Source organism: Ralstonia sp. 110700041-2 (genome assembly GCF_056280165.1).
In genome coordinates this window covers 171,194-228,584 of the sequence record NZ_JBSFAI010000003.1, presented here as the reverse complement: position 1 = coordinate 228,584, position 57,391 = coordinate 171,194, and the positions used below count along the sequence as shown (strand labels likewise).

Genomic DNA, 57,391 nt, shown 5'->3' with positions numbered 1-57,391 from the left:
GTCTGGTCGAGATCCTGCATGGCTTCCCGCTGGACGGCGTCGTGCTGACGACCGGCTGCGATAAAACCACGCCCGCCTGCCTGATGGCCGCGGCCACGGTCGACCTGCCGGCCATCGTCCTGTCTGGCGGGCCGATGCTGGACGGCTGGCACGAGGGCAAACGGGTGGGCTCGGGCACCGTCATCTGGCATGCGCGCAACCGGCTGGCTGCCGGCGACATCGACTACGAAGGCTTCATGGAGTTGACCACCGCGTCGTCGCCGTCGATTGGCCACTGCAATACGATGGGCACCGCGCTGTCGATGAACAGCCTGGCCGAAGCGCTGGGCATGTCGCTGCCTGGGTGCGCCAGCATTCCGGCGGCGTATCGCGAGCGTGGGCAGATGGCCTATGCCACGGGCAAGCGCATCGTCGACCTCGTGCGTGAAGACATCCGCCCCTCAACGATCATGACGCGCGCGGCGTTCGAAAACGCCATCATGGTGGCCTCCGCGCTTGGTGCGTCGACCAACTGCCCGCCACACCTCATCGCAATCGCGCGCCACATGGGCGTGGAACTGAGCCTTGAAGACTGGCAGCGCCACGGAGAGTCGGTTCCGCTGCTCGTGAACTGCATGCCGGCAGGCGAATACCTGGGCGAGAGCTTCCACCGCTCGGGCGGCGTGCCCGCCGTATTGCGCCAGCTTGACGCGGGCGGGTTGCTGCGCCGCGATTGCCCCACCGTATCGGGCCGGACGATCGGCGCAATTGCCGATGCCGCCCCCGCCGCCGACCGCGAGGTGATCTTTCCTGTGGACGCACCGCTCAAGCATCGCGCCGGCTTCATCGTGCTGTCGGGCAATTTCTTCGACAGCGCCATCATGAAGATGTCGGTAGTAGGCGAGGCATTCCGGCAGACCTACCTGAGCGAGCCCGGCGCGGAAAATGTTTTCGAGACGCGCGCGATTGTCTTCGATGGCCCCGAGGATTATCACGCCCGCATCAACGATCCGGCCCTCGCCATTGATGAACGCTGCATCCTCGTTATCCGTGGCTGCGGAACGGTCGGTTATCCGGGCAGCGCGGAGGTCGTCAACATGGCGCCGCCCGCAGCACTGGTCAAGCAAGGGATCGAATCGCTGCCCTGCATGGGCGATGGCCGGCAAAGCGGTACCTCGGCCAGCCCATCGATCTTGAACATGTCTCCGGAGGCGGCAGCCGGTGGCGGGCTTGCGCTGCTGCGCACGGGCGATCGCATCCGCGTGGACCTCAATGCACGCAGGGTCGATGTGTTGGTCGATGCGGAAGAGCTGGAACGCCGCCGTGAAAGCGCGACCTTCAGCGTGCCGCAGTCGCAAACGCCCTGGCAGGAAATCTATCGGAAGTGCGTCGGGCAGCTTTCAACGGGCGGATGCCTGGAGCCGGCAACCCTGTACCTGAACGTCATCGAGACGCGCGGCAATCCACGGCACTCGCATTGACGCTGCGCATGAAGCAGCCGGCTATGCGCTCTCGCGCTCGACAACGCTGAAGTCGATGCGCGAGAGCTTGCGGGTGCTCTTGGCCTCGCCAACGCCGAGCGCATCGAGCAAGACCTCGCCCGTGCGCAGGCCGATGCCATAGGCGTCGACGGAAATCGTCGTGATGGTCGGGTGGCAGCACCACGCGACTTCAAAATTGCCGAAGCCCGCAACAGCAATGTCACCGGGCACGGACAGACCGCGCCGGTGGCATTCCATGATGGCGCCGAATGCGGACATGTCGCTCACGCACATCACGGCATCGGTGTCGGGCCAGGCATCGAGCAACGCGGCCATCGCCGGGCCGCCGTGGCTCATGGTGATGGGCGACTCGCCCAGGCGGATCACACGCGGCTCGCCAAGGCCAAGCGACTTGATTCCGCTCATGTACCCGCGCATGCGGTCGGTGCCGCGCCGGTCCAGTTCGCTTGCCCCGCACAGGAAACCAATGCGCCGGTAGCCCCGCTGATGCAGGTGATGCAGCATCGCGAGCGACGCCTTGGCGTTCGAGAACCCGACCGCGCGATCGATCGGGCGCTCAGGCAGATCCCACATCTCGACGATGGGGATGCCGGCGCGCTCCAGCAACGCACGCGTGCCTGGACTGTGATGGCGCCCGGTCAAGGCAATGCCACGCGGCTGATGGCGCAGCAGCGACCGCACCAGCGCCTCCTCCTGATCGAGGTGGTAGTCGGTATCCCCCAGCAGCAGTTGCAGACCATGCGGCGCCAGCGCATCGCTCAGTCCGCGCACGGTATCGGCAAAGTTGGAACTCGCCAGCGAAGGCACCAGGGCGGCGACGAATTCAGATCGGCCGCTGGACAGCATCCCAGCCGCGGCCGTAGCAACGTAGCCGAGTGCATCGATGGCCTCTTGCACGCGCGCGCGGGTCTCGGGCGACACGCTGCCGCCTGCCAGCACCCGTGACACGGTCATCTTCGACACGCCGGCAACGCGCGCAACATCGGCCATGCGAGGAGGAGTGGTGCCGGTGGTCATGAGAAACGTCTACGCGCCGAGGGGAGAAAAGAGGAAAGAAAAAAGAGGTGTGGCGATCATAGCGGAACCGGCCACGAAGCAGCCCGCCGCTATGCCTGCGCGAGCGCGCGGCCGATGCGGTCCGCCATCCCCGCAACACCGACGACGAGGCGTTTCTCCCTGCGGGCGTCCAGTCGGCTGACGGGCACGCTCGAACTCACCGCAACGCGTTTCCCTAGCGGCGTGATGCCCACAAACGCCGCGAAGCAGGCGAGCCCCGCCACCACCTCCTCACGCTCTGTCGCCAGCCCCCGCACGCGAATGCGCTCAAGCTCGTCGAGCAAATCGGCGCGGCGCGTGGTGGTGCGCTCCGTCATGGCGGCAAGACGAGCCGGCAGGAGCGCGCGCACCGCTTCATCGTCAAGGCTTGCGAGCAGCGCCTTGCCCAGCGCACAACAATGGGCCGGCAGGCGCAGGCCGACATCCGATACCAGGCGGACCGGCCTCGGCGCGTCTTCCCGCGCGATGTAGACGACCTCCGTACCGTCGAGCACAGCCAGTTGCACGACTTCATTGTGTGCGGCCACGAAGGCGGCGGATTCGCGCCGGAACGCTGCCAACAAGCTGTCGTGGCGGAAGTAAGCGTTGCCCAACTCAAACAGGGTCAAGCCGATCAGATAGCCGTCTGCCCGCTTCTCGATCCAGCGACGCTTTTCGAGCGACTCCAGCAGCAGGTACAACGTGCTTCTGGACATGCCCGTCGCCTGCGCCAATGCGGCCGGCCGGACGGGAGACGTCGCCGCGCAGAGTATTTCCAGCACGTCATGAATGCGCTTGAGTGCTGGCACCTCGTAGTCTGTCTTCACTGGAAACCTGCTCCGCTCGCAATTGGCTCGATTTTCCAACAGGTTGGAAATTGCGTCACGTGGTTGGACACCCCGCATCGCCATCTCTACGATCACGCGGGTTCCCTGGCAACAGGACAGTTCAATGAACGGAGCGCACATGACCGCCATCGCCAACCACTTGCCGCACGATCTCGAGCATGCAACGCTCGTCGGTCGGGTCTGGCGCACAACAGAAAAAAGCAAGGGGCCATCCGTCGTGGTGGTGCGCAACGGGGTCGTGTTCGACATCACGGAAGCCGTGCCAACGGTGGCAGATCTGTTCGAGCATCCTGACGCACTGGCCGTCGCGCGGCAGGCCCAAGGGGAAAACCTCGGTCGCGTCGAAACGCTTGTCGAACGCTCACTGGCTGCCGATCCCACGGGAAGCGCGCCAACCCTGCTTGCGCCGAACGACCTCCAGGCGATCAAGGCCTGCGGCGTGACGTTTGCCGTCAGCCTGATCGAACGGGTGATCGAAGAGCAGGCGGGCGGCGACCCAGCCAAGGCGCGCGACGTGCGCGCGTCCATTGTCGGCGTGGTGGGCTCGGACCTCTCCAAGATCAAGCCCGGCTCCGATGCGGCCATGCGGCTCAAGGACGAACTGCAGCGCCGGGGCGCATGGTCGCAATACATGGAAGTCGGCATCGGCCCCGATGCGGAAGTGTTTTCCAAATCGCAACCGATGTCGGCAGTCGGATTCGGCGCCGACGTGGGTCTGCATCCGGCCTCGCGGTGGAACAATCCGGAGCCGGAGATCGTGCTGGCGGTCAGCAGCACGAGGCATGTCGTGGGAGCAGCGCTGGGCAACGACGTGAATCTGCGCGACATCGAGGGGCGCTCCGCGCTGCTGCTGGGCAAATGCAAGGACAACAACGGCTCCTGCGCCATCGGCCCGTTCGTGCGCCTGTTTGACGAGCGCTTCACGCTCGACACGATCCGCGCGACGCAGGTATCGCTGCGTGTTGAGGGCGCCGACGACGGCTTCGTGCTCGACGGCGTGAGCCACATGAGCGAGATCAGCCGCGACCCGCTTGACCTCGTCGCCCAGACCTGCGGACTGCACCATCAGTATCCGGACGGCTTCATGCTGTTTCTCGGCACGATGTTCTCGCCGATCAAGGACCGTGACGCACCTGGCGCCGGCTTTACGCACCACCTGGGCGACCTCGTGACGATCAGCGCCCCGCCCCTCGGCGCGCTGGTCAACACGGTACGCCTGTCGACGGAGATCGCACCGTGGACGTTCGGTGTCCGGGCTCTGTATCGCAACCTGGCCGCACGTGGGCTCGTCCGTCAGGGCTGACCTGTCGCCGCTGCGGAAAAGTCCACGGCACAATCCGTGGACGGGAGCCCTTTGACCGGCGCGCGAAACGCAAACAAGCCGCCGGCAAGCGGCTCCTTCTGCAACGCCTTGTCCGTCAGGCCCTTTCGGGCGGTGGTTGCATAGACCGTCTGCAAGTCATCGCCGCCGAACGCAAGCTTGGTCATGTTGGAACAGGGGAAGTCGACACGCCCGATGCATCGGCCGTCGGGTGAGAACCGCTCGATCCGCCCGCCGCCGAACAGCGCGACCCACACGCATCCTTCCTCGTCGACGGCCATGCCGTCTGGGTAGCCGGAGCCCTCAATCGAGGTGAAGATGCGTTTGCGTTCCAGGCTGCCGTCGTCGCCGAGGTCGAAGGCATAGATCACACGCTGCAAGGTATCGGTGTGATAGAGCGTGCGGCCGTCCGGGCTCGCGGTCGGGCCATTCGTGATCACGTAGCCCGAATCGCGCACGCTCAGGCCACCATCCCCGCCTACCCGGTAGAGCTGCCCGCTCGGCTCGCGCTCCGCATCGTCCATCGAACCAAACCACAGCGCGCCGGTGCGGTCGACATAACCATCATTGAGCCGATTTCCCGGCCTGTCGGTCTCGACCGGCAACACGCGGCTGAAGGTGCCGGTTTCGAAGCTGAACCGATAGAGACCGCCTGGTACGCCGCAGATCCAGCTGCCGTCAACGCTGGGCAGCGCAAAGCCGATCTGGCCTGGCGCGACCCAGCTGCGGCGCACATCGGTATCGGGGTCATAGCGGTAGAGCCGCCTGCCCTGGATATCGACAAAGACCACGCAGCGCGATGCCGCGTGCCACACCGCGCCCTCCCCAAGCGTTGCGCCGACGCGCCAGACGCAATCCGGAATGATCGGCGCCATCATCCGCCGTACCACCCGGCATCGACAAAGTACTCGCGCGCTGTGCAACGCGCGGCATCGTCGGACGCAAGAAACAGCGCCATACGTGCCACATGTTCAGGGTCGACACGCTCATGCAGGCATTGCTCGCCCAGCAGCTTGGCTTCGCTCTCGGGCGATTGCCAGAGCGCCATCTGCCGCGGCGTGCGCACCGCGCCGGGCACGATGCAATTGACGCGAATGCCGAATCCGCCCAGATCACGCGCCAGACCGCGCGTCAGGCCCTCGATGCCGGCCTTGGCCGTCATGTAGATGGCGAGGTCCGCCTGGGCAAGGTGCCACGAGATGGACCCAAGGTTCAGGATCACGCCGCGCCCCAGCTTCTTCATGCTGGGCAGCACGGCCTGCGCGCAGAAGAACTGATGGCGCAGGTTCACCTCGATGCGGTTGTCCCAATAGGCCTGGGTCACGGTTCCGATCTGATGGCGGTCATCATTCGCGGCGTTGTTGATCAGGACTTCGATGGGGCCAGCGTCGGCCTCAATGCCCGAGAACGTGGCGTTCAGCGCATCGACATCCCGCAAGTCGCAGTGGCGGAAGACCGGCGGATGTACGCACTCGCCAAGCGACGCCGCCAGCGCTTCTGACTCCGCACGCGCAATATCCAGGAACGTGACACGCGCGCCCTGTTTGGCAAAGCCTTCGACGATGGCAGCGCCAATGCCGCTACCGCCACCGGTAATCACAACGTTCTTGTTAACAAGGCTCGGATAAATCGCATAAGACATAAGAGATTCCAGTGACAGCAAAAGAGATCAAGCCTGTAGCGCAGCCTCAGCGGCGGCCGGAGCGCGAGATGACGTCCACCCAGACGGCCAGCACGAGGATGCTGCCCTTGACGATCATCTGCCAGTACGCGTCCACGTCGAGCATGGACATGCCGTTGTCGAGGCTCGCCATGACCAGCGCACCGACCAGCGCGCCGTAGACCGTACCCGCGCCGCCGCGCATGGACGTGCCGCCGATGAAGCAGGCCGCAATGGCATCCAGTTCGCCCATGGTTCCGGCGGACGGTGAGCCCGCGGCAAGACGCGCCGTATTGACGATGCCCGCAAACGCGCACATCAGGCCCATGAGGCCGAAAATGGCGAGCTTCACGCGCTCGGTGTTGATGCCCGACAGGCGCGTGGCCTCCAGGTTCGAACCCACGGAATAGATGCGGCGGCCGAAAACCGTCTGGCTGGCGATCCAAGAAAAAATACCGAGCAACGCCAGCACGAGCAGAACAGGCACCGGAATGCCGCCATAGCTGTTGAGCGTGGCGACAAAGGCGACGATGACCGCGCCCGCCACAACAAGCTTGGCGACGTCCTGCCAGAGCGGCGCGACGTCGAGTTCATAGCGGCGATGTTCACGCCGCTGCCTCGCCACCACGAAGATCAACAGGCAGAAGATCAGCACCGCCATGAGGTCGCCCACATGGCGCGGCAAGTAACCTTGGCCGATCAGCACGAAGCTGTCCGACACCGGCGCAATCGTCGAGCCATGCGTCAGGCCGAGCAGGATGCCGCGATACGCCAGCATGCCGCCCAGGCCGACGATGAAGGACGGCACGCCCCGGTAGGTCGACCACCATCCGTTGAACAGGCCCATGGCCACGCCGAGCAGCAGCACCACGGGCACCGTCGCCGTGATCGGCCAGCCCAGTCCTTGATCCAGGATGGCCGCCACGCCACCGAGCAAGCCAAGCAACGAGCCGACCGAAAGATCGATCTCGCCCGCGATGATGACGAAGACCATCCCGCAGGCCAGCATCCCCGTAATCGACATCTGCCGCAGCAGATTGGAGAGATTGCGCGGCGACGTAAACGCACCGTCGGTCAGCATCGAAAAGAACAGCCAGATTGCCGCCACGGCGATCAGCAAGGCCAGGATCTTGTAGCGGGCAAAGAGTTGCCGCAAGCGCTGCGTTGCTTTGATTGTGCTGCGCGAATGGTCCACCCCGCCTGCGGCTTGAGGGCTTGTTTGAGAGGTCATGCCTGGCCACCCCGATGAAAAGTGGATGTGTGCCGCACCGGTTGAATGGCTGCGGTCAGAATGTGTTCCTGCGTCAAGCCGTCGTTCACGAAGTCGCCGCGCAGTTCGCCCTCGCCGATCACGAGCACGCGGTCCGAAATGCCAAGCACTTCGGGCAGCTCCGACGAGATCACGATGATGGCCATGCCGCGCTTGGCGAGATCACCGATCAGCTTGTAGATCTCGTATTTGGCGCCGACGTCCACGCCGCGCGTCGGCTCGTCCAGAATCAGGACGCGCGGCTCGGTCAGCAGCATTCGCGTCAGAACGGCCTTTTGCTGATTGCCGCCCGACAGGCTGGCAATGGGTAGCATCGGATGCGCCGCACGCACGGCAAGCCGGCGCATCTCTTTGCGGATCGTGTCGAGTTCGGCCGCGCCGTCAATGCGCCCAAGACGCGCGAAACGCTGCAGGACGGCCAGCGTGATGTTGTGCCCCACGCTCATCAGCGAGACGATGCCGTGACGCTTGCGGTCTTCCGGCACCATCGCAATGCCCGCACGAATGGCGTCTAGCGGCGCGCGGACCTTCAACGGTTTTCCGTCCAGTACCAGCTCCACCTCGCTGGCACCTTCGTACGCGCCAAACACCGCCTGCATCAGCTCGGTGCGCCCTGCCCCAACCAATCCCGCCACGCCGAGAATTTCGCCACGCCGCACCGCGAAGGACACATCGTCGACCCGCTTGCGAGTCGGGTTGTTGGCGTCGTAGCACGTCACGTTGCGTGCCTCGAATACAACTTCCCCGATGGGATGGGGCTCGCGCGGAAACAGTTGCGTGATCTCGCGCCCGACCATCTGCGCGATGATGCGATCGGTAGTCAGATCACGCATTGGCGCGGTCGACACATGGCGGCCATCGCGGATGACGGTGACCGTGTCGCACACCGCCTCCACCTCGTCGAGCTTGTGCGAGATGTAGACGCACGCAATGCCGCGCGCTTTCAGGTCGCGCACGATGTCGAGCAGGATGCGCGTCTCCGCCGCCGTGAGCGATGACGACGGCTCATCCAGGATCAGCAGCTTGGCGCGCTTGTTGAGCGCCTTGGCAATTTCAATCAGCTGCTGATGGCCGCCGCCGTAGTGCATCACGGGCAACGCCACGTTGATGCCCTGGATGTTCAGGTCGCGCAGCAGCTTGTCGGCGCCCTGGTACATGGCCGCGTAATTCATGCGGCCGCCTGGCAGCGTGATTTCGTTGCCAAGATAGATGTTCTCCGCCACCGACAATTCCGGCACCAGCATCAGTTCCTGATGAATGATGACGATACCCGCGCGCTCGGTGTCGCAAATACCGCCGGCGCGCAGTGGCTGCCCCTCCCAGAGGATTTCGCCATCCCAGGTGCCGCTCGGGTACACACCGGAGAGCACCTTCATGAGCGTGGATTTTCCGGCGCCGTTCTCGCCGCACAGGCCAACACACTCGCCTGGCCTCACGACCAGGTTGATACCGTCAAGCGCCTTCACACCGTCGAACGTCTTGACGATGCCGCGCATCTGCAACAGAGGTTCAGACATGCCCCGTCCTTGAGGTACGAACGCGGCCGGCGATGCAGCGTTGGCTCATCGCCGGCACAAAGCGGCCCTGACTGCGGGACCTTACTGGCCGCCGATCTGCGCCTGCGTGTAGAAGCCGTCTTTCACCACCAGATTGACGTTGTCCTTCGTGAGTTGGGTGGGTTGCAGCAGCACCGTGTCGACCTTTTTCTTGCCGTTGTCGTACTGCGCGTTGTATTTGGGCTTGTCGCCCTTGGCGAGGGCTACCGAAAGCTGCGCAGCCTCGGTGGCAATCAGCTTGAGCGGCTTGTAGACCGTCATCGTCTGCGTGCCGGCAATCACGCGCTTGACGGCAGCAAGGTCGGCATCCTGGCCCGACACCGGCACCTTGCCGGCCAGCTTCTGCGCAGCCAGCGCCTGGATCGCGCCACCGGCCGTGCCGTCGTTGGATGCAACCACGGCATCGATCTTGTTGTTGTTCGCGGTCAGCGCGTTTTCAACGATACCCAGCGCCGCAGAGGCGCTCCACTCGGGCACCCATTGCGAGCCAACAACTTTGATGTCGCCGCGGTCGATGGCCGGCTGCAGCACCTTCAACTGGCCCTGCCGCAGCATCTTCGCGTTGTTGTCCGTCGGCGCGCCGCCCAGCAGGAAGTAGTTGCCCTTCGGGCGCACGTTGAAGACGCCCTGCGCTTGCAGTTCACCCACCTTCTCGTTATCGAACGAAATGTAGGCGTCAACGTCGGCATCGAGAATCAGGCGGTCATACGACACCACCTTGATGCCCGCCTTCTTGGCTTCGGCCACCACGTTGGTCAGCGCCTTGGAGTTGAACGGCACGATGACGATCACGTCGACGCCGCGCGAGATCAGGTTCTCGATCTGCGAGATCTGGCGTTGCTCGCTGGCGTCCGCCGATTGCACCGACACCTTGGCATCCAGTTTTTCTGCAGCGGCGACAAAGTAATCGCGGTCGCGCGACCAGCGCTCCACGCGCAGATCGTCGATACAGAAGCCGATTTCCGGATGCGCCTTGCTCGCGTGTGCCAGCGGCGCGCCCATCGACAGGCTGGCGAGCACTGCACCGCAAAAGGCGGCCCTCAGAACACAACGGCGTTGGTTCGATTTCATGTCTCACTCCATCTTCTTTTGTTGGTGGGTACCGACGTGGCGTCTGCTGCGCCGCAATAGATTTCGGCCGGCTCGACGGCAGTCGCATGGTGCATGCGCCGCCTTGGCACCGGCAATTACGAAATTGCCCAACCGCCCTAACATTTATTTCCAACCGGCGGGCATCGTCTGACAGCGCCGCACGCAGCCCATAGAATGTGCGGGCGAGCGGCACGCCCCGGCGCCACCGCCGTATGGCAAACCCCTGCCACCGCGAGCGCCCTCAAGCCATGCATCGTCAACTGCCCGATCCTTCGCAGCACGCGCGCATTCATCGCATTGCGCTGCTGTTCAATGCCAACAAGGTGTATGACCGCGAAATCATTGCGGGCATTGGCGACTACATGCGCTCCACCCGCGTGACGTGGGACCTGTTTCTGGAAGAGGACTTCCGCTGCCGCCTGCCCGGTATCGAGCGCTTTGACGGCGACGGCATCATCGCGGATTTCGACGACCCCGCCGTGGCTGAAGCGCTGCGCGACTGTCCGCTTCCGGTGGTGGCCGTCGGCTCATCGTATGAAGACGCCGCGCACTACCCGGCAAACGTGCCCTATGTCGCAACGGACAACAGCAAGCTGGTCGCGCTGGCATACCGGCACCTGATCGAAGCCGGCCTGCAGCACTTTGCGCTGTACAGCCTGCCCCAGGCGCCGGAAAACCGCTGGGCACAGCAGCGCGAACTGGCCTTTACGCGTTTGCGCCGGCAGGACAATCCCGCCGCCCCCGTTGAGCAGGAGATCTATCGGGGGCTTTCGACCAGCGCGCCGACCTGGCATCAGGCGATCAGCCAGTTGATCGAATGGCTGCGCGGCTTGCCCAGGCCCATCGGCATCATTGCCGTGACGGATGCGCGGGCGCGGCATCTGCTGCAGGCCTGCATGACGGCAGGGTTCGCCGTGCCGGAAGAAATCGCCATCATCGGCATCGACAACGATCCACTCACGCGCACGCTGAGCCGCATCCCGTTGTCGTCGGTCATTCAGGGCACCGTGGAGATGGGTCGCACCGCCGCACATCTGCTGCATCAGATGCTGGGCGGAGCGCGCCTGGCAGGCCGGCAGATTCTCGTGCCGCCGGTCGGCATCAATGTGCTGGCGTCGTCCCGGCACCAGCCGCTTGCCAGCCCGTACGTCATGCGGGCGCGGCACTTCATTCGGCAATACGCCTGCCAAGGGATCAAGACCGAGCAGGTCGCGGACTACGTCGGTATCTCGCGGTCATCGCTCGAAGAACACTTTCGTCGTGAATTGCATTGCACCGTGCACCAGGAAATCCTTCGCCATAAGCTCGACGCGGCCAAGCACATGCTGGCCAGCCGTGATGTTGCAACCGCCGAGGTGGCGGTGCGCTGCGGCTTTACGTCCCCGCAATATATGCACGCCGTATTCCGCCGTGAGCTGGATTGCACGCCGCGCGAATACCAGGAACGCGCCATCGCAGAGGGCCAATCATGAGCATCGCGCCAGCGCTGTCCGCACACGCGCCGCTCGACGGCGCCATCTCGTCAGCAACATGGGGGCACTTGCCCGACGGTGAGCCGGTTCGGCTGTTCACGCTGCGCAATGCCTCGGACATGCGCGTTTCGATCAGCGACCTCGGGGCGACGCTCGTCTCCTGGCAAGCGCCGGATCGCGGCGGGCGCCTGGGCGAGATTCTGCTCAACCACGCGACGCCTGCCGCCTACCTTCAATCGGGGGGCTACCTTGGGGGCTTGATCGGGCGCTGGGCCAACCGGATTGCCGGCGCACGCTTTACGCTCGACGGCATCCACTACGCGCTCGACCGCAATGAGGGCAGCAATCTGCTGCATGGAGGGGCAAGCGGATTTCATCGTGCGCTATGGGACGCCGAAGAGCAGGACGGCGCCGTGGTCATGGGGCTCACGTCTCCAGAAGGCGATGCCGGATTCCCCGGCAATGTCGCCGTCCAGGTTCGCTATGCGCTTGACGACGACGGCACGCTGTCAATCGACTACGAGGCCCGCACCGATGCGCCCACGCCAATCAACCTGACCAGCCACGGGTATTTCAACCTCAGCGGAAAGCCCGGCACTGACATCAGGGGCCACATCTTGTCGATCGATGCCGATGCCTACCTGGAAGTCGATGCCAAGTTGATCCCGACGCGGGCAGTGAGTGTCGCCGGCACAGCATTCGATTTTCGGCAGGCGGCGCCCATCGGGGCGCGGCTGGACTGGCCTAACGCGCAGTTGGCGCAGGCCGGCGGGTTCGACCACTGCTTCGTGCTGCGCAATACGGCGTCGGACGGTCGTCCGCATGTGCGTCCGGTCGCGCGTCTGTATGAACCCGGCAGCGGCCGCGAATTGACAGTGCTCACAGACCAGCGCGGGCTTCAGTTCTACTCGGGCCACATGCTGTCGGGCACGCACGCGCAACGCAGCGGCTTATGTCTGGAAGCGAGTGCGTTTCCGAACCAGGTCAACATGCCCGATGCGGAGGCGGTCATGCTGCGCCCGGGCCAGGTCTATCGGCAGCGCACTGCATACCGCGTCTCGGTTGCCAGAGAAACCTGAGCCGCGTTGAAGCGCGGGCGTTAGATGCTCAATGTGCGGCTGCGGCCGCGCCTTGTATCACTTCGTGCGAGCCGCGGATGCCGTTGAACCAGGCGTTCAGCACAACGGCCACCAGCGTGCCCATTACGATGCCGCTGTGGGTGATCGGGCGCGTCCAGTCCGGGAAGTGATGGAAGAAGGCCGGCGCCAGCGTCGGCATCATGCCAAAGCCGACCGACACCGCGATGATCAGCAGGTTGTGGCGCTGCTGTTGGAAATCGACCATGCCCAGCATGCGGATACCGGCTGCGGCCACCATGCCGAACATCACGATGCCCGCGCCGCCCAGCACGTATTGCGGCACCGATGCCACCACGTAAGACAGCTTCGGAAACAGCCCCAGCACGATCAGCAGCACACCGCCGGCGGCCGCCACGTAGCGCGACCGCACGCCCGTGATCGACACCAGCCCGATGTTCTGCGAGAACGATGTATGCGGGAACGTATTGAACACACCGGCCACGACCGTCGCCAGACCGTCGGCACGCAGGCCATTGGTCAGTTCGTTGCGCGAGATCGGCTTGCCCACCACGTGCGCCAGCGCGAGGAACATGCCAGTCGATTCCACCAGCGTGATCACGATCACGATGCACATCGAGATGATGGCCGACAGCTCGAACTTCGGCATCCCGAAGTAGAACGGCGTCACCAGCGTCATCAGCGGCGCGGCGCTCGCGTCGGCCAGCGACACCTTGCCGAACGCCGCAGCCACCAGCGTGCCCGTGACGATGCCAAGCAGCACCGCGATATTGCACAGCAGCGCGTTACCGAACTTGGTCAGCAGCAGGATCGTCACCAGCACGAGCGCCGCAATGGCGAGGCCGAACGGATCGCCAAACGCCGGGTTCGGCACCATGTGGCGCGCGCCATCCACCACCTGCGGAATCATCTGCTGGCCGCCCGCAGCCCAGTTGATCCCCACGCTCAGCAGCGAAAAACCGATCAGCATGATGACCGTGCCCGTCACCACGCGCGGGAACAGGCCCAGCAGCCGCCCCATCAGCGGTGCAACGGCAATGCCGAACACGCCGGAAACGATCGACGCCCCGAAGATGCCGGGCAGCCCCATGCCGGGCTCCACACCGATGGCGATCATCGGGGCAACCGCGGCAAACGTGACGCCCATCATGACCGGCAGGCGGATCCCGAAAATCAGAAAACCGAGCGATTGGATCAGCGTGCCGATCCCAGCCGCAAACAGGTCGCAATTGACGAGATAGGAGAGATCGCTCTTCGACAGGCCGAGCGCATTGCCGACAATCAGCGGCACGGCAATCGCCCCGGCGTACATCACCAGCAGGTGTTGCAGGCCAAGCGCGAACAGGCGCGGCAGCGGCAGGAACTCGTTGACGGGATCGGCAACGGCGTGAGCGATTGTTGACGAAGAAGGCGTGGGTTGGCCGGGGGATTGGCGCATTGTCTGTCTCCTGGGGCCGCCCCCGTGTCAATGCCGGGAGCGTGCTTTAGGCGGATGGGGCGGGTTCCATCCGCCGGCATTCATGCGGCGTGATGCCGCGTATTTGCCGGAATCTTGGATGGGCGCCATTTTTCTGTCAACAATTACATACGTTTTTTGTGTACATATTTTGCGTTCTGAAACGCATGTGCGCCGTGATCTACCTGTTTCACGCCTCCAAGCGTGCCTCGTGACCGAGGCCCCAAAGAAAAAGCGCGGCCGCGACATGAGTCGCTGACCGCGCAGTAGAAATACCTGGCAGGTAAAGCTGAGACCAAGAGCCGCCATCCAACCCAGTGAAGCAGAGGGTTTTGTTAGCAGCTCTCAGCCGACCTCATATCAGGTCGGCGTCGGCAGCCATGCGCGATCGCGCAGGCGCGAACGGATGCGGGCAATCGCCTGGCTGTGGATCTGGCACACGCGCGACTCCGACACGCCCATCACGGCGCCGATTTCACGCAGGTTCAGATCCTGCTCGTAGTAGAGGCTCATCATCAGCTTCTCGCGCTCGGGCAGTCCCTCGATGGCAGCGACAACCGATTCGCGCAGGTCGTGGTCCAGCAGCTGGTCCAGCGGCGTGGCGTCGTTCTCGGGTGCTCGGTTCTCGATGAAGGCGTCAGCGTCTTCACGGTCGAAATCTTCGTAATACAGCAACTGGCTGCCTTGCAGGTCGACCAGTTGCTTCTGGTATTCGGCCAGCGACATGCCCAGCGCTACGGCAATCTCGGTTTCGGTGGGCGCGCGGCCCTTCTGCTGCTGCAGCTTCTGGATTGCCTGCTCGATCGTGCGCGCGTTGCGGCGCAGGCCGCGCGGCAGCCAATCCGAGCCGCGCAGTTCGTCCAGGATCGCGCCGCGAATACGCTGGGCCGCGTAGAACTCGAACTGCACGCCCTGCGTTTCCTCATAGCGCGACAGCGCATCGAGCAAGCCCATCATGCCGGCCTGGATCAGGTCGTCCAGCTCAACGCTGGCCGGCAGCTTGACCATCATCTGGTTGGCAATGCGGCGCACCAGGGGTGCGTACGTGGCCATCTCGTCGGACTTGGTCTTGCGACCGGTTGCGGTGTACATATCCATGCCTGCCTTTGACGCTTCGTTCATGCTGCGCCTCAATAAACCAATTCGGCCGCGCGTGCGGTGGCGCCGGGTGTCGCTGTCGCTGTCGATGCCGACATTGACGTTGCCTGCGCCGATTCATCTGCCAGCTGTGCCGGTGCCCGCGCCGACATGACCACCCGCGACGGCACACTGCCATCACCGGCTTGGGCCTCGGCGCTGGCCCAGCTCAACATTTCTTCGGCAAGCTGGCGGAAGGCCATGGCCGAAGGCGATGCGGGAAACGCACTCGCCACGGGCTTGCCGAGCGAGAGCGCGAGTTCTACGTGCCGGTCCTCAGGGAGGTAGCCGGCGAAATCGATACGGGTGTTCAGGTACTGGCCCACGGTGTTGGCCAGGTTGCCGAACACGCGCACGGCGGAATCCACCGAGTGCGCGCCGCACACCACGGTGCGGATGCCAGCGCTGCCTTGCAGCACAGCGGTTTTCTTGAGTAGCGTGTACGCGCTCTTGAGGCCTTCCGGACCATCCGAGAAGGTCAGCAGCACGTCGTCGCACGCCTCAGCCACGGTGCTCAGCGCCCGGGTGCCAAAATGCGCGGCCACGAGCGTCACATCCGCCGTCTCGTCGTACTGCTCGAGCACGCCGGGCATGGCGAGCATGGTCTGGGCGTTCACTACCGCCGTGTCGCGGCCCATGGCGGACAGCGCGATGCGCAGGTTGTCGACAAAGTCATCGACCTGCTCTTCCGCACCGATCACCAGCACCCGGCGGGCAGCGGCATGACCGAGCATGCGCCGCAGCCCTGCGGCTTGATCCTTGGCGAATGGCGTCGTCATGGTCGCGCCCCCTTGTCAGGCGAAATCGAAAGCGGCCAGGCCGGGTTCGCGGTTGCCTGCGTTGCGTAACACCGCGCCTTGCGCCACGAGCAACGATTCATCCGAATCCAGCGAGAACGACGACTGCTCTGCACCGGCCCGGAACGAGCGGTGGATCAGCAGCTTCTTGTTCGGCACTGCAATGTCTTCCGGCACACGCTGGCCGTACGACACGTAGTGCAGCGGCAAGCGGCGACGGATCATCACGTCCATCGCATGGCCCACCGAGGCAGCCTCGTCGATCTTGGTCAGGATGCAGCCGGCCAGGTTGGCGTCGCGGTAGGCACCTACGACTTCATCGAGCGTCTTGCCGTTGCTGGCAGCGTTGAGCAGCAGCAGGCGCTTGATCGACGGGCCCACGGCATGCAGCATCGCCATCTGCTCGGACACGGCGCGGTCACGCTGGCTCATGCCGATGGTGTCGATCAGCACCACGTGCTTCTCGCGCAGGTCGTTCAGCGCCAGGCTCAGGTCTTGCGCGTCTTTCACGGCATGCACCGAGACGCCCAGGATCTTGCCGTAGATGCGCAGCTGTTCGTGGCCGCCGATCCGGTAGCTGTCGGTCGAGAGCAGTGCCACGCGCGATGCGCCATGGCGCAGCACGAAGCGCGCGGCCAGCTTGGCGGTCGTGGTGGTCTTGCCCACGCCGGTCGGGCCCATCAGGGCAAACACGCCGCCCTGGTCGAGCAGGCTGTTCTCGTCCGACACGGTGCTCAGGTTCTTTTCAATCGCGCGTTGCACGAAGTCCAGCGCACCTTCATACGCGTCGTGCTGCGGCATGTTCTCCAGCACGTAGCGCGTGAGCTGCGCCGAGAACCCTGCGTTGAGCATGGTCTGGAACAGGCGCGTACGCACCGGGTCGCCCAACTTCACGCCCAGCGAGGCCAGGCTCGACATGGCGTCGTTCAGCGTGCTCTTGAGCGTTTCGATCTCGCCGACCATGCGGCGGGTCATCACGTCGGTCTCGGCACGGATGCTTTCCTTCACGTCGGCCTGGAAGGCCGAACGCTGCAGGCTCACGTCATCACGCGGGGCTTCGGGCTTGGCCATCGTGTCCTCCACGCGGACGAAAATGTCGGACGACGTGCCTGCCTCGGCTTGCGCCTCGATGCGCGCCTTCATGGGCGCCTCAGTCTTCTGCTGTTCTGCACGGAGGGTGCGCGCCTGCGCTTCCACGCGCTCGGTAAAGCTGCGCAGCGTGACCGGGCGGTCATCCTGTTCGCGTGCCTGCTCACGTGCCTGCTCGCGACGTGCGGCAAAGCGGGCGGTCGATTCCATTTCCGGCTGGTCGTCTTCCACCGTGCTGCGGCGGGCGATGAACTGGGCGGTGCTGGCCAGGGCCTGCGCCGCAGATTGGGCAACCTCGGCATTGGCACGGTCGAGCGACAGGCCCGCCAGCATGCGGGTGGACGCGGCCAGCGCATCTTCTTCGCCAAACGCCACGTCGTCGTCCACGCGCGTTTGCAGCGTGCGGCCGGCCGGCTTGGCCACAGGAGCAGCCGGCGCTGCCGGTGCGTCTTCCTGTGCGGGAGTGCGGCGCGAAGCAATGAAGCGGTTACGCAGACGGGCCAGTGCGTTGGGTGCCGGGGCCTCGGCCCGCGCGGCCTCTTCAGCGGGAGCGTGAGCGGCGGCGACGGCTGCGGTTGCAGCGGCAATCGGTGCGGGCTCGGGAATCGGAGCCGGAGCCATCGGGCGGCGCTGTGCCGTCTTGGGTGCCGACGACTGCGTATCGACCAGCGCATCCACGTGCGAATCGGATGCCGCGATGATCTCGATGCCGCCCGGAATGGCACGGTTCGACAGGATCAGAGCGCCATCGCCCAGTTGGTCGCGGACCTTGCGCAACACGTCACGCGACGTCAGTCCGGTAAATCGATGCATTTTCATGCGCGGCCTCCAAGCATGGCGACAACCTTAATCGTTCGGTGATCCGGAATTTCTGCGTGCGACAGCACGCGCAGGCTCGGTGCGGCACGCTTGAACAGGCGGGCAAGCATCGGGCGCAGTGCGGGCGGCACGAGCAGGACGCCCGTCTGACCCATCTGTTCGTGCTGCCGCGACGAGTCCGCTGCCGCCTGCATGAGCGAGTCGGCCAGTTGCGGTTCGATCGGGCCGGCGTTAGAGCCAACGACGCTTTGCAGCAAGATGTTCTCCAGATTCGGGTCAAGCGTGACGACCTGCATTTCGGTCTTGTTCGGGAAGAGCTGCTGGGCAATCGCCCGGCCCAGCGCCACACGCACGGCGGCGGTGAGTTCGGCGGGGTCTTGCGTCCTGCCTCCGTGTTCCGCCAGCGTCTCGACGATGGTGCGGATATCGCGGATATGCAGGCCTTCGTCCAGCAGGTTCTGCAGCACCTTCTGCACGGTCGCGACGGGCAACAGCTTGGGTACAACGTCTTCGACCAGCTTCGGTGCTTCCTTGCCCAAATGATCGAGCAACTGCTGGACTTCCAAACGGCCGAGAAGCTCGGTGCTATGGGTGTAAATCAACTGATTGACGTGGGTGGCGATGACGGTGCTGCAATCGACCACGGTGTAGCCCTCGGCCTGCGCGCGATCGCGCACATCGGCGGTGATCCACATGGCCGGCAGGCCAAAGGTCGGGTCCACGGTGGGCGTGCCGGGCAGTTGCGTGCCCAGTCGACCACCGAGGCCACCCATGCCGCCATGACCGCCCATGCCATCCTGGCCGCCCGGATTGATGGCCAGGAACTTGCCCTGCTGCACCTCGCCGTGGCCGATCTCCACGCCCTTGAGCGTGATGCGGTACGACGATGGGCCCAGCTCCAGGTTGTCGCGGATATGCACCACCGGCGCCAGGAAGCCCATGTCCTGCGTGAATTTCTTGCGGATGCCCTTGATGCGGCGCAGCAGCTCGCCGTCCTGGCTCTTGTCGACCAGCGGGATCAGGCGGTAACCGATTTCCAGGCCCAGCACGTCGACCCACGACACGTCGTCCCAGCTCGCTTCGGGCGTATCCACCGGGGCAATGGCCTGCAGCACGGGCTCGATCTCGGGCACTTCGCGCTTCTTCTTCAGGTACCAGCCCAGATAGCCAAGGCCGCCCCCAAACAGGATGAACGGGAAGTGCGGCATGCCCGGCACCAGGCCCAGCAGGCCCAGCACGCCGGCGGTGGTCATCAGCACCGTCGGCATGGCAAACAGCTCGCTCGACAGTTGCTGGCCGACGTCCTTGTCGGTGGAGACGCGGCTGACCATGATGCCCGCCGCGGTGGAGATCACCAGCGCGGGAATCTGCGCGACCAGGCCGTCGCCGATGGTCAGCAGCGTGTAGTTGGTGGCCGCGTGGCCCACGTCCATGCCGTGCTGGAGCACGCCCACCGCCAGGCCGCCGACGATGTTGATCAACAGGATGGCGATACCCGCCACCGAGTCGCCGCGCACGAACTTGCTGGCACCGTCCATGGAGCCGAAGAATTCGGCTTCCTGGGCGATCTCCGTGCGGCGCCTGCGGGCTTCGTCTTCACGGATGAGGCCGGCGTTCAGGTCGGCGTCGATTGCCATCTGCTTACCGGGCATCGCATCGAGCGTGAAGCGCGCGCTGACCTCGGCGATCCGGCCCGCGCCCTTGCTGATCACCATGAAGTTGATGATCACCAGGATGACGAACAGCACGATGCCGACGGTGTAGTTGCCGCCCACCAGGAAGTGGCCGAAGGCTTCGATCACCTTGCCGGCGGCGTCGGGGCCGGTGTGGCCTTCCATCAGCACTACACGCGTGGACGCCACGTTCAGCGACAGCCGCATCAGCGTGGTGATCAGCAGGATGCTCGGGAACGACGAGAAATCCAGCGGCTTGAGCGTGTGCATGCTGATCAGCAGCACGATGATCGACAGCGCGATGTTGAAGGTGAACAGCAGGTCCAGGATGAACGGCGGCAATGGCAGCACCATCATCGCCAGGATCAGGATGATGAGCACCGGGCCCGCGGCGGAGCGGTAGTCGCCCTTGCGCAGGATGTCGGTGACTCGGAGCAGTGCGGCGTTCATTGGCGGGGCGTGCAGCGGGGGGCTTTTCGATGGATGCCATCTTGCCGGGCGCGCCGCCAAATCGAAGACGTGAGAAAGCCGCCCAAAAGGCGGCTTTTCTTTGGAATACCCTCCCACCGGGGGGTGTGGAAGCGGCCAGTGGCGCCGTTTGGGCGAAATTGCACGCCAAGCGAGACATGCGCGAGCCTCAAACAGCCGTTCGCCATGCAAAAAGTGTCGAGGGCGATGCTTTTTGCTTGACGATCCGAGCTCGGAGCTCGGCGCGTGAGGCTTTTTTCTCGGCGATCCGAGCTCGGAGCTCGGCGCGTGGAGCTCTTTACTCGGCGGGCGGCACTTTATGCGTCTTCGGGCTCGTCGTCCGGGCCGGGCTGTGGCCCCGGGTCCAACTCGGCAGGCACCGGCAGGTCGGTCGGGCGCACCGGCACTCGGCCGCCCACCTGATGCAGGCGGCGCAACTGGTAGACATAGGCGAGCACTTCGGCCACGGCGGCGTAAAGCGCCTCGGGAATCTGGTGGCCGATCTCGGTGTGGCGGTACAGCGCCCGGGCCAGCGGGGGCGCTTCCAGAATGGGAATCTTGTGCTCCGTGCCCAGCTCGCGGATCTTGGCCGCCACCATGTCGGCGCCCTTGGCCAGCACGCGCGGCGCGCCGCCTTCCTTTTCGGAATAGCGCAGCGCCACGGCGTAGTGCGTCGGGTTGGTGACGATCACATCGGCCTTGGGCACGTCGGCCATCATCCGGCGCTGGGCGGCCTGGCGCTGCAGGTTGCGGATGCGGCCCTTGACGTGCGGATCGCCCTCGGACTCGCGGTGCTCCTTGCGCACTTCCTCCTTGGTCATGCGGTGCTTGCGCGCGTATTGCCACAACGACAGCGGCACGTCCACGGCCGCCACCAGCATCATCACCGCTGCCATGCAGAGGAAGGCCACGCCGGCCACGTGCAGGGTGTCGCGCATGGCAACGCCCAGGTCCTGCTGCGGCAGTTCGATCAGGTCACCCCGGTAATACCGGACCAGCAGCCAGCCCACGCCGGCAATCAGGAACAGCTTGATCAGCAGGCGGGGCAGCTCCATCAGCCCCTCCAGCGAGAACATGCGCGTCAGCCCCTGCAGCTTGAACAGGCGCGAAATGTCTGGGGACAGCGGCTTGAACGAGATGGCCCCGCGCGTGAGCGCCAACGGCGACAGCGCGGCAATCACCAGCATCAGCATCAGCCCGCCCAGGGCCATGGCCAGCGGCATGAACTGGCCGGTCACGTAGTTCCACTGGTCCTGCCCGCTGGTGTAGTTGTAGCGGTGGAACTCCAGGCAGCGCGCCAGAAACGCCGATGCGGCGCGCACGATCGAGTCGCCCATCACCCACAAACCGCCCGCGGACACCGCCGTGAGGGCGAACGAAGCCAGTTCCCGTGATCTGGGAACGTCGCCTTCCTCGCGCGCCTGCTCGAGGCGCCTCGGAGAGGCTGGTTCGGTTTTTTCGAGATCGCTTTCTTCGGACATGCCGGCGTGCGAGGGGGTGGGCGGGACATGCCGGCAGGTTGGCCGGCCGTCGCATTATCCAAGGCCGCACCGCCTGTCGAAGCGCCGAAAAACCAGCTTCCGGGCCGGCTTATCGACAGATGGCCGCCAAGCACCACGCCAGCATGGCCCGCACGGTGCAATCTGCGTCGCCCCACAACCAGACGGGAACGCGCTAGGTGTGCCGACCTGCCGGATGGGGCTGCGAGGGTTCCAACGCCCGGAGGCGTTCTGCGGTAATGCCGGCGGAGCCCGTGACTGATCCGCCGTGGCGCGTAATGAAATCGCGCGCATCCGTGTGATTCCGGAAGGCAGGGAGATTGCCCCTGCGCATTGGCCCCGGCACGTCGGACCCCCATACGTAGACGGCCTGCAGCGCGGCAATCCAGCGCCCGTCGCCAACTGCACGCACGTAGGCGGCGGCAATGTCGGCCGATTTCCGGCCAGCGGCGTAGCGCGGCAGGTTGCGCAAGTAGATGAACAGGCTCAATGGCGAGTCGAAGAAGTACGCGTCGCCATCGGCAAAGATGACCTGGGCTGCCCAATCCGGCGCGCGCGACGGAAACGCGCCGCAGACCGGGCAGCGTGCGTTGGGCGGGATGGCGCGCGGCGCATCGGGCGCCGTGCCCGAGCGCGGGTCATAGGGCGTTGGCGCCGCAACGAAGCAGATTTCGGTGGGAATCTCGGGCTCCACCCGGCGGCTCGCATACACGCCATACCACCAGAGCGAGGCCGCCAGCAAAGCGACTGTCATCAAGCCCGATCGACGCAGCCGCATGGCTACATCCGCCCGTCGTGCAGCGCGCCACCGCTGAGGTCCACCATGTCTGGCGTCACTTCGGCGTAGCGCAGCAGCTTGCCACCGTCGCGGGCAATGAACGCGCGGGCATCGGCTTCCAGCCGGAAGCTCGCGACCGTCGGCCCCATCGAGCCGCGGCGCCGGCTGCCGAACACGTAATAGCCGGTCTTGGCGTCAAACCAGTGGCCACGAGGATGCTCCCAGTCGGCCTGGCCCATGTCCTGCACGAGCGCCGCCCGGATTGGCCGCGCCTGCTCCGGCTTGAGCAGTGTGTTGAACATTTCCACCGTATCGCAGCACCAGTGCGGCGTCGCGTCGCCCTGGTAATAGAGCTGTGCCTTGGGCCCTGGATAATCCGCCACCAGCATGCCGTCCAGATCGCAGGTGGTCGCCGCGTCGGCTTCAGCGGGGACAAGGGTGGCTTCGGCCTGCCGGCCACAGGCAGCCAGACCAATCAGGGCGGCCGATCCGGCCAGGGCAGCCGCCAGCAGGCGGCGACGATCCGGGTTCATGCGCGGAATCTCCAGGCGGCCAGTGCCAGCGGCGCGGCAATCCAAGCCAGCATCGCCGCGCCCATCGCCCACGGGTTGCCCAGGGCAGGCGGCACGATGCTGACGAGGCCATGCAAGCCCCGCAGCTGGTCCAGCGAAAACACGTTGAGGATGCGAAAAATATCGGTGGGATTGAGCAGCAGCAGATACGCCAGCGCCTGGCCGCCAAAGCTGCCGCCGGTGGCGACGAGTAGGCCGAGCAGCAACAGGTCGAATATCAGCACGAAGCCAAACCACAGCGCGATGGCGGCGCCCGAAGCACGCGTGCGCTCACGGCTGACGACAGAGACGAACAGCGCCAGGCTCAGAAAGACCAGCCCCAGCAGCACCGAACTCAGCACGAAGCCAGCCGCCTGATACAGCCCCGCCGAGCCGAACTGGTGCCACAGGAGCACAGCCATCAGTGCGAAGCCACCCAACGTCGACAGGGTGAGCGCTGCGGCGAGCCCGAGGTATTTGCCCAGCAGCAGTTCCACACGCGTCAGCGGGAGGGCCAGCAGCAGATCGAGCGAGCCGCGCTCGCGCTCGCCGACAACGGCGTCGAACCCGAGCAACAGCGCAATCAGCGGGATCAGGTAGATGACGAGGCTGACCAAGCTGGTAATGACGAACTCGATGGAACGCGGCCCGAGCGTGCCCTGCTCGGCGCCGCCAAAATAGCTGATCACGAGCGAGAACACGGCGAAGACGACGGCCACCGCGAGCACCCATCGGTTGCGCAGGCGATCGCGCAGTTCCTTGGCCGCCACGGCGGCCACTTGCCGATATTCGATGCCGATCATGCGGCCTCCGTTTGCCTGAGGCCAAAGAACACGTCTTCGAGCGACGGTTCGTGGATCTGCAGATCGAGCAGGCGCCCGCCCAGCGGCTGCAGTGCCTGAAGTACGTCCATCTTGAGCGAGCGGCTGCAGCGCAGCATCACCTCATGCTCGGCCTGCCCGTCGACGATCTCTGCGCCGTGTGCGCGCAAGGGCGCGAGTTGCGCCCACAGTGCGCCGCGCGCGCCGGCCTCGACCCGCAAGGCCAGCGTCAGGGGCAGATCGGCCTGTGCGCGCAGTGCAGCGACACTGCCAAGCGCAAGGACACGGCCGTCGGCCAGGATGGCAAGGCGGTCGATGCGCTGCTGCAGCTCGGCCAGGATGTGCGACGTGATCAGGATCGTGACGCCCTGCTCGCGCAGTGCCTGCAGCGTGGCGTAGAAGTCGTGGATTGCCGCCGGATCGAGGCCGTTGGTCGGCTCATCCAGAAAAAGCACGCGTGGCGCACCCAACAGCGCCTGCGCAAACCCGAGGCGCTGCCGCATCCCCTTTGAATACGCCCGCACGGGTTGGTCGACCGCACCCGCCAGCCCGACGCGGGCAAGCAGCGACGCGCAATCGGCTGCCGGTGCGCCCTTGAGCTTGGCGAAAAACCGCAAGGTCTCCAACCCGCTCAGGTTGTCGTACAGAACGAGGTTCTCGGGCAGGTAGCCGATCTGCCTGCGCGCGGCGCGGAATGCAGCCCCACGCACCGATGCCCCGGCCACGCGGATGCTGCCGGCGGTTGCCGGAATCAGCCCAAGCATCATCTTGAACAGCGTGCTCTTGCCGGCACCGTTGTGCCCGATCAGGCCGAACAGTTCGCCGTAGCCGACGTCCAGGTCAACGCCGTCGACGGCTCGCACGGCACCATAGTGTTTGCAGACGCCGCGCAGCGAAATGGCGGCAGTCTCGTCAACGTGAAGGGGATCTGTCACGCCAGGTGCTCCAATGTGGGTTCGCGGGCTGCATGCGCGGATACGCGTCCACCACGCTCGGCACACGCAGGATCGGAAACTGCCGGCTGACGAATCTAAGTGCCTGCACCGCCGGGCTCGCCAACAGCAGTTGCACGCCGGGGTGACGCCAGATCAGCCGGTCGACAACGTCGTTGGCCTCGTAGGGCACATCGCCGATGCCATCGCCATCGCGGTCCCAGCCCAGGTAGTCGCTCCAAAAGTTGCCCTGCGGGCGCTCGGCAGCCGTGCGTGCCCCCCATGCCTCGTCACGCGCGCCCACGTAGCGGACTTGCTCTCGGTTGCCGATGAAGTCGTTGCCTTGCACGACGTTGCGTGTCGAGCCTGCCGACAGGTGCACGCCCACCTGGTTGCCGACGATGAGGTTGCCGCGCAGTTGCGTGTATTCCACGTCGTAGATGAAGAAGCCGCGGTCGTTGTCGGCCACCACGTTGTTCTCCACCACCGAGTCCTGCAACGTGCGCAGCATGATCCCGTGGTCGGCATTGCCCCAGGTGCGGTTGTTGCGCACGATCTGGTCGCGCACCTCCATCAAGGCCAGGCCGCCCCGGTTGGCATAGCTGTCGTTGTCCTCCCACAGGTTGTAGTAGGAGTTCATGTAGTGCGTGCCATAGCGGCTGTGGTGGAGCCGATTGCCTTTGAAAACGGCGTGGTGCGACACGTCCACGTAAAGCGCATCCCGTACGAAGCTGATGTTGTTGCCGATGATGCGCGCGCCTTGTGTGTTGTACAGCTCCACGCCATTGCCGCGCTGCGCCGAGTTGTAGTCACGCTTGCCGGTGATGGTGTTGGCCTCGATGCGCACGTCGTTGGCTTTCTCGATCCACAGGCCGAACAGGTTGTAGGTCAGCTCACACTGGCGCACCACGGCGCGATGCGCGCCGGGCAGGATGTTGATGCCTGCGTTCTGCTCTTTCAGGCTGTCGCCCGAATCGCGAACGATCAGGCCCTCGATCACGACGTCCGGCGCGCCGATGCGGATCGTGTCGCCGCGCTGGCCGCCGCTGAGCGTGGGACGATCGAGTCCGCGCAGCGTCAGAGGCTTGTTGACGATGAGGTTGCCGATATACATGCCGCGCTCGATCTCAAGCACATCGCCCGGATGTGCTGCGTCGATGGCTGCTTGCAGCGACTGCCCCGCCGCAACGCGCACCGTGGTGGCCGCCGATGCGTGAGCGCCCTGCACAGCCGCAAGCCAGATGCAGACGACGAGCAACACCGGCAGCCACCTCATACCTGCAGCAACCCCAGCGCTTTCAGGGTCAGGAACAGCATGGCGCCAATCAGCAGGTTCTTGAAGCCGACGTAGCTCAGCATGTCCATGACGGTTGCGCGCCGATAATTGGCTTGCCACCACGGGCCATCCTTGACGTAGCGACGGCCGGCAAGGCGGATCAGCACTTCATACAGGCTCCAGCCGAACCACCATGCGATGACCGCGCCCGACGACAGGTGGCCCGTCGCCGCCAGGATCCATGCCACGCTCGCTGCCAGCGCAAGCGAAGCCCCCGCGATCTGCAGGCCGCGCGCCGACCTCCACCCGTTGCTGCTCCACGGCCAGAGGTGATCGCGCAATTCCAACATCAGCCAGCGCAGGCCACGCGCACCTTCGCGTCCGGTCGGCACCACGCGGTCGGTCGGCATGCGCGGGTCGGGGCCTTGCGCCACCCGCGGGTTCATGGGCACCGGCACCGGCTGGATGGGAATGAAGTAGCCGTCCTTGCCGATGGGCGTGATCTCCAGCCCATCGCGCTCGCGCCGCTTGCGCTCCTTGGCCAGCGGCGGGCAGCCCTTGACGTCGGTGTACAGCACCATGCAATCGAGGCAGTGCAGGCATTCGCGATGGTCGATACGGCCGTCCGCGTCGATCGCCAAAGACCCGCAACCGACGGCGCAGGCCTTGCAACTGTTGCAGTCTTGCTTGCGGCGCAGGCCAAACCAGCGGAACGTGCTCGGCATGGCAAGCGCGGCACCCAGCGGGCAGATGTACTTGCAGTACGGGCGCTCGACAAACAGCGAGATCCCGAGCAGCGTGCAGACGAACAGCCCGTAGGGCCACGCGCGGTGGCTGATGCCGACCAGGAATGTCGTCTTGAACGGTTCCACCTCGGCAAGCTTTTCTGCCAGCCCCATCGAGAACACCGACACCGTCAACAACCCGAAGAAGATGGCGTACTTGAGCCACTTCAGCTTGTCGTGCCAGGCACGCGGCAGATGACGCTGCCAGCGTTTGAGGCCGAGCCGTCCGCCAATCTTGTAGAGCGCTTCCGACAGCGAGCCGAACGGGCACAGCCATCCGCAGAACAGCCCTCGCCCAAAGAGGAACACCGTCAGGATGATGAAGATCCAGAAGCAGAAGATGAACGGATCCGTCAGGAACAGCGACCACGTCCACTGGAACAGCAGCGAGTGGAACCATGTCAGCACTTGCGTGATCGACGGCTGCGCCATCGCACCGAAACCGACGAAGCCGATGCTCAGGGCCCACGCGGTGTACTTGAAGGCGTTCACCGGCCACTTGTTCTTGTGCGTCGAACGGCGCGTCAGGCGCTCACGCAGCGCATACACCACGCTCACCGAAACGAGCAGCACGATGAAGAGTGCAATCTGCGGCGCGCGCGTACGCCAGACCCGCCGCCAGGGGGCCTCCGGCTCGTCGATATGCGGGTGCCCGCCCTGCAGCAGCGTTTCGGGCAACCAGTACGGGGCATCGAACGTAACGAAGCTGCGCGTGCCGGTCGCCCGATCGACGCGGTTGCCCAGGAAGGACAGCTTCCACGGATACGCCGCCGAAAACGCTGGCGAGCGCACCACGAAGATGGCCGATTCCGTGTAGGCCGGCGCGCCAGGGGCTGCCAGGCCATAGAGGTTCAGGTAGTCCGAATCGCGGAAGGTAAAGGACTCCGCGCCTTGCTTGATCTGGATGCGGTCATAGATGCCGCCGCGTACGAAGCCCGACCCCTTGAACGACGCCGCGCCCGCGGTGCGGATGACGAAGATCGCATGCTCGTTCTGCTTGAGTTGAGCGTGCAGGTCGTTCCAGACGGATTGGCCGAGCAGGCTCGCACCCAGGTCGGGATGATTGAGATCACCGAACCACAGTTCAATGAACGGTTCCGGCGCGCGTTCGAGCCCAAGCTGTTCGGGCCGGATCAGCAAGCGCTGCACGCTGCCCTGCTTGACGAGTTCTGCCCAGCTTGCACGCTGCCCGGTCTGCGCATAGCGCGCGGGCTCATGGCGCGTTGGCGCCAGAATGCCAACCTGACGCGCCACGGAAGATGTGGCTGTGGCCAGCACCTGGTTCTGCGCAATCACGGTCACGGTGGCGCCCGAGATCGCATCGACGCCAAGCACACCCTCGTCTGGCCGTGACTGACCGACTTCGATCTTGTCCTTGACCGACTTGCCGATGTACTGCTTGTTGAAGTTCAGCAGCGCAGATTCGGGAATCCCCAGCAGCAGGATCGGCTCGGAATGCTTCAGGACCTTGATGCCGACATAGCGGCCTTGCCGGTCCATGCCGATCAGCGTGACCACGGGCTTGCCCGAATAGGCCGGGATGTCCGTGATGTCGGTGGACAGCATCACGTAGCCCAGCAGCGCCGCCTTACCGCCTTGCGCTGCGCCATAGGCTTCCACATAAGGCGGTTGCCCCATGCGTTCGGAAAAACGCACCGCGCCGGGAAACACGTCGGCGCAAGGTACGAGCGCGCACAGGTCCTTGGCCTCGGCCAGATTGGCGGGCAACTCGGCTTCGTAGGCGCCGCGACCGGCCTGCGCCGGTTGCACGCCCACCAACAGCATCAGGAGGAACGCGGCGACCCACGCCGCGAACCCTTGTTTTCGGGATGGCATCTTGGAGTTCATCGGCACGCGCGGGCCCGCACGGGGCACGCGCGCTTCTCCTCGGAATCAGGCCTCAACGATCATGCGACTGCGCATTTCAAGGTGCAGTGCATGACAGAAATGCGTGCAGTAGCACCAGAACACGCCGGGCTTATCGGCAATGAACGTGACCGACGCGGTTTCCTGCGGATTGACGATGAAGTTGATGTTGTATTTCGGAATCGCGAAGCCGTGGGTCAGATCCTCGACCTTGTCCAGATTGGTGAGGATCAGCGTGACCTCGTCGCCCTTCTTCAGCTTGAACTCGCGCAGGCTGTACGCCGGAGCCTGCGAGGTGAGCCGCACCGTCACCTTCTTGCCATTGCGCACCACGCCGGACTGCTTCGGGTCCTTGGTGGCAAGTGGGAAATCGTCCAGCGAATAGACCTGCTTCGGGTGCAGCAGCTCGCGCTTGAAGATGATGAAGTCGTGCGGCTCGCTGCGGATCGGGTGGTCCTGCAGCAGCACCATCTTGTCGCCGGAGATGTCGATGAACTGTTCGTTTTCGGGGTGCAGCGGGCCAACGGGCAGGAAGCGGTCCTTGGAGAACTTGCAGCCAACGGCGAGGAACTTGCCGTCGGCGGCCATGGTTTCGGATTGCGATGCGCTCAGGTGGCCCGGCTGGTAATGCACGTCAAGGCGGTCGACCACGTACTTCGCGTTCTTGTCACCGTTGTGGAACTTGATGGCGGCGTCAATGTTCCACTTCACGATCTGGCTGTCGAGGAACAGCGTCGTGTATGCGTTGCCGCGCCCGTCGAACGCAGTGTGCAGCGGCCCCAGGCCAAGTTCGACCTCCGCCACGATGGCGTCGTCGATCTTGGCGAGCTTGCCGTCGAACCAGTCGAGCACGCGAGACAGCTCGATGACCGTACCGGTGGGCGAGAGCTTGCCGGCACAGATGAAGTACTTCTGGTCGGGGCTGGCATTGACGCCGTGCGGATTCTTCGGCACCGACACATAGGCCGTCAGTGCTGTCTTCGGATCCTGGTTGGCCGCGTGCGTGCCGTCCACCACCGGCACCTTGGAGTCGCCGATGGTCTTGAACTTGCCGGCCTTGACCGCCGCCTCGATGCGCGCAACGTTGAAGAACAGACAGGCATCGCGCTCCGCAGACATCATGTCTTCGTAGTGCACACCCATCTCGGTGTTGTACTGGTTGGTGGCAGCCAGCTTGCCGTCGTACGACGTTGCGACGAGGTCGCAATTGCCGTCGATCAGCACCTGCCAGCGCACTTCCATGGTTTCAGCGTCCACGCACGTGAACAGTGAACGGTACTTGGACGGATCATCAATGCCCGCCGTGTTCGGTAGCGGGATCGCAAACTCGCCGCCGCAGAACACGCGCGTCGTGTAGTTGATCTTCGGGTCGAGCGGATCGCGCTTGTCCGGGAAGATGCCGTGGAAGCCCTGCACGTTCGGCAGTTCGGTGATCTTGTCGCAGATGAAGTAGTCGAGCCGCACGCGCCCCAGGCGCGAGTTGATCTTGTCGTTGATCCACGCATAGCGGCCGTCGTAATTCCCATCCTTGTACGACGCGTGCACGTGGTGGGTATCACCCACCGTGTACCTGAGACTGCCGTCGGGCTTCGTACCCATCACCTTCTTCGATTCGTTCGTGATGCCCCAGCCGACCAGCGCATCGGGCACGAACATCGGAATGCGATGGATCTCGCGCCCCGAGGGCATGCCCATGACACGCATGTCGCCGGTATGTCCGCCGCTCCACAGGCCGTAGTAGGTGTCGAGTTCACCCGGCTTGGGATGCATGCCCGCAATGACGTGTTCCCCTGCGGCCGTGGCCGTGGGCGCGCTGGCAGATGCAGCGGGTGCGGCAGCGGGTGTGCCCTTGTCAGTGCATGCCACGACCGTTGCCAATCCGGCAAGCGCTGCGCTGTTCATGAAGCGACGCCGCCCCGGTACGCTCAGCGCTTCTTCCTGCTGTGTGGATGGCGATTGTTGGTGCTTGGTCATCATCGATCCCTGTATCGATTCCTCTATCGGTTTTCACAAAGCCGGGCGGAAAGATGCCGGCTCACATCTGCGCTCTGACCTTCTCGGCAAGTCGCATCTTCGGCTCGCAGGCAGCCGAAGCAATTGACTTTCGTCACACATTCTTGAAAAACATATTTTTTATGCATCTTTATGGCAAGGGAGCGTACAGAATGCGATTCGTGTTCATTTGCGGACCCCGCGCCGACTCAAGGAGATTTCCATGCGCACGAAAACCACCCTAGGGCTGATGTTGATTTGCGGTGCCGTTCTTGCGGCCTGTGGCCAGAAGGAACCCGCCGCGCCCGCGGCCTCCACCGCTGCGGCACCCGCGCCGGTACAAACCAGCACACCCCCCGCCGCAACGACGGTGGCCGCAGCAGCGGAACCGGAGAATGCGCTGGGTAAGCGCACGTTCGCCAACGTCTGCTCGATGTGCCACGCCGCAGGGGTTGCCGGGGCACCAAAGCCGGGCGACAAGGCCGACTGGGGGCCACGCATCGCACAAGGTAAGGACACCCTTTACAAGCACGCACTGGAGGGCTTCAACGGCAACAAGGGGGCCATGCCCGCACGCGGTGGATCGACCTTGCCGGACGACGCCATCAAGGCTGCGGTTGACTACATGGTGGCGAAGTCGCAGTAGCGCCATGCATCCGCTGCCCCCTTCCAACCTGGGCCGCCGGCGCTGCCTGGCGGGGGTGCCCCTGCTGGCAGTCGGCATGTTCGTACGGCCGGCCCTGGCAGACCCCACTGTGGAGCGCGCATCCACTCAATTGCTGGGCACTCAAATCGACATCATTGCGCAAGACGCGAGACCGGGCGCCGCCGGTGCGGCCATGCGCGCTGCCTTTGTGGAGATGGCGCGGCTCGAATGCTTGATGAGCCGCTACCGGCCCGACAGCCAGGTCAGTGCACTGGCACGCGCGGCGGGGCGGAACCCCGTGCCGGTGGCACCTGAAGTCATGTCGGTGTTCAAGCTTGCCCGACAGGTCTCGGAGCAAAGCCGCGGCGCCTTCGATATCACCGTCGGCGCGTACTCCGGCTGGAATTTTGATCCGGAGCACAGCCGCATTCCGAGCAGCAGCGAACTGGCGCGTGAGCGCCGCTTCGTCAACTATCGAGACGTCGTTCTGGACGAGCGCCACGGCAGCGTCTACTTGCGACGCCCGGGGATGAGGCTGGATCTTGGCGGCATTGCCAAGCTGCCGATCCTGGAGGCAGGCATGCGCGTGCTACGGCAACACGGCATACGCGATGCCATGATCAACGGTGGAGGCGATGTGGTGGCCAGCGGGAAGCTGCAAGGTCACGAATGGCGCGTCGGACTGCGCGATCCGCTTGCGCCGGAGCGACTGCTGGGCGTGGTCACGCTCAGTGACGGGGTTGTGGCGTCATCCGGAGACTACGAGCGCTACTTCATGCTCAACGGTCAGCGTTTTCATCACGTTCTCGATCCGGAAACGGGTCTGCCTGCGCATGGGCCCCATGGCGTAACCCTGATCGGTCGCGACGTTGACGACGTCAACGGCCTTGGCGCGGCAATCATGGCAGCGGGCACCGCCACCGGGCAGCGGATGCTTGCACCGATGCTCGCACGCGTGGACGCCCTGATCGTAGGTTCTGGAGCTCGGCCGTGGATGTCGGCCGGAATGGCAACGCGCTTGCGGCAGTTCTCTGCAAGCAGTTGACGTTGATGCCGCCCGCTCAGGGTTCGGCAGAAGAAGTACCGGCCCTCGCGACTGCGAGGGCCAGGCAACGCAGGTTCAGAAGCCGAGGCTTTCCAGCAGGTCGTCCACCTGTTCCTGGTTGGCAACCACATCCGGATGGTCCGGATTGATCTGCGGGCCGTTGAGCAGCGACGTCGCCACTTGTGCGGCTTCCACGCGAAGGTGTTCCGGCGCGTTGTCGAGCAGGATGCCGACGAGCTGGCTTTCGATGAGCTGGACAACGTCCAGCACCTTCTTGATCACCTGGCCAGTCAAGTCCTGGAAGTCCTGCGCCATCAGGATTTCCATGAGTTGCTGGTTCGTGTCGCGCGTTTTTTCAGGAACGCTGCGCAGGAAGCCATTGGTCTGGCCGACCAGCTCGCGGATCTCGTCGTCGCCCAGTTGGCGGTCCATCCACGACTGCCAGCGGTTGACCAGTGCCTGGGAGTCGGACTCCAGTGCGTCTTGCACGGGCCGCGCCGCGTCGATGGCGTTGAGCACGCGGGTGGCCGCCTGCTCGGTCATGTTGGCGATGTAGTTCAGGCGGTCGCGCGCGTCGGGGATGGCTGATGCGGCCTTCTCGACACCCTTGTCCAGGCCCAGTTCGCGCATGCTTTCGCGCAGCATGCGGGTGAGGTGGCCGATGCGCTGGAGCATTTCGGGCATGTCGCCGTGGTCCACGCCCTCTGCGGCCAGCGCCTGGGCGCCATCATGCATCTCGCTCATCACGCCCCCTTTTCGAGCTTCTCGAAAATCTTGCCCAGCTTTTCGTCCAGCGTGGCAGCCGTAAAGGGCTTGACCACGTAGCCGTTGGCTCCTGCCTGGGCGGCGGCGATGATGTTTTCCTTCTTGGCCTCGGCCGTCACCATCAGCACCGGCAGCTTGCTGATGGCGGTGTTGGCGTCAGCCCGGATGCTCTGCAGCATCTGCAGGCCATCCATGTTGGGCATGTTCCAGTCCGAGATCACGAAATCGAACCGGCCTTCCTTGACCTTGGCCAGGCCGGCGGCGCCGTCTTCGGCCTCGTCGACGTTGGCAAAACCGAGTTCCTTGAGCAGGTTACGCACGATCCGGCGCATCGTCGGGAAATCGTCGACGACGAGGAATCGGTACTGGCTCTTGTCCATGGACACAATCTCCGCAAACTAACTGAATTGGGGGGTTTTGGGGCTTCCTTGGCAATCTTATCGGCGCCTGGGGCCGATTCTTGAGCGCCGGAATGGTTTGGGGCGCCTGACTGCTGCGCCCCGCAACCAATGTACCCATAAAGTGCAGCGTTAAACCCGCGTCACGCGGCCATGTGCAGACAGCTTGGCCAGCACGTGCGGGCCGATCTGCGACAGCGGCAGAACTTCGTGCACGCCGCCGTGGGCCACGGCTTCCTTGGGCATGCCGTAGACCACACAGGACGCCTCGTCCTGCGCGACGTTGTAGGCGCCGGCGTTGCGCATTTCCAGCATGCCCACCGCGCCGTCCTTGCCCATGCCGGTGAGGATGACGCCCAGGGCGTTGGCACCGGCGTTGCGCGCGGCGGACCGGAAGAGCACATCCACGGCCGGACGATGGCGGTTGACCGGCGGGCCCTGGTCCAGCTCCGTGACGTAGTTGGCGCCGCTGCGGCCCAGCGACAGGTGCATGTCACCCGGGGCAATGTAGGCATGGCCGGGCAGCACACGCTCGCCGTGCGCGGCTTCCTTCACGCGGATGCGGCACAGGCCGTCCAGCCGCTTGGCAAACGACGTGGTGAAACCCGCCGGCATGTGCTGCACGATCAGGATGCCGGGGCAGTCGGGCGGCATTTCCAGCAGGAAATCCTTGATGGCCTCGGTGCCGCCTGTGGAAGCGCCCACGATGATGAGCTTTTCCGTCGACGAGAAATGGGTACGCGCAAGTGCCGGCGTGGCCGGTGCGTGCTCCGCGCGAACGGGTGCGCCGGGCGCTGATGCCGTTGCCGAGGCGGCCGCAGCAACCGGGGCGGCCGTGCGCGGACGCAGCTTTGCCCGTGCTGCCGCGCGGATCTTGTCGGCAATCTGGTCGGCGTATTCGTTCATGCCGTCGCGCATGCCCAGCTTGGGCTTGGCGACAAAATCCACCGCGCCCAGCTCCAGCGCGCGCAGTGTGGCTTCAGAGCCGCGCTCCGTCAGCGAAGAGATCATGACCACCGGCGTCGGGCGCAGGCGCATGAGCTTTTCCAGGAAGTCGAGGCCGTCCATCTTCGGCATTTCGACGTCCAGCGTGAGCACGTCCGGATTGGTCTGCTTGATGAGGTCGCGCGCGATGATCGGATCGGGCGCCACACCCACCACTTCCATGTCCGGCTGGCTGTTGATGATCTCCTTCAGGATGCTGCGGATCAGTGCGGAATCGTCGATGCACAGCACCTGAATCTTGCGTTTGTCGTTCATGTTCGGGGGGGCAAGTTTCAGGGATTAAGTAAAGAGTTGCAGGCGCGAGGCTGGCTTCGTCGTGATGGACTTCGACAGCTTGCTGGCGTATTGCGCCTCGCTGTCCAGCTCGGCCGCCGTGTTCTGCGAGCGCAGCTTGCGCACCATGATCTGGCCGGTGGACGGTACGAAATACACCTTGCGCGGATGCACGTCGAACAGGTCTTTGGCGGCCACGGTCAGGCCTTCGTTGCGCAGGAATTCGAGCACGAACTTGCCGTTGCGCTCGCCCACGTCGAGTGTGCTCATGCCGGCCAGCACGGCGGCGCCGCCAAACACCTTGATCTCCAGGCGCTCGCGCTTGGCGCCCGCCTTGTAGAGCTGGTTGAGCAGCACTTCCATGGCGTGTGTGCCATAGCGCATGGAGGGCGACAGGATCGATTCCCCTTCGTTGCGCGAGGGCAGCATGAAGTGGTTCATGCCGCCAATGCCGAGGGTCTTGTCGCGCACGCAGGCGGACACGCACGAGCCGAGCACCGTGACCAGCATCAGGTCTTCGGTGGTGACGGAATACTCGCCAGGCAGCACTTTCATGGCGCGCCGGCTGAAGGTGGTGTCGTAGTAGGCGTGGGTGCTGGCCGCCGATTGCGCGAGCGTGGCCATGGCGCCAGCGCTCATGCCGCTGGCCATGCCGCTGTCGCCGCGCACGGCATCGGCGGCCGATTGCGGCGTCGCGCGTTTGCCGAATTCGATCATCGTGCCCCCATCCTGGCGCGCAGTTCGGGCGCGACTTCGTACACGGTCTTGCCGCGCAGCGACCACGCCTTGGTGACCTGCAGGAAGCTCTCCGAATGGCCGGCAAACAGCAGGCCATCGGGTTTCATCACGTCGATGAAATGCTCAAGAATCTTGGCCTGCGTGGGCTTGTCGAAATAGATCATCACGTTGCGGCAGAAGATCACGTCGAACTTCTGCTGCAACGGCCAATCGCGGTCGAGCAGGTTGATCTGGCGAAAGTCGATCATGGCCTGCAGTTCGGGCCGCACCCGGGCATAGCCCTCCTGCTTGCCGGTACCGCGCAGGAAGTACTTCTTCAGGCGCTCGGGCGACAGGGCCGCGACGCGCTCCATCGGATAGATGCCGGCGCGGGCGCGGGCCAGCGCGTTGGTATCCACATCCGAGGCGATCACGCTCACCTGGCTGGGCGACATCGAGCCAAAGGCTTCGGCCAGCGTGATGGCGATCGAGTACGGCTCTTCGCCCGTCGACGACGCCGAACACCACACGGTGAACGGCGTGCGCTTGGCCTTGGCGTGCTCGTGCAGGATCGGGAAGTGATGCTGCTCGCGGAAGAACGCGGTGAGGTTGGTGGTCAGCGCGTTGGTAAAGGCCTCCCACTCGTCGGGCAGGTGGCCTTTTTCCAGTGCATCGAGGTAATCGCGGAACGAGCCGAGGTTGACCACACGCAGGCGGCGGGCCAGCCGGCTATAGACCATTTCACTCTTGCGGTCGGACAGCGAGATGCCGACGCGCCGGTAGATCAGGTCGCGGATGCGGCCGAAATCTTCGGCGGTGAATGAAAACTCGCGCGACGCGAGCGTCGGCGAAACTGGCGCCAAGTTTTGTGCTGCCATGGATAACTAACCCCGTGTTTGGCGAGTCTTGATGCCCGCTCTCAGTCGTTGGCGGGCACCATTACCGCAGGCCGCGCCAAGTTTTCTATTGGCGAGGCTGGCGTCAGAAGGTGCTCCAATCATCTTCATCGGCAGAACCGGTGGTCAGCTTGAGGGCCGGGGCGACGACGGCCTCCGAAGCGGCTGCCGAAACGACGGCGGCAGCCACCGGCACAATCGGTGCATGTGCATCGTGAGGCGCTTTTTCTCCTTGCGCGGCAGCCGGGCCGGCAACCTGCTCGGGGGCAGCCTCCGGTAACACAGCCGGCTTGGCGGCTTTGCGCGAAGCCAAGGCGCGCGCAATCGAGGGCACCACTTCGGTCTTGTGGGGGCGGGCTTCGCCGGGCACGGCTGGCGCCGCAACGGCAATCGGCGCCGCCACGGCCAACTCGGCCGAGGCATCGGTGCGGAACGTCGCCACGGCATTGCGCAGCAGTTGCGCCTGCTCTTCCAGCGACAGGGCGGCGGCGGCGGCTTGCTCCACCAGCGCGGCGTTCTGCTGCGTGACCTCGTCCATCTGGTTCACGGCCTGGTTGACCTGTTCGATGCCGGAGCTTTGCTCGTCCGACGCGGCGGAAATCTCGCCCATGATGTCGGTCACCCGGCGCACGGCCACTACCACCTCCTCGATCACCGTGCCGGCTTCGGCCACCAGGGCCGACCCGTTGCGCACACGGCCCACCGAATCGCCGATCAGCTCCTTGATTTCCTTGGCCGCCGTGGCCGAGCGCTGCGCGAGGCTGCGCACCTCGCCGGCCACCACTGCAAAACCGCGTCCCTGTTCGCCCGCGCGCGCGGCTTCCACCGCTGCATTCAGGGCGAGGATGTTGGTCTGGAAGGCAATGCCTTCGATCACGCCGATGATGTCGGCGATCTTCTTGCTGCTGGCGTTGATGCCGGCCATGGTTTCGACCACGCGGCCCACCACTTCGCCGCCCTTGACGGCGATGTCCGACGCGCTGCCGGCCAGCTGGCTGGCCTGGCGGGCGTTGTCGGCGTTCTGCTTCACGATGCTGGTCAGCTCTTCCATGCTGGAAGCGGTTTCCTCCAGCGACGAGGCCTGCTCTTCCGTGCGCTGCGACAAGTCTGCGTTGCCGGCCGCGATCTGCTTGGTGGCGCTGGCAATGGAATCGGCGGAACTCTTGATGTTGGTGATCGTGCCGGTCAGTTGCTGCTGCATCTGCGCCATGGCGAAGAGCATGCTGTCATGGTCGCCGGGGCGGGTCTGCACGTGCACGGCCAGATCGCCGGCGGCAATGCGGCGCGCGATCTCGGCCGCGTACGAAGGCTCACCGCCCAACTGGCGCGACAGCCGGCGCGCAATGACCAGGCCCAGCACGATGCCGAGCAGCGCACCTGCGCAGGCCATCACCATCATCACCAGGCGCGAGCGGTGTGCATCGTCACGGGCCTTGACGGTGGACGCGGCAGAGACCTCTTCCACACGCTTGACCATCTTGTCGAGCGTCTTTTCAAACGCCGCGGTGTCGTCCAGCAGGCCGACGTTCTCGGCCGTGACGCGGCTGTCGAACTGGGTCGGGTCCAGGCCCTGCTTGTCCATCAGCGCAACGAAATCGGTCATGCGCTTGCCCCAGACGGGGTAGATCGCATCGACCTCGCGGATCATCTTCTTGCCTTCGTCCGACGTGAACAGCGGGCGCACGTTCTCCACCCCGTCTTTCAGGTGCTGCATGCTGTCGGCAATCTGCGTGCTGAGCGTCTTGCGCTCGGTGAGCGTGGTGGCAATCAGCAGGGCCGTCTGGGCGCGGCTGGCGTGTGCCAGGCTGTTGGCCGCGCTGCCCATCTGCGTGATGGCGCGCATCTGCTTTTGCGCCAGCTCTTCGCTGGCCTTTGTCAACTGCGTGATCGTATAGATGCCCAACCCGCCAATGGCTGCGCCCATGGCCGCCACGATCAGAAAACCACCGGTGAGTACCGTGGACACCGGCAAACGCTTGATCCAACCCATGTTGTCTACCCTCTTCCTGTTTTTATATGCCCCCTACCGCTATCGGCCTGCGGGGGACGGCTCTTTAGAACCGCCATGGGGTCATGCCACTTCAGTGGGGGGTCACCCCGGCTTCAGCGGGCACTAGCCCAGGCAAAAAAAAACCTGCCCCGGAGGGCAGGCTGCACACCACAAACACACACGAGAGAGCTTTCGCGAGCAGCGAAGATCCCGTGCATACATGGTCAAAAGGTCTCCCAGTCGCTATCGTCGCCGCCTGCGGCAACGAGCTTGGGTACGGGCAACTTGGGCGCTGACGCAGCCGCTTTGGTCTCGGCAGCGGCGGCGGTGCGCTCGCGTTGTTGTTCCTTGGCGGAGGCCGGCGCTGCAGTTGCAGCCCCGGTCTGCGCGATGGGTTCAGCGGTGTTGCTGCCTGCTGCGGCCTTCGGCTTGGCGGCACGGCTGGGCATGGCCTTGGCTTTCAATGCCGGCTTGGCTGCCACGCGCGCGGCCACCGACACTGCGGGTACCAAGTTGGCCTGCGCGCCGGCTTGCGTGCGGAACGCCTCCACAGCCTGGCGCAGCGCGCTGGCCTGCTCCTGCAGCGACATCGCGGCGGCAGCAGCCTGCTCCACCAGCGCGGCGTTCTGCTGCGTGCCTTCGTCCATCTGCGTGACGGCCCGGTTGACTTGCTCGATACCCGCGCTCTGTTCGTCCGATGCGGAGCTGATCTCGCCCATGATGTCCGTCACGCGCTTGACGGCGACCACCACTTCGTCGATCACGCTGCCCGCTTCCGCCACCAGCGTCGTGCCGTTTTCAACGCGGCCAACCGAATCGCTGATGAGTTCCTTGATTTCCTTCGCAGCCGTGGCCGAGCGCTGGGCCAGGCTGCGCACTTCGCCTGCCACCACCGCAAAGCCGCGGCCCTGCTCGCCTGCGCGGGCGGCTTCGACCGCCGCATTCAGCGCCAGGATGTTCGTCTGAAAGGCAATGCCTTCAATCACGCCGATGATGTCTGCGATCTTCTTGCTGCTGTCGTTGATGCCGGCCATGGTGTCCACCACCCGGCCAACCACTTCACCGCCCTTGACGGCGATGTCCGATGCGTTGCCGGCCAGCGTGCTGGCCTGACGTGCGTTGTCGGCGTTCTGACGCACGATGCTCGTCAGTTCTTCCATGCTCGATGCGGTTTCTTCCAGCGCCGAAGCCTGCTGCTCGGTGCGCTGCGAGAGGTCCGCATTGCCGGCAGCAATCTGCTGCGTGGTACTGGCAATCGAGTCGGAACCCGAGCGCACCTGCCCCACCATCTTCTGCAGGCTGTCCTGCATGCGCTGCAGTGCGCGCAGCAGGCGGCCGGTTTCATCGGCGCGATCCACCTGGATGGTGTGCGTAAGGTCGCCCTGCGTGATGTGCTCGGCCGTTTCGATGGCGCGCATCAACGGCAGCGTGATCGAACGGCGTAGCGCCCACGTCAGCAGCCCGCCCACCAGAATGCCGCCTAGCAGCAGGCCGGTGGTGAGGGCGCTGAGATTGCGCTGTTCTGCCTGGCTGGCTTCGTAGCTGGTTTTGGCCACGTCCATCTGCAATCGGTTGAGCGCCGCGACCTTGTCGCCAAGGGGGCGGTACAGCGCCGGCATGACGTCCATGACCGTCTTGTTGATGCGCGCTTCGTCGTGCGCTTGCACGGCTTGCATCAACACCTGTGCGCCATCACGCAGGAAGACGTCGCGCAGGCCCTGAGCCTCGTCGGCCAGCTTGCGTTCGTCTGCCGGGGTGGGCAGCGCGCGGTAGCGCTTCCAGGCGGCGTCGGACTTGTCGAGGAACATCTGGGCGCGCTCAATCGTCTTTTCCATGCCGGGCGCATTGGGCGCCATGGCTGCACGATCCAGCACGATGCGGAAGCTCAGGAGATTGGAATCGGATTCGGCCAATGCCACGGTGCCCGCCAGCTGCACGGCATAGCCGTCCTGCACGCGGGTGTTGGCGTGCCGCATGCCAATCAGGCCCGTCAAGCCCACGATGACGGCGAGCACACCAATGCCCGCCATCATCAGCCCCAAACGGAGCCGGATGGTCATTTTGCTGAACATGCTTCCCTCCCCTAACGGCGCCGCACCTGTTGTTACGGTGTCTTGTCGCCGCTGGGCCCCGTGGGCCCAACCTTCATTTGCCGTGGGCACATACGCCGTGCCCCGGCCGAATTCATGTCGCGATCAGGCGGCTTCAGCTTCGTCGCACAGAGCCATGTCGGCCGACAGCAGCAGGCGCTCGATGTCCACCAGAATCAGCATGCGCTCGTCGATCGAGCCCAGGCCACGGATGTACTCCGTGTCCAGCGCGCCCGAGAACTCCGGCGCTGGCTTGATCTGCTGGCTTTGCAGCGTCAGCACGTCCGACACGCCATCCACCACGATGCCGACCACGCGGTCCATCAGGTTCAGGATGATCACGACGGTGTACTGGTTGTATTCGACACGATCGAGCTGGAACTTGATGCGCAGATCAACGATCGGCACGATGATGCCGCGCAGGTTGATCACACCCTTGATGAAGTCGGGTGCATTGGCAATGCGCGTGACGGTCTCGTAGCCGCGGATCTCCTGCACCTTCAGGATATCGATGCCGTATTCCTCGCGACCCAGCGTGAAGGCCAGGTACTCCTCCCCGCCGGTGTCGTCGCCGATCGCGTGTTTCTTGACTTCCATTGCGGCTCCCCTCGGCCCCGTCGGGCCACTAGATTGAATTCATTTTGGGTGGCGGATCCCACCCCGGCTGGCGTGAACGCTTATGCCGCGGCCATCGCCTCGGTCGAGAATCGACCGCCTTGTGGTTCGCCCAACTCGTGCTTCTCGGCAGTAACGGCACGCATCGCGTTTTCTGAATGGCCCGAGCGGGTCTCGCGCATCAGTGCCGACACATCGACGATCAGGGCCACGCTGCCGTCGCCCAGGATGGTCGCGCCCGAAATGCCCGGCACGCGGCGGTAGTTGGTCTCGAGGTTCTTGACCACCACCTGCTGCTGGCCGACCAGTTCGTCGACCTGCAGCGCAATCTTCTTGCCTTCCGAATCCAGGATCACGACGATGCCTTCCGACGGATCGGGCAGCGACGGCGTGATGCGGAAGCGTTCGTACATCGGCACCAGCGTCAGGTATTCGTTGCGCACCTTCAGCAGGCGACCGCCGCCCGGCACGGCCTTGATGTCTTCGGGGCGCGGCTGCAGCGATTCGGCCACGCACGACAGCGGGAGGATGAACACTTCCTCGCCGGTCTTGACCGACATGCCGTCGAGAATCGCCAGCGTGAGCGGCAGCACGATGCGGATCGTCGTGCCCTTGCCCTTCTGCGACTGGATCTCGACGTAGCCGCCCATCGACTGGATGTTCTGCTTGACCACGTCCATGCCGACGCCCCGGCCGGAGACGTCCGTCACCTGGTCGGCCGTGGAGAAGCCCGGCGCGAAGATGAGCTGGTTGATCTCGTCGTCGGTCATGTTGTCCGACACGGGCAGGCCGCGCTCGCGGGCCTTCTTGAGGATCTTGTCGCGGTTCAGGCCCTGGCCGTCGTCGCTCACTTCGATGACGATGTTGCCGCCCTGGTGGGCCGCAGACAGCAGCAACTGGCCGGTGGCGTCTTTGCCGGCGGCCACGCGGGCTTCGGGCAGTTCGATACCGTGGTCCAGGCTGTTACGCACCAGATGGGTGAGCGGATCGATGATCCGTTCGATCAGGCCCTTGTCCAGTTCGGTCGATTTGCCGAACGTCGACAGCTCGACCTGCTTGCCCAGCTTGTGCGCCAGGTCGCGCACCAGGCGCGGGAAGCGGTTGAACACGTAGTCCATCGGCATCATGCGAATGGACATGGCGGCCTCTTGCAGGTCGCGTGCATTGCGCGTGAGTTGCGACAGGCCGGCAAACAGGCGCTCGTTGAGCACCGGGTCGAAGGCCTGCGCGGTTTGCGCCAGCATGGCCTGCGTGATGACGAGTTCGCCCACCAGGTTGATGAGTTGATCGACCTTTTCCACGCCCACGCGGATCGACGTTTCGGCAGCCACGGTCGGCTTTTGGTCGGCCGCGGCCGGGCGGACCGGCACCGGGACGGCGGCAGCGGCCTGGGCCGGCGCAGCTTCGTTGGCAGCCGGGGCGTGCACTTCCGTCTGTGCGGCAGCGGGCGCCGGTGCAGCCACCACCGGCGCAGCGGCTTCAGCGGCCGGCGCCGCGCCACCTACGTGCGGTGTGATAACGATCTGGTCGGCATCGATAATGAAGCAGCTCACCGCGATGATGTCGTCGGCGGTGCAGGTGCTCTGCAGCACGATGTCGCTGTTGCGGCCGGTGCGCGCGTGGCGCAGCACGGTGCCCAGGTGCTTGAGTTCGGTGACGATCAGCTCGCAGTCTTCGTTCGAGACGTTGATGAGCTTGATGTCCAGGCCGCCTTCGATGTCGCCCACGACTTCGGCTGCAGGCGCCTCGACAACCACCGGGGCGGGCTGGGGCGCGGCCACCGGTTCGGGTGCCGCCGCCACGGGGGCCGCAACTGCCGGTGCGGCAGCAACAGGGGCACCGTCCTCGGCGGTCAGGCTGTTGAGCTTGGCCACCATGTATTCGAGCGTGGCCGTATCGATGGGGTGCTCTTGCCGGTAGGCATCAAGTTGGCTTTTCAACACGTCTTTCGTTTCCAGGAAGGCATCCACCATGTTTTCGCGCAGCTGCAGGGTACCGGTGCGGGCGCGATCCAGAATCGATTCGGCCACATGCGTGAGTTCCGTCATGTGCGTGAAACCGAAGGTCGCAGCGCCACCCTTGATGGAGTGCGCGCAACGGAAGATGGCGTTCAGATCGTCGGAGGAAGGGTTGGCGACATCGAGGTTGAGCAGCAGCCGCTCCATGTCGACGAGCAGCTCTTCCGCCTCTTCGAAGAAGGCGCCGAAAAACTGGCTAAGGTCGAGGTTCATATCTGTCGTCTCGGTCGTTTAATGCGTCGATGCAGACCCGTGGGTCTGCGCATGCCATTCGAGCAACTGCATCACCGAATCCGTCAGCCCATCCGGGTCGAACGGCTTGGGCAGGAAGCCCGTCGCGCCGGCAGCACGTGCCTGGTCGCGGATGGAGTTGTCTGCCTCGGTGGTCAGCATGAGGATCGGGGTGTCGGCGTAGGCAGGCAGTGCGCGCAGCGCGCGGATGAGGGTCAGGCCGTCCATCGACGGCATCACCTGGTCGGTGATCACAAGGTGGTGGCTGCCCTGCGCACTCGTGCGCACGGCCTCCAGCGCGGCGGAGCCGTCGCCGGCTTCCGTCACGGCAAAGCCGCACTCGCGCAGGCACGCGGCAATCATGCGGCGGATCGACGTGGAATCGTCCACCACCAGGATGTGTTTCTCGCTCATTGACTGTTTCTCCCCTCGGCGCTCTTTATGGCTTGGCCGCAGTCACCGCGTCTGCCACACCCGTGGCACGTGCGGCGGCGTCGGTCAGCGTGTCTTTGCCGTCATTGCGCAGGTCGGCCACCGGCTCGACCCCACCCGAGCGCACGGCTTCTGCGGCGCGCGCGTTGAGCACGACGATGCTGATGCGGCGATTGATCGGGTTGTAGATATTCGTCTTGTCCAGCGGCACCGATGCCTCCAGGCCCACCACGCGGCTGACCTTCTCGGGCTTCATGCCGCCCGCCACCAGCTCGCGTCGCGATGCGTTGGCGCGGTCGGCCGACAGTTCCCAGTTGCTGTAGCCGTGCTGCGTGGCGTACTGCGTGGCGTCGGTGTGGCCCGACAGGCTGATCGGGTTGGGCACATCGTTCAGCGCCGTGCCCAGCTCGCGCAGGATGGTGCGCATGTACGGCTGCACCTCGGCGCTGGCGTTGGCAAACATCGGGCGGTTCTGCTGGTCGACGATCTGGATGCGCAGGCCTTCGGTGGTCATGTCGATCAGCAACTGGTGCTTGAACTGGCTCATCACCGGGTTCGTCTCGACCATCTCGGCAATCTTCTGCTTGAGCTTGTTCAGCGCCGCATCGTCCGATTCATCGCGGATGTTGCGCTGGCGCTGCACCGTCGGGCTGGGACTCGGGTTCGGCTGCGGCATGTTCTGCTTGAGCGCCGGGCTGCCCTGCAGGATGCTCGACTGGTCGCCCGACCCGGCGCCACCGAACAGCGCCACCTTCAGCGGCGTGCGGAAATACGTTTCGACCGACGACAGCTCGGCCTTGGTCACCGAGCTGAGCAGCCACATCAGCAGGAAGAACGCCATCATGGCGGTCACGAAGTCGGCGTAGGCGATCTTCCACGCGCCACCGTGGTGGCCGTGTCCGCCTTTCTTGTTGCGCCGAATGACAATGAAGGTCGGCGTGCTGGACTTGCTCATGGTCCGCTCCCGTCGGTGTGTACTGTGTGGTTAGTGGCGCAGCTCGGTGGCTGTGCTCTTGTGGTCGTAGTGATCGTTTTGAACCCGCTCAGGATCCGTAGCGAGCAGGCCCGAGGTTGGCGCGAGAAGCGCAGCCGTACACGGGTACGGCGAGCATCGCAGGGCCAAGATCGGGACGCGCAGTAGGATCATGAGTGGGTTCAGGCTGTCTTGGCACCGCGTACGTGGTCTTCCAGCTCGGCAAAGGACGGACGCTCGGTCGAGAACAGCACCTTGCGGCCGAATTCCACGGCAATTGCCGGCGCGTAGCCGTTCATGCTCGCCAGCAGCGTCACCTTGATGCACTGGAACAACTTGGTCGATTCTTCGGCGCGCTGCTCCAGCAGCGAACCCAGCGGCCCGATGAAGCCGTACGCCAGCAAGATCCCGAGGAACGTGCCGACCAGCGCAGAGGCGATCAGCTTGCCCAGCTCTGCCGGCGGCAGGCCGACCGAGCCCATCGTGTGCACCACGCCCATCACGGCGGCGACGATGCCGAAGGCCGGCATGGCGTCGCCCACTTTGGTGATGATGCGTGCAGGTTGTTCGGCTTCGTGGTGGTGGGTGTCGATTTCCTGATCCATCAGCGCTTCGATCTGGAACGGATTCAGGTTGCCGCCGACCATCAGGCGGAGGTAATCGCAGATGAAATCCAGCGCGTGGTGATCGGCCTGGATGGCGGGGTAATTGGCGAACAGCGTGCTTTCATGCGGGTTCTCGATGTCGGCTTCGATCGACATCATCCCTTCGCGGCGGATCTTGGACAGCACCACGTACAGCAGCGCCATCACTTCCATATAGAGGGCCTTGGTGTACTTCGAGCCTTTGAACAGGCCCGGCAGCGCCTTGACGGTGGCGTTGATGGCCTTTTTGTCGTTGCCGACCACGAAGGCGCCAATGCCGGCGCCGAAGATGATCAGCAGTTCGGTCGGCTGAAACAAGGGCCCGAGGTGTCCTCCGGCCAGCATGTAGCCGCCGAACACCGACGCGAGAATCACGATGTAACCGATGGCAACTAACACGGGGCGAACTCCTGAATGGGCGATCCTTCGATCAATACAAAGGGGAATATCGGCATTCCCCCGGTTAACTGAAGGCCGGGGCCCCTGGTTTTGCTGCTGCGCAGTGCTTGGAAAACCCTGCCACCGCGCGCTTCTTCCCCAAGAACGGCAACAAAACGGGCGGCTTGAGCGCCACCCGGCTCAAAGAGGCCGTTCCCCTAGGCTGATCCAAAGAAAAAGGGACGGAAATCGCTTTCCGTCCCCCACTTTTCGCCTTTCTTCCTTCTTCTCTCTACGCGCGGCGGCAAAAAAAATGCCGGTCCGCAGTTTCCCGCGACCGGCCTACCCCCTTCCCCTTTTGTCCTGCCTGAGCCCCTGTGCTTTTCCTGCTCTGTGTTCGTTGCTCTTTTGTTCTTTGTATTGTTATTTGCCGGTCTGGCCGGCTTATTCCCGCAATTCCCTTACTGCTACGCGTATTTCCCGTCCGCCCTTTTTTGTCCATCCCCCGGCGGTTTTGCACGTCCCGTGTTCCCGACTTCCCGTATTCCTGCAAATGCCGTTATCAGGCGTCGATCGTCTTTTCTGCGATCGCATCAACCGGAGCAGCGACGCGCTTTTTCTTTCCTGCGCGTGACGGCGGCTGGCACACACCGCACACGAAATCATGGTGCAGGTCGTCTGCGTGGGCCACGAAATGGCCGGTGCAGCGCTTGCACTTCACGGTGTGCAGCATCTTCCCCTCGAAGAATTTCAGCATCATCCACGCGCGGGTGATCGAGAGCACCTCTTCCTGTTCGTGGACGTGAATATGTTCCTGGTACAGCTTGTAGGCCGAGATCAGGCGGCGCACACCGGTGCTGCGGCTGTTCTCGCCCAGAAAACGGTAGATGTTCAGGAAGATCGACGAATGGATGTTCGGCGACCACGTCAGGAACCAGTCTGCCGAAAAGGGCAGCATGCCCTTGGGCGGCGATTCCCCACGGATTTCCTTGTACAGCTTGACCAGCCGCTCACGGCTGAGCGTGGTTTCCTGTTCCAGCAGTTGCAGGCGCGCACCGAGCGAAATCAATTCCGCTGCCAGGTGGATCTGCTCAACTTCGTTCATGACGCTGGTGTGACGCATGGCACTGCTCCCGCTTTCGCTTGCTGCTCATCCAAAGTGCAATCTCTGAACCCGGCGGAACACCCGCCGCAAACGGTTCAGCTGATCTGCTCAACCGCCTGACGTGCCTGCAGGATCGACATTTGCGATTGCTGCAGACCCTTGTCACGGTGCGGCTGGGTCACCAGACCCAGGATGGCGTGATCGTCAAAGCGGAAGCGGCACAGCATCATGTTCGTGCTGGCCAGCTTGACGATCTGCGCGGGCGACATCGTCAGCAGGATGTCAGCCAGTTCTTCAGAGATGCCAAGGCGAAAAAGTGCGGCATCGCGATCCTTGGCCAGCATCTGCTGAGCAAGCATCAAGTAGGTGAGATTCAGTTCGCTGATCTCGGAAACAATGTCTTGCGTGTCCATGTATGTCCCGTCGTGTGCAGTAAAAGTACAACCTGCATCCGATCTCGCATGGTGAAGTCCGGTTGGCGCTATTTTCTGCGCCTACCCTCGCCGGGCTGTTCACCAATCCCCACGGATCGGATGTTCCTGCAGTTGGCGCCGTTGCCGGCACTTCCTGCTCCTTCTTACTCACGTCGCTAAAGACATGGCGAAGTTGTTTTCTGTTGAACACATTGTGGGTTGACGTCCGGGGTAAGTAAAGAAGGGGGGACCCCTACGTCGGAGGGGTGATGTAGTCCATTTTCTTGTAGGCAATTTTCCTACAAATCTGTTAATAAACGTGGCAGATGAAGCCTTTGCCGACGCGACGGACCAGGGTGGACGATGCGCTAAAGCGGGCGTTTGACACGTATTTACCCCAATGAACGCCGAAAGAAAGCAATTAAATTGCCTAAAGTCTCCAAAAATCGACAGCGAAGGCGTCGCACTTCTGCGACTCTGAGCATCGGATGCTGGGTTAACCGCTTGTAGGACACTTCTGACCCACTCCTACACGCCGTGTAGGACAGTTCTGGTCGGTTTCTGGTCAGTTTTGTAGGAACGCTCCTACAGTCCAAGGAGGATTTTGTAGGAGATATCCTACCTTTCTGTTTACTTAAAGCAGACACGTCTATCTAAACGATACGAAAATCACCTAGGAAGAGAGCGCCCACGGATGGGGAAGGCCGGGCACATCACTTTTTCTGGTGCAGTGCGGCAAAAAGTGCCGCATAGGCCTCTGCGGAAAGGAAAAAGGCGGGAATTTTGACGATCCGACGGCCGACCCTCTTGTAGGACAGCTGTAGGACAACGTGAGCTGCAGCAACAGCCCACGTGTGCCGTCAGTCGTGGGGCGGCGGGGTCCAGCGGGCGCGCAATATGGTGCCCGTAGCGGATTCAGTGATGACGAGCGAGTGCCCGTCTGGCGTGAGTGCAACGTTGGTGGTAGTGCGCCCTCGGCACGACGCGATGCGGGCCAGCGGTTCGCCGTGCGGCGAGACGACGAACACCGCGCCTAGCGACGCATGCGCGACGAACAGGTGGCCGGCTGCGTCCATCGCCATGCCGTCGGGGCCGCTGGTGCCGTAGAACTGCGCGAAGCGGCCCACCTTGCTTGTGCTGCCATCGGCAAGCAGGGGCAAACGCCAGACGGCGTTGTCGCGCGTCATGGCAACGAACAGCGCGGATTCGTCAGGAGTGAGCACCAGACCGTTGGGGCTCGGGCCATTGGCGAGCAGGCAATCGAGCCGGCCATCCGTGCGCAGGCGATATACGCGGCCGGTGGGGTCGTGCAGGCCAGTCTGGCCTTGGTCGGTGAAATAGACATCGCCGTTACGAGCGACGATCAGATCGTTGGGGCCCTTGAAGCGTTCGCTGTTGCGGCGGGTCAGGAACGGCGTGACCGCGCCCGTCGCGGGATCCAGCGACAGCAACCCATTCTTATAGTCCGCGATCAGCAGCGTGCCGTCGTGGCGCAGCGCCAGGCCATTCGGTTCGCCGTCGTATTCCGCCACCACATCCCAATCGCCCTGCGAAGAGACGCGCAGGATGCGGCCATGCGGAATGTCGACCAGCCAGAGATTGCCGTGCGCGTCCCAGCACGGGCCTTCCAGAAAGCAATCGACCGGCGCGCCGCCTTTATTGGCGCGGGACCATTCGGTCGGCACCGGGCGACGCAACGCGACCGGCATCTCCGCAAAGACGGTGGTTTCGATGACGGGCCAGTTGAAATACGTCATGGCGCGGGGGCGGGCTCGGCTTGCGCCAGATGCCGCGTGGCATGCCCGGTATAGCGGTACGGTAGCTGGCGCGGCATCGGGCCTTTGTTGCGCTCGCCGCGGCCGCTTTGCTCCCAGGCGTGCGCCAGGATGCCAACGGCACGCGAGAGACAGAACACACCGCGCGCAAGCGGCGCCGCAAAACCCAGTTCCGCATAGATCACGGCCGTGGCGCCGTCGATGTTCATCGGAATCGGCTTGCCCTTGCGGCTGGAGAGCAGTGCTTCGATGGCGCGGCCGATGGCGGCATACCGCCCGCCGACCACACCGTCCTGCGCAGCCTCGTCCACCAGCGCAAGCAGGCGCCCCGCTCGCGGGTCGACCGGGTGGAAGCGATGTCCGAAGCCCGGCAAGTATTTGCCATGCGCAGCGATAAACGCGTCGACACCCGCCGCCGTTGCCGCCTCCAGCGAGGCGCCGTCGAACATGCGCGCCTCGATATCGTGGAACAGCTCGACCGCCTGCTGCCCCGCCCCGCCGTGTACGTCGTCCAGCGCGTTCAACGCAGACGCCATCGCGCCGTTGAGCGGCAGGCCACAGCTCGTCGCCATCTTGGCAATCGCAATGGATGGCGCATGCGGGCCGTGGTCGACGGATGCCACCAGCGCCGCTTCCAGCAAGACCGCCTGCCGCTTGGCCGGCAATTCGCCGCGCAGCATCAGCCAGATCATTTCGGCAAAGCCGATCTGGCCGATCAGCTCCTGGATCGGGTAGCCGCGTACGTGGATGCGGCCGGGTTCGATGTCGATGATGTCGGTGCGCCAGTAATCGGCAGCGAGGCCGGCGGCGTCCTGTGTCGGTGCGGTCGTCATGATCAGATGGCGCCTTCAGCGCGCAAGGCTTCGATTTGGTCGTGGCGGTAACCGAGCCTGGTGAGCCAGTCGTCGGTATGGGCGGAGAGCATTGGCGCGGGGGTCTGCGGGCACGGGTCTTCGCCCGAGAGGCGGAACCCCGCGCGCGTCACGTGCTGCCCCGCTTCCGGGAACGCGGTGACAAAGCCGCGGCCCGTCACTTGTTCGTGCGCCAGCACGCCAGGCACGTCGAGCACCAGCCCGGCAGGAACGCCGGCATCGATCAGCAGCGGTTCCCATTCGGTGGCCGGGCGCGCGGCCAACGCTGCTTCCAGCGCGTCGTTGAGCTGCTGGCGATGCTCCTTGCGTGCATGGCGCTCGGCAAAGCGCGCGTCGGTGGCCAGCTCCGGATGCCCCACCACGCGGCACAGCGCGGCAAACTGCTTGTCTTCGTTGGCGGCGATGTTGATCAGTCCATCGCCCGTGGTGAATGTGCCCGACGGCGCGGCGGTGAAATTCTGGTTGCCCATCGGCTGTGGCGTGACGCCGGCGTTCAGATAGTTGGAGACGACCCAGCCCATGGTGGCGAGCGTCGATTCCAGCATCGACACATCGACCATGCAGCCCTGCCCCGTGCGTTGCGCGCCGAGCAGGCAGGCGGTGACGGCCAGCGCCGCCGTGATGCCGCCCACCGTATCGCTGATCGGGTAACCCACGCGCAGCGGCGCCGATGCGTCGTCGCCGGTGACGCTCATCACGCCGGAAATGCCCTGGATGATCTGGTCGTATGCCGGTCTGCCGCTAAGCGGGCCATCCTTGCCGAAGCCCGAGATGGCGCAGTAGACAAGACGCGGATTCACCTCGCGCAGCACGTCGTAGCCGAGTTCCAGGCGGTCCATCACGCCGGGGCGATAGTTTTCGATCAGCGCATCGGCCTGCGCCACCAGCTTGAGCAGGATCGCGCGCCCTTCCGGGTGTTTCAGGTTGACGGTGACGGACTGCTTGCCCGCATTGACGGCGACGAACGAGGCGCCCATCTTGCGGCGCGCCTGCTCCGGATCCGCCCCGAGACGGCGGGCGAGGTCGCCATTGCCGGGCACTTCGACCTTGATGACTTCAGCGCCGAGCAAACCCAGCTGATAGCCGCAGAACGGCCCGGCCAGCACGTTCGACAAGTCGAGCACGCGCAAACCCGCGAGAGGCAAAGCCATGAAAACAACTCCTGCTACACAGTCGGCTCCGCCCCTCGCCCCGCTCAGGAGGTTGGGCGTCTTGGCGGAGCCTAGGTTTTAGAGATCAATTGGGCAGCGAGACGCAGCGGTGCGGGGTCGCCACCCAGCGTGGACGTGATTTGCGCGGCGTGCTCGAGCACCGGCACGCGCCACGATTGCAGCAACGCCCCGTCGATACGCGACGCCGGACCGGCCAGGCACAGCGCACCCCGCAGCGCCTGCTGCGCACCAAACACCGGCACCGACAGGCCAACCGTTTCCCGATCGCGCTCGCCGATCGATACGTAGTAGTGATCGCGCCGGATCGCGTCGTAAGTGGCGCCTTGCATGCCCGAAAACGCGCACAGCACGCGCCCGCCCGAACCGCGCTCCAGCGGCAGCACATCGCCCTCGCGCACGTGATCGCGGATCGAATGGTTCGAATCCACGCGGTGCAGGCAGACACGCACATCGCGCTCGCGGATGTAGAGCGACACTGCCTCGCCCGTGGCCTCGGCCAGCGCACGCATGTGCGGCAGCACCACGTCGCCCAGGCGCATGCTGCGCTGGTAGAGCGCGCCAAGCATCAACGGCGCGGCCCCGATCTGGTAGCGGCCGTCTTCCAGGCGAAACAGCATGCGATGCTGGATGAGCGAGCCGGCCAGCCGCAGGATCGTGCTCTTGTAGAGCCCAGTGCGGGCGGCCAGCTCAGCCAGCGTCAGCGCGTAATCGCCCGGGCGGAACGCAAACAGGATCGAGAACGCGCGGTCCAGCGCAGCCACGCCCGACTGCCCCGGCGTGGCGGCATCGCCCTCGTTGGCGGCGGGCGTGGTCTCGTTCTGGGTGGTTTGGCGCTCTGCGGTCATGGCGGGTTGGGCGAGACGGTTCACTTGACCGTCTTCAAGGCTTGGTCGACGAAGCGGTTAGTGTACGTTTTCGCCAGGTCGATCCTGGCGCTGCGGATCTTTTCGTCGTAGCTCGAGAGGACCGTGAGGGCCACCTTGGCATCGGCATCGGTCATCAGGCCGTCCTTGGAGAAGATCGGCTTGGAGTGGCGCAGCGCATCGACAAACACGTCGCGCCCACCCACCTGCTGCTCCTTGGGCATCTTGTCGGCAATGGCCTCGGGCGTGCTGGCGTCGATCCATTTGAGCGTGCGGATGAAGGCATTCACCAGGCGCTGGACGGTCTCGGGGTTCTTTGTCATAAAGTCGCGCGTGACATACAGCGTGGCGGTCGGGTAGCGGCCGCCGAATACCGCGTTGGAACCGGCATCGGTGCGCGTATCGACGAGGAATTTGGCGGCGCGGCGCTTCTCCAGCAGGCTCGCCACGGGGTCGAAATTGACGAGTGCATCGATCTCCTTGCGATCCAGCGCCACCATGCCCGGTGCGCCGGAACCCACCGCGACGTAGGACACGTCGTTCACCTGCAGCCCGTTCTTGATGGCGTAATAGCGGGCAAACAGATCGGTGGACGAACCCGGCGCGGTAATGCCGATCTTCTTGCCCTTCAGATCCTTGCCGCTCTTGATATCCAGGTCGGGCCGCACGGCCAGCACGATGCCGGGCGTAACGTTGAGCAGCGCGACCGACACAATGTCCTTGCCCTGCGCCTGAATGTGGATGGTGTGGTCATAGAAGCCCACCACCGCATCGGTCGAACCGGCAATCAGCGCCTGCAGCGCCTTGCTGCCGCCGGCCTGGAAATTCTCCACCTTGACGTTGAGCCCTTCCTTCTGGAAGTTGCCCAGCGACTGCGTGAGCGGCACCGGCATGTAGTTCAGGATCATCGAGCCGACCGACAGGCTCACGTCCTTCTTCTCCGGCTCGGCGGCGTTGGCTGCGGAATAGACGGCCGCACACAACAGGGCCGAAATCCATCGCTTCATGGTTGTCTCCATCATCATTATTGGTATCGGGGGTCAGGCACTGGTCTCGGGATCAACCTTCGGGCGCCACACCAGCAACTTGCCCTCGAGCGCATCGACGCTGCGGTCCAGCGCAATCACGAAGGCCGACAGCACGACGATTCCGGAGAACACGCCGGTGGCATCGAACACGCCTTCGGCCTGCGCAATCAGGTGGCCCAGGCCGGCTGACGAACCGAGGTACTCCGCCACGATTGCGCCCATCACAGCCATGCCGACGGAAGCGCGCAGGCTGGAGAGAATCCAGCTCGTAGCCGACGGCACATACACATGGCGCAGCAGGCTGATGCGGCTGGCCTTGAGCAGCCGCGCGTTGGCCAGGATGACGGGGTTCACCTCGCGCACACCCTGGTACGTATTGAAGAAGGTGATGAACAGCACCATCGTCGCGCCCAACGCCACCTTGGAGGTCAGCCCCAGCCCGAACCACATCACGAAGATGGGCGCGAGCAGGATGCGCGGGATCGCGTTGAAGACTTTGATGAACGGGTCCAGCACCTCGGCCGCGAGCCTGGACAAGCCGAGCCACAGCCCCAGGCTGATGCCGAGCAACGTGCCGATGCCGAACGAGAGAATCGTCTCGGCCAACGTGATGGCCAGATGCGTGTAGATGTCGCCGGCGGTAAACCACTCCCAGATGCGCGCGACGATCGACGACGGCATCGAGAAATAGAACGGATCGACCACGCCCGCACGGCCAAGGCCCTCCCACGAGCCGAACATCAACACCACTACGGCCAACTGGAACAGGCGGATCTTGGTCTTGTGCGCGAGACCCGTGCGCTGCGCGCCCACGGCAGGCATCGTGTTAGTGCTGGACGGCATGGCTCTTCTCCACTTCAGTGCCGAGGATCGACCAGATCTCGCGATACAGGCGGATGAACGCGTCGGACATGTTGATTTCAGACACGTTGCGCGGGCGCGGCAGCGTGATTCCCACATCGCCGACGGGGCGGCTGGCGGGCCCGGCGGACATGACGACCACGCGGTCGGCCAGGGCAATGGCCTCCTCCAGGTCGTGCGTGATGAACAGCAACGATTTGCGGTCTTCCTGCCAGAGGCGCAGCAACTCGCTCTGCATGAGGTGGCGCGTGTGCACATCCAGCGCCGAGAACGGCTCGTCCATCAGCACGATCTTGGGCGAGAGGATCAGCGTCTGCGCCATGCTGATGCGCTTCTTCTGACCGCCCGAGAGCTGATGCGGATAACGCGCTTCGAAGCCCGCCAAACCGACCTTCTTCATCCACGGACGGGCGCGCTCGCGGGCCTCATCCACCGGCATGCCCTGGAACACCAGGCCCAGCGCGACGTTGTCGAGCGCCGTCTTCCAGGGCAGCAGCGAGTCCTGCTGCATCATGAAACCGGCCTTGCCATTGAGCCCGGTCAACGGCTCACCAAACACGCTGACCGTGCCACCAGCGGGCTTGAGCAGCCCCGTCACGGCGTTCAGCAACGTGCTCTTGCCGCAACCCGTCGGGCCCACAACGGCCACGAATTCGCCTTCGCCAATCGACAGGTCAACGCCTTGCACCGCCGTGAAGCTGCCGAACCGCACCGAAACCTGATTGAGCTGAACCGCCGGCAACCCGGCGTGGAGTCGGCCGCTGGCGGCCGGAGGGGAAGAAAGCATGGGCGTCTCCTTGAACGCGCCTGATTCGATGCGTTCTGTCTGTTGAAATATAATTCTATTTTATACACCACAAACCACGCCGTTAACGAGCGTAAACCCGTAACCTCCCGAAAATCCACTGGAGCCCTGACAAAAGAACGCACAATTTCTCGCGTTACGTTCTTTTAGAAGAAATAATGTTCTGTTAGTCAGAATTTAGACGGACACCACTTACGAGATTTATTGACCCGAACGCTAAAGTTTTCTGCCTGCCATCCGATGAAGGGCGTACTGATCAGCGAGATGGCCATGCAACTTTCTTCCCCTTCCGTTTCTACTGCGACCGCCGGCGCATCGGGCAGCGGGACCAGCTCGGCCCCTGACATCGAGCGCCTGCAGCGCCAGCTCAAGAACCTGCAGAAGTCGATGCAGGATCTTCCCGCGCAGAATCTGCCGCCCGATCAAGCACGCGAGCAGGCGCAGTTGCTCAGCCAGCAGATCCAGATCGTGCAGGCGCAGATCGCGCGCCTTCAGGCGCAGAACGGCCTGGAGCAAGCGGAAACCCGCTTGGAAAATCGCCACAACGCCTCCAAGAGTGCATCGGGCACCAGCACGACCGATGCGACGACCCAGGCGCGCACGACAGCCAAGGTCACTGGCTCCTCCACGCTGAGCGATGCCCGGCTGCAAGCCCGCCACGCAACACAGGCGCAAGCGGCACAGGCGGCCCACCCGGCCAGCGCTGAAGCCATCACACCGGCAGAGCCCCCGCTGGTTTCCGTCAAGGCCTGACCGGCGGCAGCGCGGCGCCGGCCTTGTCTTGCGGGCAACCAGTTGCCGATGCCCGACCCTCTCTTTCCTCACCCCCTCCCTTCGGGGGGACGCCAGCTTGCGGTGCCGACAGCGACAATCGCCGCGCCGCCATCCCATGTGCGGCATCGAGAACACGCATGACCTCCGCCGCCAGCGACGCCCTGCCCCCAACCGTCCCGACCGATCCGGATCGGGAGCGCGCGCCATCGCGCAATTTCTTTGCACGCCACTGGCGCGGTGATTACAGCCTGGCCCGCGCGTACTGGCTGCACACGGCGCTGATGCAGTTTGGCGTGGTGGCGCTCAGCGCCGGCGTCACGCATGCGCTCGCGCATAACGCGCCGGCACGCGCGGCATCATCGGCGCTGCTCGTGATTTATGTGATGGGATTGGCGCTGTGGATCTGGGCCGTGGTGGGCACCTGGCGCTCGGCCGATCGCGAGCAGGCGCGCAACCGGCTTGCCGGCCTGTCGAACCCGTGGCCCCTGATCGCCAAAGTGATGATCGTGCTTGGCGCCGTGGGCACCTGCTCGCGCCTGATCAACGATGGGCCGCGTCTGGTCGCGCATCTGCGCACCGCCCTGGGTGAGCAAGCGGCGTCGCCGTATGCGGTGATGCCACAACGCGATGGGCGCGCCATCCTCTTTAATGGCGGCATCAACGACGGCGCTGCAGATGCACTGGAAGCCGCGCTGCGCAAGGCACCGAACGCCACGGCCGTCGTGCTGCGCTCCGAAGGCGGCTGGCTGCGCGAAGGGACGCTGGTGGCAGACGTCATCCGCCGCCACCATCTGCGCACGTATGTTGAGCGGGCGTGCGCCTCCGCGTGCACGATCGCGTTTCTGGCAGGTGCTGACCGCGCCGCTGCACCGGGCGCACGCATCGGCTTTCACCGCCCGCGCGCGGTCGGCGCCGACCATGACCAAACCCCCGGCGCCACCGACAGCGAACTCTGGCGCGCGTATTCAGACGCCGGCCTGCCCGATGCCTTCGTGCGCCGCGTACAGGACACACCGTTCGATCAGATGTGGTTCCCCACCGCGCAGGAACTGCTGGCCAACCACGTCGTCACGCGCACGTCGCCCGGAGGCGAATACGCGACCATGGCCACGCAGTTGAATACCCGCGAGGCCCTGGCCGCAGAACTGCGCAGCGCCCCGCTGTATGCAACCCTGGAGCGCAAGTACCCCGCCCACTTCAGCCGCCTGATCGACACGCTGGGGCCAGAGCTGCAGCGCAACGTTACCGATGCGCAGGTGGTGACGCTGCTGCGCGAGCAGACGGGCAAGCTGTACCGCGCGCTGATCCCGACTGCCCCTGACGCGCTGCTCTTTGCCAACGCGCAACTCACGCTCGAACAGGCCCAGGCCTTGCAGCGCGTGAGCCCCGAAGCCTGCGTGGCTTATCTGGACGGCACGTCCGGTGCAAGCGCCGCTGCCGCCCGACTGCCGCGCGCGCTCGTGACCCGCGAGCAGGCCTTGTTTTCAGACCTGATGCAGGCTGCCGACCCCGACCACGCACCGGTTGTCACACGAGCGCAGACCCTGCCTGTGCTGCAACTGGCCATGGCCGCGCTTCCACTCAATGAACAACGCGTGCTGACCGTCCCCGCGCTACGCCGCACCGCACCGCCGGCCGAGCGCTGCCGGGCGCTGATCGGTTTCTCCCGCTCCATCCTGGCCCTGCCGGAAGCCGAACGCGCCCTGGCGCTGCGCGGCATGTATGCCGATACGTCCGCGCCCGATGCGTGACACCGCGCGTCAGGCCGAACGCAACGCAGCGAGCGACGCGCGCTGGCGCCCGTCTTCATCGAAGTTCTCAGGCGACAGCCATTGC

The 57,391-nt window shown here is 64.5% G+C and carries 50 protein-coding genes (2 of these 50 cut by a window edge); 8 read left to right on the top strand and 42 right to left on the bottom strand.

Features of this window, described 5'->3' with window-relative positions; translation table 11 throughout:
- Positions 1–1,460: the 3' portion of an IlvD/Edd family dehydratase gene (locus ACUXH0_RS05950; RefSeq protein WP_012430172.1), read on the top strand. The gene continues 325 nt to the left of window position 1, outside the view; the window shows 1,460 of its 1,785 coding nt (coding positions 326–1,785); the start codon falls outside the window, past its left edge; the stop codon is at positions 1,458–1,460.
- 21 nt (positions 1,461–1,481) lie between these two features.
- On the opposite strand, the gene ACUXH0_RS05945 is transcribed toward ACUXH0_RS05950, so the two are convergent.
- Both ACUXH0_RS05945 and ACUXH0_RS05940 read right to left on the bottom strand, forming a co-directional pair.
- Complete coding sequence (locus ACUXH0_RS05945; protein WP_004627704.1) at positions 1,482–2,498, bottom strand: LacI family DNA-binding transcriptional regulator; 1,017 nt, start codon at positions 2,496–2,498, stop codon at positions 1,482–1,484.
- Positions 2,499–2,587: 89 nt separating this feature from the next.
- Positions 2,588–3,343 carry an IclR family transcriptional regulator gene (locus ACUXH0_RS05940; RefSeq protein ID WP_024974614.1) on the bottom strand — a complete coding sequence of 252 codons (756 nt, stop codon included), beginning with the start codon at positions 3,341–3,343 and terminating at the stop codon, positions 2,588–2,590.
- A 139-nt stretch (positions 3,344–3,482) separates the two neighbouring features.
- Between ACUXH0_RS05940 and ACUXH0_RS05935 the strand changes: the two genes are divergently transcribed.
- Positions 3,483–4,667 (top strand): fumarylacetoacetate hydrolase family protein, encoded by a 1,185-nt coding sequence (locus tag ACUXH0_RS05935; RefSeq protein WP_259393686.1) that lies wholly within the window; start codon positions 3,483–3,485, stop codon positions 4,665–4,667.
- On the opposite strand, the gene ACUXH0_RS05930 is transcribed toward ACUXH0_RS05935, so the two are convergent.
- From ACUXH0_RS05930 to xylF, 5 genes are all read right to left on the bottom strand, one after another.
- Positions 4,658–5,563, bottom strand: coding sequence for an SMP-30/gluconolactonase/LRE family protein (locus tag ACUXH0_RS05930; RefSeq protein WP_182594017.1), 906 nt, complete (start codon positions 5,561–5,563; stop codon positions 4,658–4,660). The genes ACUXH0_RS05935 and ACUXH0_RS05930 overlap by 10 nt on opposite strands.
- A complete protein-coding gene (gene xylB / locus ACUXH0_RS05925; protein ID WP_182594016.1) occupies positions 5,560–6,327 on the bottom strand; it encodes a D-xylose 1-dehydrogenase in 768 nt (255 codons plus the stop codon). The genes ACUXH0_RS05930 and xylB overlap by 4 nt, the downstream gene beginning before the upstream one ends.
- A gap of 46 nt (positions 6,328–6,373) precedes the next feature.
- Positions 6,374–7,576, bottom strand: coding sequence for a sugar ABC transporter permease (locus tag ACUXH0_RS05920; protein ID WP_182594015.1), 1,203 nt, complete (start codon positions 7,574–7,576; stop codon positions 6,374–6,376).
- Positions 7,573–9,132 carry a D-xylose ABC transporter ATP-binding protein gene (gene xylG / locus ACUXH0_RS05915; protein ID WP_182594014.1) on the bottom strand — a complete coding sequence of 520 codons (1,560 nt, stop codon included), beginning with the start codon at positions 9,130–9,132 and terminating at the stop codon, positions 7,573–7,575. The genes ACUXH0_RS05920 and xylG overlap by 4 nt, the downstream gene beginning before the upstream one ends.
- 81 nt (positions 9,133–9,213) lie before the next feature.
- On the bottom strand, positions 9,214–10,242 hold the full coding sequence (xylF, locus tag ACUXH0_RS05910) for a D-xylose ABC transporter substrate-binding protein (protein WP_182594013.1): 1,029 nt from the start codon (positions 10,240–10,242) through the stop codon (positions 9,214–9,216).
- Between the two features lie 269 nt (positions 10,243–10,511).
- Between xylF and ACUXH0_RS05905 the strand changes: the two genes are divergently transcribed.
- Both ACUXH0_RS05905 and ACUXH0_RS05900 read left to right on the top strand, forming a co-directional pair.
- Complete coding sequence (locus tag ACUXH0_RS05905) at positions 10,512–11,735, top strand: XylR family transcriptional regulator (RefSeq protein WP_004627722.1); 1,224 nt, start codon at positions 10,512–10,514, stop codon at positions 11,733–11,735.
- Entirely contained in the window at positions 11,732–12,814 is a 1,083-nt protein-coding gene (locus ACUXH0_RS05900; protein WP_182594012.1) for an aldose epimerase family protein, read from the top strand. Before ACUXH0_RS05905 ends, ACUXH0_RS05900 begins: the two co-directional genes overlap by 4 nt.
- 28 nt (positions 12,815–12,842) lie before the next feature.
- Here the strand turns inward: ACUXH0_RS05900 and ACUXH0_RS05895 are convergent, their stop codons facing one another.
- From ACUXH0_RS05895 to nosZ, 13 genes are all read right to left on the bottom strand, one after another.
- Entirely contained in the window at positions 12,843–14,270 is a 1,428-nt protein-coding gene (locus tag ACUXH0_RS05895) for a nucleobase:cation symporter-2 family protein (RefSeq protein WP_182594011.1), read from the bottom strand.
- A 378-nt stretch (positions 14,271–14,648) separates the two neighbouring features.
- On the bottom strand, positions 14,649–15,410 hold the full coding sequence (locus tag ACUXH0_RS05890; protein ID WP_004627728.1) for an RNA polymerase sigma factor FliA: 762 nt from the start codon (positions 15,408–15,410) through the stop codon (positions 14,649–14,651).
- A gap of 8 nt (positions 15,411–15,418) precedes the next feature.
- Positions 15,419–16,204 carry a MinD/ParA family ATP-binding protein gene (locus ACUXH0_RS05885; RefSeq protein WP_024974604.1) on the bottom strand — a complete coding sequence of 262 codons (786 nt, stop codon included), beginning with the start codon at positions 16,202–16,204 and terminating at the stop codon, positions 15,419–15,421.
- Between the two features lie 15 nt (positions 16,205–16,219).
- Positions 16,220–18,130: a flagellar biosynthesis protein FlhF gene (flhF, locus tag ACUXH0_RS05880; protein ID WP_182594010.1), complete on the bottom strand. Its 1,911-nt coding sequence runs from the start codon at positions 18,128–18,130 to the stop codon at positions 16,220–16,222.
- The gene (gene flhA, locus ACUXH0_RS05875) at positions 18,127–20,253 is read right to left on the bottom strand and encodes a flagellar biosynthesis protein FlhA (protein ID WP_004627733.1); all 2,127 of its coding nucleotides are present in this window, start codon (positions 20,251–20,253) and stop codon (positions 18,127–18,129) included. Before flhA ends, flhF begins: the two co-directional genes overlap by 4 nt.
- 335 nt (positions 20,254–20,588) lie before the next feature.
- Positions 20,589–21,752 (bottom strand): flagellar biosynthesis protein FlhB, encoded by a 1,164-nt coding sequence (gene flhB, locus ACUXH0_RS05870; RefSeq protein ID WP_004627735.1) that lies wholly within the window; start codon positions 21,750–21,752, stop codon positions 20,589–20,591.
- A gap of 193 nt (positions 21,753–21,945) precedes the next feature.
- Positions 21,946–22,548, bottom strand: coding sequence for a nitrous oxide reductase accessory protein NosL (locus ACUXH0_RS05865; protein WP_182594009.1), 603 nt, complete (start codon positions 22,546–22,548; stop codon positions 21,946–21,948).
- Positions 22,549–22,550: 2 nt separating this feature from the next.
- Complete coding sequence (locus ACUXH0_RS05860) at positions 22,551–23,081, bottom strand: nitrous oxide reductase accessory protein NosL (protein WP_004627739.1); 531 nt, start codon at positions 23,079–23,081, stop codon at positions 22,551–22,553.
- Entirely contained in the window at positions 23,078–23,902 is an 825-nt protein-coding gene (locus tag ACUXH0_RS05855) for an ABC transporter permease (RefSeq protein ID WP_012430157.1), read from the bottom strand. Before ACUXH0_RS05855 ends, ACUXH0_RS05860 begins: the two co-directional genes overlap by 4 nt.
- Positions 23,899–24,855 (bottom strand): ABC transporter ATP-binding protein, encoded by a 957-nt coding sequence (locus ACUXH0_RS05850; RefSeq protein WP_012430156.1) that lies wholly within the window; start codon positions 24,853–24,855, stop codon positions 23,899–23,901. The genes ACUXH0_RS05855 and ACUXH0_RS05850 overlap by 4 nt, the downstream gene beginning before the upstream one ends.
- Entirely contained in the window at positions 24,833–26,128 is a 1,296-nt protein-coding gene (locus ACUXH0_RS05845) for a nitrous oxide reductase family maturation protein NosD (protein ID WP_182594008.1), read from the bottom strand. Before ACUXH0_RS05845 ends, ACUXH0_RS05850 begins: the two co-directional genes overlap by 23 nt.
- Positions 26,125–28,749 (bottom strand): NosR/NirI family protein, encoded by a 2,625-nt coding sequence (locus ACUXH0_RS05840; RefSeq protein ID WP_182594007.1) that lies wholly within the window; start codon positions 28,747–28,749, stop codon positions 26,125–26,127. The genes ACUXH0_RS05845 and ACUXH0_RS05840 overlap by 4 nt, the downstream gene beginning before the upstream one ends.
- A 57-nt stretch (positions 28,750–28,806) precedes the next feature.
- Positions 28,807–30,756, bottom strand: a complete 1,950-nt coding sequence (nosZ, locus tag ACUXH0_RS05835) for a TAT-dependent nitrous-oxide reductase (protein WP_004627751.1) — start codon at positions 30,754–30,756, stop codon at positions 28,807–28,809.
- A gap of 238 nt (positions 30,757–30,994) precedes the next feature.
- Between nosZ and ACUXH0_RS05830 the strand changes: the two genes are divergently transcribed.
- Positions 30,995–31,417: a c-type cytochrome gene (locus ACUXH0_RS05830; RefSeq protein ID WP_004627754.1), complete on the top strand. Its 423-nt coding sequence runs from the start codon at positions 30,995–30,997 to the stop codon at positions 31,415–31,417.
- A 4-nt stretch (positions 31,418–31,421) separates the two neighbouring features.
- Positions 31,422–32,462, top strand: coding sequence for an FAD:protein FMN transferase (locus ACUXH0_RS05825; protein WP_182594006.1), 1,041 nt, complete (start codon positions 31,422–31,424; stop codon positions 32,460–32,462).
- A gap of 75 nt (positions 32,463–32,537) precedes the next feature.
- Here ACUXH0_RS05825 and cheZ read toward each other — a convergent pair whose 3' ends face one another.
- From cheZ to ACUXH0_RS05720, 21 genes are all read right to left on the bottom strand, one after another.
- Positions 32,538–33,206 carry a protein phosphatase CheZ gene (cheZ, locus tag ACUXH0_RS05820; RefSeq protein WP_004627757.1) on the bottom strand — a complete coding sequence of 223 codons (669 nt, stop codon included), beginning with the start codon at positions 33,204–33,206 and terminating at the stop codon, positions 32,538–32,540.
- A complete protein-coding gene (gene cheY, locus ACUXH0_RS05815; RefSeq protein ID WP_004627759.1) occupies positions 33,206–33,607 on the bottom strand; it encodes a chemotaxis response regulator CheY in 402 nt (133 codons plus the stop codon). The genes cheZ and cheY overlap by 1 nt, the downstream gene beginning before the upstream one ends.
- Positions 33,608–33,757: 150 nt before the next feature.
- Entirely contained in the window at positions 33,758–34,885 is a 1,128-nt protein-coding gene (locus tag ACUXH0_RS05810; RefSeq protein WP_182594005.1) for a protein-glutamate methylesterase/protein-glutamine glutaminase, read from the bottom strand.
- A 24-nt stretch (positions 34,886–34,909) separates the two neighbouring features.
- Complete coding sequence (gene cheD / locus ACUXH0_RS05805; RefSeq protein ID WP_037028864.1) at positions 34,910–35,527, bottom strand: chemoreceptor glutamine deamidase CheD; 618 nt, start codon at positions 35,525–35,527, stop codon at positions 34,910–34,912.
- 89 nt (positions 35,528–35,616) lie between these two features.
- Positions 35,617–36,498: a CheR family methyltransferase gene (locus ACUXH0_RS05800; RefSeq protein WP_182594004.1), complete on the bottom strand. Its 882-nt coding sequence runs from the start codon at positions 36,496–36,498 to the stop codon at positions 35,617–35,619.
- Positions 36,499–36,601: 103 nt separating this feature from the next.
- Positions 36,602–38,506, bottom strand: a complete 1,905-nt coding sequence (locus ACUXH0_RS05795; RefSeq protein ID WP_182594003.1) for a methyl-accepting chemotaxis protein — start codon at positions 38,504–38,506, stop codon at positions 36,602–36,604.
- Between the two features lie 224 nt (positions 38,507–38,730).
- Positions 38,731–40,578 carry a methyl-accepting chemotaxis protein gene (locus ACUXH0_RS05790; RefSeq protein ID WP_182594002.1) on the bottom strand — a complete coding sequence of 616 codons (1,848 nt, stop codon included), beginning with the start codon at positions 40,576–40,578 and terminating at the stop codon, positions 38,731–38,733.
- Positions 40,579–40,701: 123 nt separating this feature from the next.
- The gene (locus ACUXH0_RS05785; RefSeq protein ID WP_004627770.1) at positions 40,702–41,193 is read right to left on the bottom strand and encodes a chemotaxis protein CheW; all 492 of its coding nucleotides are present in this window, start codon (positions 41,191–41,193) and stop codon (positions 40,702–40,704) included.
- 80 nt (positions 41,194–41,273) lie between these two features.
- A complete protein-coding gene (gene cheA, locus ACUXH0_RS05780; RefSeq protein WP_182594001.1) occupies positions 41,274–43,442 on the bottom strand; it encodes a chemotaxis protein CheA in 2,169 nt (722 codons plus the stop codon).
- Between the two features lie 18 nt (positions 43,443–43,460).
- The gene (locus ACUXH0_RS05775; protein ID WP_012430147.1) at positions 43,461–43,874 is read right to left on the bottom strand and encodes a response regulator; all 414 of its coding nucleotides are present in this window, start codon (positions 43,872–43,874) and stop codon (positions 43,461–43,463) included.
- Positions 43,875–43,899: 25 nt separating this feature from the next.
- The gene (gene motB, locus ACUXH0_RS05770; protein ID WP_012430146.1) at positions 43,900–44,847 is read right to left on the bottom strand and encodes a flagellar motor protein MotB; all 948 of its coding nucleotides are present in this window, start codon (positions 44,845–44,847) and stop codon (positions 43,900–43,902) included.
- A 200-nt stretch (positions 44,848–45,047) separates the two neighbouring features.
- On the bottom strand, positions 45,048–45,908 hold the full coding sequence (gene motA / locus ACUXH0_RS05765; protein WP_012430145.1) for a flagellar motor stator protein MotA: 861 nt from the start codon (positions 45,906–45,908) through the stop codon (positions 45,048–45,050).
- Positions 45,909–46,449: 541 nt separating this feature from the next.
- Entirely contained in the window at positions 46,450–47,010 is a 561-nt protein-coding gene (gene flhC, locus ACUXH0_RS05760; RefSeq protein WP_004627781.1) for a flagellar transcriptional regulator FlhC, read from the bottom strand.
- 77 nt (positions 47,011–47,087) lie between these two features.
- The gene (gene flhD, locus ACUXH0_RS05755; RefSeq protein ID WP_182594000.1) at positions 47,088–47,405 is read right to left on the bottom strand and encodes a flagellar transcriptional regulator FlhD; all 318 of its coding nucleotides are present in this window, start codon (positions 47,403–47,405) and stop codon (positions 47,088–47,090) included.
- Between the two features lie 860 nt (positions 47,406–48,265).
- Positions 48,266–49,162, bottom strand: coding sequence for an SMP-30/gluconolactonase/LRE family protein (locus tag ACUXH0_RS05750; protein ID WP_012430144.1), 897 nt, complete (start codon positions 49,160–49,162; stop codon positions 48,266–48,268).
- Positions 49,159–50,013, bottom strand: coding sequence for a citryl-CoA lyase (locus ACUXH0_RS05745; RefSeq protein WP_012430143.1), 855 nt, complete (start codon positions 50,011–50,013; stop codon positions 49,159–49,161). Before ACUXH0_RS05745 ends, ACUXH0_RS05750 begins: the two co-directional genes overlap by 4 nt.
- A 2-nt stretch (positions 50,014–50,015) precedes the next feature.
- Positions 50,016–51,203: a CaiB/BaiF CoA transferase family protein gene (locus tag ACUXH0_RS05740; protein WP_004627789.1), complete on the bottom strand. Its 1,188-nt coding sequence runs from the start codon at positions 51,201–51,203 to the stop codon at positions 50,016–50,018.
- A gap of 71 nt (positions 51,204–51,274) precedes the next feature.
- On the bottom strand, positions 51,275–52,069 hold the full coding sequence (locus tag ACUXH0_RS05735; RefSeq protein WP_012430142.1) for an IclR family transcriptional regulator: 795 nt from the start codon (positions 52,067–52,069) through the stop codon (positions 51,275–51,277).
- A gap of 20 nt (positions 52,070–52,089) precedes the next feature.
- Entirely contained in the window at positions 52,090–53,094 is a 1,005-nt protein-coding gene (locus ACUXH0_RS05730) for an ABC transporter substrate-binding protein (protein ID WP_182593999.1), read from the bottom strand.
- A 33-nt stretch (positions 53,095–53,127) separates the two neighbouring features.
- Positions 53,128–53,958 (bottom strand): ABC transporter permease, encoded by an 831-nt coding sequence (locus ACUXH0_RS05725; RefSeq protein WP_012430140.1) that lies wholly within the window; start codon positions 53,956–53,958, stop codon positions 53,128–53,130.
- Positions 53,942–54,763: an ABC transporter ATP-binding protein gene (locus ACUXH0_RS05720; RefSeq protein WP_004627795.1), complete on the bottom strand. Its 822-nt coding sequence runs from the start codon at positions 54,761–54,763 to the stop codon at positions 53,942–53,944. The genes ACUXH0_RS05725 and ACUXH0_RS05720 overlap by 17 nt, the downstream gene beginning before the upstream one ends.
- A gap of 258 nt (positions 54,764–55,021) precedes the next feature.
- On the opposite strand from ACUXH0_RS05720, the gene ACUXH0_RS05715 reads away from it, so the two are divergent.
- Both ACUXH0_RS05715 and ACUXH0_RS05710 read left to right on the top strand, forming a co-directional pair.
- Positions 55,022–55,534: a FlxA-like family protein gene (locus ACUXH0_RS05715; protein ID WP_009240450.1), complete on the top strand. Its 513-nt coding sequence runs from the start codon at positions 55,022–55,024 to the stop codon at positions 55,532–55,534.
- A gap of 158 nt (positions 55,535–55,692) precedes the next feature.
- A complete protein-coding gene (locus ACUXH0_RS05710; RefSeq protein ID WP_004627797.1) occupies positions 55,693–57,306 on the top strand; it encodes a COG3904 family protein in 1,614 nt (537 codons plus the stop codon).
- Positions 57,307–57,315: 9 nt separating this feature from the next.
- On the opposite strand, the gene ACUXH0_RS05705 is transcribed toward ACUXH0_RS05710, so the two are convergent.
- On the bottom strand, positions 57,316–57,391 hold the final stretch of the coding sequence (locus tag ACUXH0_RS05705) for a GNAT family N-acetyltransferase (protein WP_004627798.1). It continues 632 nt past the right edge of the window; only the last 76 of its 708 coding nucleotides appear in the window; its start codon lies off the right edge, out of view; the stop codon is at positions 57,316–57,318.

Bases quoted from the DNA above. Each gene is read 5' to 3' on its own strand.
- ACUXH0_RS05890 (WP_004627728.1), bottom strand. From the start codon at position 15,410: ATGAACGAAGCGTCAAAGGCAGGCATGGATATGTACACCGCAACCGGT.
- flhF (WP_182594010.1), bottom strand. From the start codon at position 18,130: ATGAAAATGCATCGATTTACCGGACTGACGTCGCGTGACGTGTTGCGC.
- ACUXH0_RS05830 (WP_004627754.1), top strand. From the start codon at position 30,995: ATGCGCACGAAAACCACCCTAGGGCTGATGTTGATTTGCGGTGCCGTT.
- ACUXH0_RS05865 (WP_182594009.1), bottom strand. From the start codon at position 22,548: ATGCGGCTGCGTCGATCGGGCTTGATGACAGTCGCTTTGCTGGCGGCC.
- ACUXH0_RS05735 (WP_012430142.1), bottom strand. From the start codon at position 52,069: ATGACCGCAGAGCGCCAAACCACCCAGAACGAGACCACGCCCGCCGCC.
- xylG (WP_182594014.1), bottom strand. From the start codon at position 9,132: ATGTCTGAACCTCTGTTGCAGATGCGCGGCATCGTCAAGACGTTCGAC.
- ACUXH0_RS05730 (WP_182593999.1), bottom strand. From the start codon at position 53,094: ATGAAGCGATGGATTTCGGCCCTGTTGTGTGCGGCCGTCTATTCCGCA.
- ACUXH0_RS05795 (WP_182594003.1), bottom strand. From the start codon at position 38,506: ATGGGTTGGATCAAGCGTTTGCCGGTGTCCACGGTACTCACCGGTGGT.
- motB (WP_012430146.1), bottom strand. From the start codon at position 44,847: ATGAGCAAGTCCAGCACGCCGACCTTCATTGTCATTCGGCGCAACAAG.
- ACUXH0_RS05810 (WP_182594005.1), bottom strand. From the start codon at position 34,885: ATGAACGACAAACGCAAGATTCAGGTGCTGTGCATCGACGATTCCGCA.
- flhB (WP_004627735.1), bottom strand. From the start codon at position 21,752: ATGTCCGAAGAAAGCGATCTCGAAAAAACCGAACCAGCCTCTCCGAGG.
- ACUXH0_RS05785 (WP_004627770.1), bottom strand. From the start codon at position 41,193: ATGGAAGTCAAGAAACACGCGATCGGCGACGACACCGGCGGGGAGGAG.
- ACUXH0_RS05905 (WP_004627722.1), top strand. From the start codon at position 10,512: ATGCATCGTCAACTGCCCGATCCTTCGCAGCACGCGCGCATTCATCGC.
- ACUXH0_RS05885 (WP_024974604.1), bottom strand. From the start codon at position 16,204: ATGACGACGCCATTCGCCAAGGATCAAGCCGCAGGGCTGCGGCGCATG.
- ACUXH0_RS05920 (WP_182594015.1), bottom strand. From the start codon at position 7,576: ATGACCTCTCAAACAAGCCCTCAAGCCGCAGGCGGGGTGGACCATTCG.
- ACUXH0_RS05895 (WP_182594011.1), bottom strand. From the start codon at position 14,270: ATGCGCCAATCCCCCGGCCAACCCACGCCTTCTTCGTCAACAATCGCT.
- ACUXH0_RS05945 (WP_004627704.1), bottom strand. From the start codon at position 2,498: ATGACCACCGGCACCACTCCTCCTCGCATGGCCGATGTTGCGCGCGTT.
- ACUXH0_RS05710 (WP_004627797.1), top strand. From the start codon at position 55,693: ATGACCTCCGCCGCCAGCGACGCCCTGCCCCCAACCGTCCCGACCGAT.
- cheD (WP_037028864.1), bottom strand. From the start codon at position 35,527: ATGGCCACGCTCGCGCAATCGGCGGCCAGCACCCACGCCTACTACGAC.
- flhC (WP_004627781.1), bottom strand. From the start codon at position 47,010: ATGCGTCACACCAGCGTCATGAACGAAGTTGAGCAGATCCACCTGGCA.
- xylB (WP_182594016.1), bottom strand. From the start codon at position 6,327: ATGTCTTATGCGATTTATCCGAGCCTTGTTAACAAGAACGTTGTGATT.
- ACUXH0_RS05855 (WP_012430157.1), bottom strand. From the start codon at position 23,902: ATGATCGGCATCGAATATCGGCAAGTGGCCGCCGTGGCGGCCAAGGAA.
- ACUXH0_RS05900 (WP_182594012.1), top strand. From the start codon at position 11,732: ATGAGCATCGCGCCAGCGCTGTCCGCACACGCGCCGCTCGACGGCGCC.
- ACUXH0_RS05935 (WP_259393686.1), top strand. From the start codon at position 3,483: ATGACCGCCATCGCCAACCACTTGCCGCACGATCTCGAGCATGCAACG.
- flhD (WP_182594000.1), bottom strand. From the start codon at position 47,405: ATGGACACGCAAGACATTGTTTCCGAGATCAGCGAACTGAATCTCACC.
- ACUXH0_RS05825 (WP_182594006.1), top strand. From the start codon at position 31,422: ATGCATCCGCTGCCCCCTTCCAACCTGGGCCGCCGGCGCTGCCTGGCG.
- ACUXH0_RS05715 (WP_009240450.1), top strand. From the start codon at position 55,022: ATGAAGGGCGTACTGATCAGCGAGATGGCCATGCAACTTTCTTCCCCT.
- ACUXH0_RS05725 (WP_012430140.1), bottom strand. From the start codon at position 53,958: ATGCCGTCCAGCACTAACACGATGCCTGCCGTGGGCGCGCAGCGCACG.
- cheY (WP_004627759.1), bottom strand. From the start codon at position 33,607: ATGGACAAGAGCCAGTACCGATTCCTCGTCGTCGACGATTTCCCGACG.
- ACUXH0_RS05800 (WP_182594004.1), bottom strand. From the start codon at position 36,498: ATGGCAGCACAAAACTTGGCGCCAGTTTCGCCGACGCTCGCGTCGCGC.
- ACUXH0_RS05930 (WP_182594017.1), bottom strand. From the start codon at position 5,563: ATGATGGCGCCGATCATTCCGGATTGCGTCTGGCGCGTCGGCGCAACG.
- ACUXH0_RS05775 (WP_012430147.1), bottom strand. From the start codon at position 43,874: ATGAGCGAGAAACACATCCTGGTGGTGGACGATTCCACGTCGATCCGC.
- flhA (WP_004627733.1), bottom strand. From the start codon at position 20,253: ATGAACGCCGCACTGCTCCGAGTCACCGACATCCTGCGCAAGGGCGAC.
- ACUXH0_RS05740 (WP_004627789.1), bottom strand. From the start codon at position 51,203: ATGGCTTTGCCTCTCGCGGGTTTGCGCGTGCTCGACTTGTCGAACGTG.
- ACUXH0_RS05840 (WP_182594007.1), bottom strand. From the start codon at position 28,749: ATGCCATCCCGAAAACAAGGGTTCGCGGCGTGGGTCGCCGCGTTCCTC.
- ACUXH0_RS05720 (WP_004627795.1), bottom strand. From the start codon at position 54,763: ATGCTTTCTTCCCCTCCGGCCGCCAGCGGCCGACTCCACGCCGGGTTG.
- ACUXH0_RS05745 (WP_012430143.1), bottom strand. From the start codon at position 50,013: ATGACGACCGCACCGACACAGGACGCCGCCGGCCTCGCTGCCGATTAC.
- ACUXH0_RS05790 (WP_182594002.1), bottom strand. From the start codon at position 40,578: ATGTTCAGCAAAATGACCATCCGGCTCCGTTTGGGGCTGATGATGGCG.
- ACUXH0_RS05860 (WP_004627739.1), bottom strand. From the start codon at position 23,081: ATGAACCCGGATCGTCGCCGCCTGCTGGCGGCTGCCCTGGCCGGATCG.
- cheZ (WP_004627757.1), bottom strand. From the start codon at position 33,206: ATGAGCGAGATGCATGATGGCGCCCAGGCGCTGGCCGCAGAGGGCGTG.
- nosZ (WP_004627751.1), bottom strand. From the start codon at position 30,756: ATGATGACCAAGCACCAACAATCGCCATCCACACAGCAGGAAGAAGCG.
- cheA (WP_182594001.1), bottom strand. From the start codon at position 43,442: ATGAACCTCGACCTTAGCCAGTTTTTCGGCGCCTTCTTCGAAGAGGCG.
- ACUXH0_RS05845 (WP_182594008.1), bottom strand. From the start codon at position 26,128: ATGAGGTGGCTGCCGGTGTTGCTCGTCGTCTGCATCTGGCTTGCGGCT.
- ACUXH0_RS05750 (WP_012430144.1), bottom strand. From the start codon at position 49,162: ATGACGTATTTCAACTGGCCCGTCATCGAAACCACCGTCTTTGCGGAG.
- xylF (WP_182594013.1), bottom strand. From the start codon at position 10,242: ATGAAATCGAACCAACGCCGTTGTGTTCTGAGGGCCGCCTTTTGCGGT.